Raw genomic sequence first — 57,671 nt, 5'->3', positions numbered from 1 at the left:
TCTATTCATTATGAATGCGATTGAAAAAATGCGTTCGCCTGAAGATTTTAATCTGAAAATTGAACGGCTTGCTTCTTATGTCGATTATTGCACACGAAATTCGATTCCATTTGCGATTGTTATAAATATCCGTACATTCGGTGCAACACCCTATATGTATCTGCCGGCGGGGACTGGTAAAATTCAGTATCAAAAAACGCTGGAAATGCTTGCAAAGTTATCGGATAAAAATGCTAAATTGCCATTTGAGAATGTATTGCAGAAGGTGGAGTCTAAAGGGATTTTACCTCCAACTATTATACTCATCACGCATGAGCCTGAACGGTTCAGTTCATTTGTGAAAAGATGGACCAAATATAATCAAGTCAAATTGGATAGTTTCTATGAAGGGGGGGACGATAAATGGCTCAAGAAGGAACTGAAAGAAACAGGATCCGATTAATAAGTTCGGAAAGAACTGTTCTTGAGCTGTTCCTAATTGTCTATCTATTCCTTTTCTTAACGAATGGTTCAAGTGTAGACTCACATTATTTATGGCTGATTTTGTCCATGGGAATAGGGAGCATTACGTATTTGCTATTTTCTAAAATGGAGTATTCATTAGGCATCGGAATCCTACTGGCCGCGTTGTTAGCCATGCCATTTTACTTTAACGGGATACCATTAGTGGTTGTATTTATGCTGTTTGTCTATTCCTTTTGGCGGTTGCAAGTGAATTTTGGCGAGACAAAAGCTAATGGCTGGCCATATCTTGTGTTGAATACGGTTTTCTTTGCTTTTTTTTACTTTATTCTAAAGCTATTTTTCGTCAATGCAAATGCAGACGTTCTGATGAATCTGCAAGTTGTTCTGTATTTGATGACGACGGTCATTTACTTTATCATTCGCTTCATAGTGATAGGCTTAATTGGCTTGCATCTCCGTAATTTCAATTTAGGGGATGCGGGAAAAATGTTTGCAACGATCTTAGGTTTGGGAGTCATTACGTTTCTGGCCGTCTATCATCTATTGCATCCAGTCAGGTTAGTTATCATCGTGACAGCCGGTTTTCTATTCGGCGGGCTATTCATGCTGATTGGAAAAGGAATAACCCCTTTAATTGATTGGTTTATTGCTAGATTTGATGCGGCGAGGGAAAAGCTTATTGAAGAAACTGAAAAGCCGGAGTACACCGTTATTGACTTCAATATGGTAGATGACATAAAGGTTTTTGGTGGAGTATTTTTGAAGATAGAATTAGTGTTAATGCTAGGGATTTTTATAATTGCTCTTGTTGCATTTATCCTAATCGCAAAAAGACGAAAAACACATTTGTCAGGTAAAGATACTGATCATACCTTCAGGTCAGGTGGAAGGCAAAAGAATAAGAAGAAAAAAGAACTTGTTTACGATTATTCAGAGTCTGTCGACGCTGTGAGAACTGCTTATAGGGAATTTGAGCAGGAAGCACAATCTTCAAAAGTTCCACGTTTAAAAGGAGAAACTGTTAAAGAGTGGTTTTTTAGAATGGACTGGGGGCAAAATGATGCGTTATTCAATACGTACGATAAAGTTAGGTATGGCTCACATAAGGTCTCAGTAAAAGAAGGAAACCATTTTATCGAGGAACTCGATAAAATAAAGAATAAATATTTTGCAAACAATGTTTAATATGCGTGAAAAGGGGGGAAATTAAGATAGAACACAGCAACATTCTCATTTCCCCCTTTTGAGGACGGAGCCCTATTACAGGGTCCGTCCTCCTTTTTTTGTACAAAATAAGAAGTGAATGATGAAAGAGAGATTTATCTTTGGTAGGATTGAAAGTAATACATTTATTGAATAGGGGGAATTGAGATGGAAATCGCAAAAATTGCATTCATTGGAACAGGGGTTATGGGGACTAGTATTGTCAAACATCTTTTAGACAGTAATTATGAAGTGGTCGTAAATACACGAACAAAAGGGAAAGCTGATTCTCTTATTGAAGCTGGAGCGGTTTGGGCAGATACTGTGGTGGCAGCAGTGGAGCATGCCGATTTGGTCTTCACGATGGTTGGGTATCCGGCAGATGTCGAAGAAGTCTATTTTGGCGTCGGTGGTATTCTGTCTACTGGTCGAGCAGGTCAAATACTTATCGATATGACGACATCCAGCCCTGCACTGGCAAAGCGTATAGCGGAAGCAGGAGCTAAGCTGCAGATGGAAACCATCGATGCACCGGTTTCCGGAGGGGACGTTGGGGCAAAGAATGGTACTTTGTCGATTATGTGCGGCGGAGATGAAAAAACATTCGACAAAATATCGCCGGTTTTATCGGTATTTGGAAAAAATATAGTTTATCAAGGAATAGCAGGTGCAGGACAGCACGCGAAAATGTGCAATCAGCTTGCTATCGCTTCGAATATGATCGGAGTTTGCGAGGCATTAGCGTATGCAGAAAAGGCGGGACTGAATCCAAAGACTGTATTGCAATCTATTTCGACAGGAGCTGCAGGTTCGTGGTCATTGTCAAACCTAGCCCCCCGGATGTTAAATGGTGATTTCGAACCTGGTTTTTATGTTAAGCATTTCCTTAAGGATATGAATATAGCGCTAGCGGAAGCAGAAGCGATGAAACTGGCACTTCCAGGCTTACAGCTTGCGCGTGATATGTATGAAAAGCTTGTTGAAAAAGGGTTTAGTGACAAAGGGACACAAGTCCTATATAAAAGTTATTAATAAACCTAAATAGTAATAGAAATATGCCGAAAATAGATATAAGTGTTCAATTAATGCAGTACAAATTATTAAAACATAGGAGATGAGTAGGTGAATGCAATGAAGTCGGATGTAGTAACATATGAAGTCTTTGAATTTGTTGAGTTTCAAGTAGGGAAAAATAACTTTGGAATTGGGATTCAGCACGTGCGTGAAATTATTCAACCTGTTCCTGTTACTGTATTGCCGCATGCTCACCCGTATATTGAAGGTATCATTCAATTACGTGGAGAAGTACTACCGGTCATCAATTTGAAGAAAGTGACAGGAAATGCAGATAGTAATGATAATGACGATTCGAAATATATCGTAGCGGAATTTGACGGGACAACAGTTGTCCTGGATGTAACGGCCGTTACTCAAATCCAACGTATCAATTTCTCTGATATCGAACCTGCCTCAGATATGTATACAGGCAATAAAGTGCCTGTTTCCGGAGTGATTAAGCGTGATAGCGATATGATTCTTCTTGTTGACTTTGAAAAAGTCATTGCTGAACAAATTAAATAAGTGGGCGCTTGGGGTCTGGATATCGATCCAAGTTGAAAAAACTTATATTTTTCATTAACCCCTTAAAGGTGATTTTCATAGAAAACAGCTAAAAAAATCGTTAACTATATAAGTTGAAATTAAGAATCAAATTGAATCTGCTGTGGTGCTCAATTAATGAGAGAGTTGTAATTTAGGGTGTGGATTGTATAACGCTTGGCGCTTTGCGGATGCCTTACGCCGTAAGCTTGGATTAGCGCTTCGCATCCAGTCTTACGGCTTCGGCGACCCCTTTGCCGCGCCTGCGCTAGAGTGTTCTATATTGAGAGAAATGTGATGTTGAGATGTATATGCCGAGATTATAATGTGATTACTAGTTGACATTAATTATATTCAAGAAAGACGCACTCCAGATTGCAGATTTCAACACAGTTAACGAAATGTGCTTTCGCAAATAGACCATCCAGCGAAGGCGCGACTTCGTGGTAGCCGGAGTGATAAGAGCAAGGAGGGATGCAGCTCAATCCCTCCCAAGTGGTCTTCTTTCTGGCTTATTACGGAGGCATCCACAAAGCGTCGAAGCGCAGTATTGGTAGGAATTCTAATTCGTTCCAAGAAGCTTTAGTACTATGTTACCTGTGCCTTTGGAGAGTGACAGATGAAAGACCATCACAGGATTACCGAAAAAAATAGATAGGGATGCGACAAAGTAGCATCCCTATCTATCAAAAAAACGGTAATCATGTAGGCGTTTTTCAATCCAAAGCAATCCAAAAGCACCTGTACACAGAGCATCCAATAGTTGATGACAAGAGTAAATAGTTATTTACCGTTTACTTTTGGCTAATCCACCTGTGTGTTTGATTTATATTTTCGGACCTCTTAAAAAACGGGCGAGTCCCGCCCGTTCACTTGCCATCCAAATAAGAGGATCGGAAAGTTTGGGTGTTCTGTATGCTGTGAATCGACTTTTTTGGAACAGCTTTTTTCTTCTCAGCTACTTTTTGTTGAAAAGGTTCGGCATAGTTTGAAAGAAGCTCACGCGCTGTTTTCAGGCTCATCCGTTCTTGTGGATTGCGAGAAGTAGGATCTTGTTGTCCGAGGTGGGGAAGTGTATTGAAGTCATCTTTTGCCGGGATCGTATGAAAGAGGAATTCGTCACACCGGACGAGGACTGTCGAGTGTTGCTTACTGAATTTCGGATTGTCGACGAAATGTAACCCGATTTTTTCTGCATTGCCGGAGCTAAGAAGTTTCTCTAGTGCCATTTTCTTCAGGCCATAGAGCTCTTTATTATCAGGTGCTGTTTTTGCATGACGATTAACCGTATAAATAGCAATTGCTAATTGTCGGATGGAATGATTATTTTTCAAAATAGACCTCCTTCTCTGGAAGATTGTATGATTGTATATGTTTTGATAATACCAAGAATGAAAGAAATTTACAACTTCCGACATATTATACTGAGAATACATACCAATTCAACATAAAATAACATTATACTATTAGTTATGGGGTTGTGGGCATGTCTATTCCACATTGGCAGCAGGTCATCCGACAAATAAAGTCGCGCTTTATTTCGATACATAAATCTAAAGAAGTAGCACAATCTAATTTTGTTATGACCATTATTTGTTGAGCTTTCAGACAAATAGAGAGTAGTTAATCAAAATCCTTTTTAATAGGTCAGATAGATGCACTACAAATGGAGGAACTCATGGGAAACGCTAAAATAGAAGAACGTTTAGAAAAAATAATAGCGTCTTATATTTTCGACCATTCGTTCAAGATGTCGATACTTATAGAAAAAAATAAGCAAGGTGTTTTTGAGGTGTGCTATGCCAATTCATTGGCTATGCATTACTTTTCAGGTGTCGCTAACCAATCGGCAGCTAGTTTTTTTGGAGGCCTATGGATTCCGATCAACCGCAAGTTACAAAAAAGACAAAACCAATCATCTTGCCCAGCTAAGATTCGGGCGACTCACAATGAGATGAGTGTGATGTTTGAAGTGGGTTTTCAATATCATACTGAAGAGCACGGTGGGGAAGTTATAATTATCGAATTGCATGAACGGGATGATATCGCAGCTGAAAGAGAATTACAAAAAGAATTACAGCATAAATATAATTCCATAATTGACCATAATCTTGATCCGATTATAACCATTGATCGGAATTTGAAAATTATCTATGCGAATCGTGCAGTCCATTTAGCATTTGGCTATCGATTTAAAGAACTTTCCGGCCGTTCCATTCTGAACCTTTTTGGAGAGGAAAAAATAGCGGAATTCCAACTGTTTTTGTCTCGCACGCTAGCGGGAGAATCGATAGAGATGGAAGGGGCATCATTTTTCCATAAACGTGGCCGGTTATTGCCGATGTATTTGAAAACAATCCCCGTCTTGGTAGATAATGAAGTGAAAGAAATTCAGTTAATATTAAGGGATACATCCGTGCATCAGGAAAATAATGAAAAACTTCTTTACCTTTCCTATCACGACCAATTGACAGGTCTTTGGAATCGTCGTGCCATGAAAGAGCACTTCAAGGAAGATTCTCACTACGCATTGAAAAGTGATAAAAGAGTATCTTTCATACATTTAGGACTTGATCGTTTCAAATTAATCAATGATTCTATTGGACATAATGGTGCGGACGAAATTCTGAAAATGGTCGCGGAAAGATTAAAAGTAATCTGTCCTGCAACTGCAAGATTATACCGTAACGGCAGTGACGAATTTATAGTCTCTTTGCAAAATCACTCTGTGCCGAAGACGGAGGAGTTTGCACAAAGGTTGCTGAATGATTTCGGAAAACCATTTTATTATAATCACCAAGAATATTTCATGTCCGCATCGATCGGAATTGCTGTTTATCCGGAAGATGGAAAAACACTTGAAGATCTATTGCGGAAATCAGAACAAGCACTTGTCTTTGTAAAAGATCGCGGCCGATCTCATTATCGCTTTTTCCAAGAAGAGATGAATATGTCTTTCACAGATGAAGCTCTGATGGAGTCGCATTTGCGCAGGGCAATTGAATTAAATGAATTGACGGTTCATTATCAGCCGCAAGTCGATTTGAAAACGGGATATATTAGCAGTTTCGAAGCACTTCTCAGATGGAACAATGGGAAATTCGGATTTGTTTCCCCGGCGCAATTCATACCTATTGCGGAAGAATCGGGACTTATTCATGGAATTGGTGATTGGGTGTTAGATCAGGTATGCAGCCAGCTGAAAGAATGGCAAGATAAACAGTTCAAACCGGTTAGGATCGCCGTGAATATTTCACCAAAGCAGTTTAGCATGGAAGACTTTGTAGATAAGTTAAAAAAGAAAATTTCCGGTTATGGTATCGTGCCCTCTTCTCTTGAAGTGGAAATAACAGAAGGCGCATTGACGAAAATGGACGAAACCCTCACGACGCTTAATGAACTGAAAAAGATCGGGATTTTCATTTCTGTTGATGATTTCGGCACGGGTTATTCTTCACTCAGTTATTTGAAGCAATATCCAATTGATATTATTAAAATCGACCGTTCTTTTATAAAAGACATTGAAATTGATGTTAAGAATGAAGCAATAGCGAAAACAATTATCAATCTAGCTCATAATCTTGGGATGGAAGTCATTGCAGAAGGTGTGGAAAAGGATTTACAGGCAACAATTCTACTCGAAGCTAAATGTCAGAAAGCACAAGGTTTTTTATATAGTAAAGCGATTCCGGTAGAAGAAATTGTAGAAAAGTATTTTAAGAATAATGCTTAAGAAAAACGGTCAACGTAGAAAATTCGTTGGCCGTTTTTGGTCTATGCTTTTGTTCTCGTCATTAGCGCAGTAACATGTTACAATTATGAGTGAATATTCATTCATTACAAGGGGGAATAGGAATGTTTGATGAAAAAGTCATAATCGTAACAGGTGGATCGAATGGAATGGGGAAATACATGGCGAAGAAATTTGCAGCTGAAGGTGCACAAGTTGTTATTACAGGTAGAGATATAGATAGATTGAAAGCAGCTCAGGATGAAATCGGAGAGCGCGCACATACATTTCAGATGGATGTGCGCAGTGTTGAATCAGTTGCAGCACTTGTTGCTTTTACGGATGAAAAATTCGGTCGGATTGATGGATTAGTAAACAACGCAGCAGGGAACTTCATCGTCAGGGCAGAAGAGTTATCACCAAATGGCTGGAAGTCTGTTATTGATATCGTACTAAATGGAACGTTTTACTGTTCAAGTGCTGTTGGAAAATACTGGATCGAAAAAGGTCAAAAAGGTTCGATTTTGAATATGCTTGCAACGTATGCCTGGGATGCTGGCGCTGGCGTCATTCATTCAGCGGCGGCTAAAGCAGGTGTTATGTCGTTAACTCGAACTTTGGCAGTGGAATGGGGAAGCCAATATGGAATCCGTGTAAATGGTATAGCACCGGGTCCGATTGAACGAACGGGCGGAGCAGAAAAGTTATGGGAGTCTGAAGAAGCTGCAAAGCGTACACTGGAATCGATTCCTTTAGGCCGTCTTGGAAAACCTGAAGAGATTGCAGAGCTTGCAGCATTCATCATGTCTGATAAAGCCTCGTACATGAATGGAGAAATTGTAACTCTCGATGGCGGTCAATGGCTTAACAATTCACCGTTTTAAGGATAACTTTTAGCCATTTTGCACATCCTAACTTCAAAAGGAGAGATGTGCATTGGGTATATGGGCAGTTCCATTAATTATTGTTGTTTTAATCATCTGCATAATCGGCTTCGTCTCCGTAAAGAAATGGAATAAGGCAGAAGCTGTTATTGGAGCTCAGGGCAGTCAGATTCCCGCGGAGATTGAAGATCATCCATTTACATTGAATCCGATAATTTGGATCGCTCTTGTCGCCGTATTTTTTATAGGAATTGTCATTTTCTATTACGCAACCTCTTCTTAACTGAAGGGGTTTTCTTTTTTGGATATAGGGTTAGAAAGCCCTTCTTATGATATGATAGATATGTAGTTTTAAGATGAACAGCATAGCTACAGAAGGAGCAGATTTACATGATATCTGTAAACAATAAAGACTTTCTCTTCACACCGATAGCGGATTTTATCATTTCTTCTGAAAAAGTCGCGCACGTGCAGGTTGGAAATAATGCAGAGCACGCTCTCCTTGTTCTAACAAAAACAGGTTATTCAGCTATTCCGGTTCTTGATGCGAAATACCATCTTAAGGGACTTCTCAGTATGGGAATGATCACAGATTCTATATTGGGTCTTGAACGTATTGAATACGAAAGACTAGCAGATTTAAAAGTCGATGAAATTATGCAAACTGATTTGCCATCCATAAAAACGACGGACCGATTCCAAAAAGGCCTCGATTTATTAATTGATCATACATTTCTTTGTGTGACAGAACAAGACGGCACATTTGCGGGCATATTAACACGAAGAGTAATAATGAAGCAGTTTAAAAAGTATATTTATTCAGCACAATAACAGCATTGGTCAAATTACGGGCTCCTAGTAGGAGCCTTTTTGTGTATTTGGCGTACTCTTAAGTTCTTGTTTATAGATAACCTTGAGGAAAGGGTATTTCACGTTCGTATTCCAGGCGCTTGCGCTTTTCTTATTGTCCAGACTCCAGCGCCTAGAGGCTCGGGTCATAAGTCGGTCCGGCTATGCGGCAGAGCGCCGCTTCGCCAGCCCGTCTTATGCCTGTCGCCTCTGACCAGGCGCTTGCGCTTTTCTTATTGTCTAGCTTCAGCGCCTAGAGGCTCGGGTCATAAGTCGGTCCGGCTATGCAGCAAAGAACGCTACTTCGCCAGCCCGTCTTATGCCTGTCGCCTCTACCCAGGCGCTTACACTTTTCTTAGTTTAAAAGGAGGATGATAGATTGTGAAAAATAGTAAAATAACGAATCGTCCGCTTGTGCTCATTTCTGTCATGCTGGCAATGTTTGTCGGTGCGGTGGAAGCGACGATTGTATCTACCGCGATGCCTTCGATTGCATCAGATCTTGGTGGTTTTTCACGGTATAGTTGGGTTTTTTCTTCGTATTTATTGATGAGTACGGTTACAGTCCTTATTTATGGTAAACTCGCAGACTTATTTGGTCGAAAGCCGATTTTATTTATTGGATTGACACTCTTTCTAATTGGCTCGATTTTATGTGGTTTTGCTGTTTCGATGGAGCAGTTGATCATTTTTAGATTAATTCAAGGTCTTGGGGCAGGTGCAGTCATGCCGATCGCTACGACAATTGTCGGCGATATTTATACGACAGAAGAACGGGCAAAAGTTCAAGGATATTTATCAAGTGTGTGGGGGATTTCGGCAGTGTCAGGTCCGGTCATTGGCGGGCTCATCGTCCAATATATGAATTGGAAGTTCGTTTTCTGGGTGAATGTGCCCCTTGGGATCCTTGCAATGGCTGGTATTTATTTCTTTCTTCATGAACCTCAACGAGAGAAAAAAGTTTCGATCGATTACAAAGGCGCCTTCTTACTCACGCTAACTCTATCTACTAGTTTATTTTGGCTTGTTGAAGGTGGTCAGGCATTCGGTCGCATTTCGTTTTACAGTATCGCCCTCATTGTTGTAGGACTAGGATCATTAGTGTTATTTGTTAGGGTCGAACGAAAAGCGATAAATCCTGTAATGCCGTTTGCGCTGTGGAAAAATCCCGTCATTTTATATGCGAATCTAGTGTCATTAACGACAGGCGTTATATTGATAGGTGTTTCTTCTTATTTGCCAACATTTGTTACAGGCGTAATGGAACAACCAGCGATCATTGCAGGGTTTACGTTGACTGCAATGTCTATAGGATGGCCGATTGCATCGTCAGTTGCTGGACATCTGTTAATTCGCCATGGCACGTTCCTTGTATCTTTCGCGGGTGGTTTATCACTGATAGTTGGTACAATATTGTTTGTCATAATGGATGCAGGATCTGGACCATGGTGGGCTGCGTTGGCGAGCTTCTTTGTAGGCGTTGGCATGGGATTGACAAGTACATCGTTCATCGTAACAATCCAAGGAGCGGTTCCAAGAGAAACCCGGGGATCCGCGACTGCTGCTAATATGTTCATGCGGAATTTTGGAAACACAATAGGAGCGGCCCTTTTCGGAGCGATTTTAAATGGCATGTTAATGGCTCGTTTCAAGAAAACGGACCTGAATTATAATTTGGATGATGTCAATTTACTTCTGACAGATGAAATGAGACAGACTATACCCGCAACAAAAGTTCATCTGCTACAGAATGCGCTCGATGGCTCGTTGCAATGGGTATACATTACTGTAGCAATTTTTGCTGTTATCAGCTTGCTGCTGATACTGAAAATTCCACGTGGAAAGGGGTATTTGAATGACAACGACAGAACTTGAAATCATAAAAGCACTAGCAGAAGAGGGGAATATGCGAAAGGCCGCAGAGCGACTTTTTTTATCGCAACCGGCTCTTTCCCAGCGGTTACAGTCAATTGAAAAGGAGTGGGGAACATTATTGTTCATCCGATCGCAGAAAGGGCTTGAGCCAACGCCAGCGGGAGAAATCATTGTCTCTTATGCACGTGAAGCAATTTTGAAGCGAGACGAAACATTTGAAATGATTGCCTCGATGGCTGATAAAGTGCATGGCACATTGAAAATTGCATGTGCGTCCATCGTAGGACAGACCTGGTTGCCCCAAGTATTGAAGGAATATGTGGAAATTTACCCGGATGCCAAGATATCGCTCATAACGGGATGGAGTTCGGAAATTGTAAAAGCATTATATGAGGGAGAAGCCCACGTCGGAATTGTGCGCGGTCAAGTAGATTGGAAGAGTAAAAAAACCTATTTATTCCGGGATCGCCTCTATTTAGTGGACCGGGAAATTACGTCTATCGATGAATTGAAAGATACAGAACGGCCATTTATACAGTTTAAAAGTGACTCGAATTACCACATGGAAATTCAGCGTTGGTGGCAACGTCATTTTGATCAGAATCCGGGGCGTCAAATTACAGTCGATCAGATTGAGACATGTAAACAATTGGCGTTAAATGGTATAGGTTACGCGATATTACCGTCAATCACATTGACAGGAGATGAAGATGTTAATAAAATGCCGCTTTTGAATAATGAAGAAGAATTTGAATTGACGCGAGATACATGGCTGATTGGTTATGAATCGTCATTTGGACTGAAACAAGTAGATGCATTCACGCAAATTGTACAAAGTCACGCCGAACGATTACAGAAAGATTACAATTATTGAGAAATAGAGAAACTTTAGGTTAACTTTTTCGTACTAATAGATGAGAACTAGCGGTCTACCGATAGACTTCTATTCAGCGTGACAGGAGGGTAATGCTATGAGGAAGAAGTTTGCAGTTTTTTTGTTTTTGCTAATTGGGTCGATTGCCTTCAATTCGACTGTTCATGCACTTGCAGCTCCGGATTTGAAAGTGAGTGTGTCGGCAGGGATCGACGGGAAAGCAAAGGAGGGAAAAGGTGCCCCGCTTAAAATAATAGTCGAAAATAACGGCACTGCATTTAGCGGAGATTTGGTTATCGATATTCCCGATTCCTATAGGACAGGCAGCGGGGAAGCGATTCCTCTTGATATAGGGCCTGGAGAGACTAAAACGATTTCACTAGTGATCCCGAAGATGACTGATATAGGCGGCATGAATGGTATGTCGACTACAAAAACAATTTACCTTTATGAGGGGGGATGGGCAAAAGGAAAAGAAATTGTACATAAAGGTGCGCAACAACTAACGACAGTTCTCTATGATGATGAATCGACATTCATCGTCACATTTACGGATAATCCAGATCGTCTTTCTGCTTTAAAAAATAGTCAAATTTTAAATACAACAAATAACCAAATCATTAGTACCTCGAAAATGGGAGAAGCCAATATACCGGAAGAAGCCGCAGGATGGGGGGCGGCAGATTTTATCATCATCGATGAATATCCGCTTGCTGACTTATCAAGCAAGAAACAAGAGGCCCTGTTGGGATGGGTTCGTTTAGGAGGCATTTTGGTAATCGGCGGGTCTGATAACGTAAAAGCAGAAGCAGGCGTTTTCTCTGACTACTTGCCTCTAACACTGAAAGACCGTACGGGAGCGAATTCAGAGGCGTTGAATAATTGGGCAGGTACAAAAGGTTTTGACGGTCAGATTCCCTCCTATATGTCCGAGTTAAATGCGCAAGCACTGCCCTTGCTTGAAGATGCAGGAAATGTCATCGTTGCTTACTCTCAGGCAGGCAAGGGGCGAGTTGTGCAAACTGCTTTCTCAGTCGGTGATGATCCAATCGCTAAAATGACAGGAATGCCAGCCCTATGGAGTACAATTTTTGATGCAACGGGGTATTCAGTGCAACTGGGCCAGCATAATTATGACAATCCGAGTGATGCGATTGTCTATTCGGTTGGCGACTCAAACGAATTATTTCCTTCATTTAAAGTATCTGCGCCTTTATTATTTGGAGTTATCATCTTTTATATGATTCTTATTATACCTGTCCTGTATTTTATTCTTAAAAGGAAAGATAAAAGAGAATATGCCTGGTGGATTATACCTTCTATTGCGATACTGACGTCTATCGGCATTTTTGCATATGGGGCTAAAGATCGGATTGGAAGAGCTCAAATTCAACATTCCGCTATATTAAATGTGGAACAGGATGGCAGCTTGTCAGGTTATTATGCAGAGTCGATCCTTTCTAATAAGTCCGGGGATTTCACATTTAGTGCCCCTTTAGAAACAACGCTCAGTACTTCATTATCAAATAAGGCTTTCACCTCTTCGAAAGGGGTTATTCATAAACAGGCCGTTGTTGAAAGAGATGCAGCGGGTTCAAAAATGCATCTCCGTAATGTGGGTTATTGGAATGTTGCGTCGTTGTATGGAGAAACAAACATCGAAAAGACAGGGGATTTCGATATTCAATTGACGATCACAAATAAGAAGTTGACGGGTTCTGTGACGAACGATTTTCCATTTGCATTGACGGGAGTTGCAATTTGGTCAGGAGCAGAACTGATTCCGATCGGTGATCTTGGCCCAGGTGAAACAGCTCAAGTGAATGAAACGTTGAAAACGCCTACTTTGCTTCCAAGAAAATCGATGTTCAATCCGTTCATGAGTGCTCCACTTGCCAATCAGGATGATCTGATGAAGATGAGGAGAGATAGTGTTCTTTCGTTTTCCAATGATTATATGAATAATACTTCGAATCCTGTCGTAGTCGGTTATACGGATACTCAGATTGTTCCCGTTGAATTACTTAAGGTGAAGGCTTCTGTCTCGGCCTTGACGTTGCTCGTGCAACCAGTAGAGGCAAACGTGACGATAACTGATGCGTTTACAGTTGAACCTGAAATGATGGAGATGTCAATGTTATCTGAGGACGGGCAATCTCAGCCGGATTCTCAAGGCTTTGGGAATGACGAGTATTATTTTAATGATCCTGTGTACAATCAAACATGGCAATTACCAAAGGAATTAAGCGGAAAGAAAATGAAATGGACATCACTGGAACTATTGAAAATACAAAAACAGTTATATGATGTCAGCATATTAAATGTACGGTCAGGTCAATTTGAACAATCCGAATCCGGGAAATTGGTGAAGACGGAAAAAATCAGTGACTATATAACGCCAGATGGAAAAATTATTGTCCGAATCATTTTTCATGATGAGAAAAATGGTAATCAAGGTCTTGCACCTATGCTCAAGCTGAATGGGGAGGTGTCGAAATGATAGAGATAAAAGGATTGACAAAGGAATATGGCCAGTTCAAAGCGCTAGATAATTTGAATTTAACACTTAGTGAGGGAACGGTATTCGGGTTTGTGGGTGCAAATGGTGCTGGAAAATCGACGACATTTCTCATTCTCGCAACTTTATTACAACCAACGGAGGGCGATGTATTCATCGATGGAGTGAATATCCGAGAAAATCCAGCGGCAGTGCGAAAAATGATTGGCTATATGCCCGACTTTTTTGGCGTCTATGATCAACTGAAGGCAGATGAATACCTAGACTTTTACGGCGCAAGTTATGGTATTCCTGAAGCGGAGAGGAAAAAGCTTATACCCCAATTGCTGGAACTTGTAAATCTCTCACATAAGCGTCATTCGTATGTAGATCTTTTATCAAGAGGGATGAAACAGAGACTATGCCTGGCACGAAGTCTTATCCATGATCCAAAGGTACTTATTCTTGACGAACCGGCATCCGGCCTTGATCCGCGTGCACGCGTTGAGATGAGGGACATACTTAGAACGTTAAAAAAGATGGGCAAGACGATTTTAATCTCTTCTCATATTTTACCGGAACTTGCTGAGATGTGTGATGAAATCGGAGTGATTGATAATGGACGACTCATTGCTCATGGCTCAGTCGCTGAAATTCAGGATAAGCTGCGCGGTGAAAGAGTCATCACGGTACGCTTGACTGGATCGCTTAATGGCCCCATCTCATTTTTTGAAGAAGATCCGTTCGTGTCGAACATTGAACGGTTAGATGCTGGCGACGGCCTCAGATTTTCATATAAAGGAACAGAAGAAGATCAGATTAATTTACTGAAGCGGGCTATCATGCATAACGTTCCAATCCTAACGTTCATGGAACACGTGACTAATCTGGAAGATGTGTTCATGGAAATTACGAAAGGAGCTGATTGAAATGAAGATGAATTTCAATAATCCGGTGCTCTTTAAAGAATTAAAATTAAGGTTCCGTTCTCCGAAGAGTTTCATAGGCATTCTATTCTACATGATAGCAATGTGTATTTTTGTTTTCGGTTTCATTTTTACAACAATGAGTGTATCGGGAACGTCATATTTTAGGCCGAGTGAAAGCTTTATCTTGTTTGCGCTGTTATCTTTTATCCAGCTCGGACTTGTATTATTCATAACACCGGGTTTGACGGCCGGAGCTATCAGTTCGGAGAGAGAGAAACAGACACTGCCGATTTTGTTGACGACATCACAAAGTTCATTTCAAATCATTTCTGGAAAATTGTCTTCTTCAATCGCATTTCTGTTGTTGCTTATTGTAGCGGGACTGCCGGTCTATAGTCTAGTGTTCTTATTCGGAGGCATTTCTCCTGTAGATTTTGTGAAAGTGTTCTTTTTCTTGTTTGTTACGTTACTTGCAATCGGGAGTGTAGGTGTAATGTTTTCTACGCTTATTCGCAGAACGATTGTTTCCATGATTGCAACGTATGGAATGATGTTATTCCTATCGGTTGTTACTGCTTTTATATTTCTGATTGTGATGCAGTTGAAGATGTTCAATCCTATAGGAACGGCCATGCCAACACCTTCTATCTTTGGTCATATCCTTGCGTCGATTAATCCGGCAATACTTTTCGCTTCACTTCTTTCAGAGGAAGTAGGGGATAGTATCTTAAAAATGACACAAGTGAAATTTCCGATTTGGATAAGCTATGTTATTTTTTACTTGTCCCTTACAGTCATTTCAATATTCATTTCTGTAAAAAAACTGCGAGTTAATATGAAACGTTCTAAATGATGAGGAAGTGAACGAATGGAAAGGAAATCATTATTAAAGAAATATGTAAGGGCGGCTCTGTATCGGCTACATTTTGAAAAAGCTGTCTACAAAGTGCAGACTGGCATCTTTGCCGCATCCCTTTTCGCGGTACTAATATTAGTCGGTTCCAGACTGTTCGTATTTCCTTATTATGGACGTAGCGCATTTGTAGGTGCAGTTCTGGTGCTGTTAGTAACGATTGTTTCTATTGTTTACAAAAGATCCGGGAAAGCCGAAGCAGTACGGCAGCTAGACAATTTTATGCCTGATAACCTTCTCATTACAGCGATGGATGTCGAAGTAAGTGAAACTCATCTTGCCCCTGCTATCATTAGCACAGCTGAGTCAAAAGTGGTAAACGCATTTGAACGGTTTAAAAAACGGGAAAAAAGGTATGTAAATCCGAAAATGTTAAGCGGATTCTTTATTGTATCTGCTTGTCTTGCCCTATTAGTCACGTTTCCATCTGAAGCGCAGTTGGAAGCGGGAGCGATTGAAAAGGAAAAAGAGATTATTGAAGAGATCAAAAAAAAAGTGCAGGATTTAATTAAAAAAGAAGAATTACCGAAAGTGAAAAACGAATTGCAAGAACTTGCTGAAAAGCTTTTAAAAGCGGAAACATCAGAAGAGATGTTGAAAGAACTTGTTAAGAAACAGAAGGAATTACGATTGAAAGAACAGCGTCTTGCAGACAAAAAAGAAATAGCTAAGAAATCTGGTGACGCTGCCGATTCTTTAAGCGATGCTGAAGAAAAGGAACTGGACGAACTTGGAAAACTTTCGGATATACTTGCGGAAAATACAGGGAAGGCACAGAGCGCGCTAAATAAAATTGGTAAAGCGCCTGCTTTGTCTGGTATGGCAAGTTCAGAGAATAATTCTTCTGCACCTCCCAGTGACATGAAACCGGGAACAACAGAAGGAAATGATGAAGACGACAATGAAGATGAGAACCAGGGTCAAGAACAAAGCGATGAACAGGGCGAGGGTCAAGGACAGAGCCAAGGACAAGGCGAAGGCCAAGGACAAGGACAAGGACAAGGACAAGGCCAAGGACAAGGAAAAGGACAAGGACAAGGCCAAGGACAAGGACAAGGCCAAGGACAAGGACAAGGGCAAGGACAGGGACAGGGACAAGGTTCAGGAGGAAGAAATCTTCTTTCAATCCCGAATGACCGTGTAGGTGAAAAAAATGAACCCTCCATTGTTGGCGGGGATCTGAGTGATGGGAATTTCATCGAAGAACGAGAAACAGAAGGTCCTGTTGAAAAAGGAACAATCCGGCCATACAAAGAGGTCATCGGAAATTATAAAGATTCCTACTTGAAAAGCACGGATAAGATGAAGCTGCCGCCAGATTTGCAGCACATCCTCTCTGATTACTTTTCCTCAATCGAATGAAGACAGAATGGGAGTGTACGTATGCCATTTACACCAGAGCAATTTGAAGAAATGAGTGGAAAACTAGGAGTAGTTAAAGATGAAATTGCGAAATTTATCGTCGGACAGCAGGAAGCGGTTGAGTTTTCACTCTATTCGATTTTGGCAGATGGGCACGCACTGTTGGAAGGATTGCCCGGTCTTGGAAAGACAATGCTGATACGAACGATTTCAGAAGTGCTCGATTTATCATTTTCCCGGATCCAATTTACGCCGGATTTAATGCCGGCTGACATTACGGGGACAAGCATTCTGGAACGGGACAAAGAAGGGATGCAGCGCTTCGCTTTTAAAGAAGGACCAATTTTTAGCCAAATGATATTGGCTGATGAAATTAACCGAGCTACTCCGAAAACACAAAGTGCCTTACTTGAAGCGATGGGCGAGAAGACAGTTACGGTACTTGGAGAGACGAGACAAATGGCACGTCCGTTTTTCGTTCTTGCAACGCAGAATCCGATTGAGATGGAAGGAACTTATCCATTGCCGGAAGCACAGATGGATCGTTTTCTTTGTAAAATAATACTGCCGTATCCAGCGAAATCCGAACTGAAGGAAATAATTCTACGAACAACGGGACCGCAACAGATCGAAATTCAAAAAGTAATGGATGCGGAAGAAATCGTCATGGCGCAAGAAATGGTCAAAGAAGTTGTTATTGCGGATGAAATGATTAATTACGCGGTAGATCTTGTTTCAGCAACCCAAAACAACAGCGGTTCTTCGGATGACTGGGCAAAATATGTCCAGTACGGAAGCGGACCACGTGGCCTCCAGTCAATTATCAGACTCGCCAAAGCGCGTGCGCTTTTGTCAGGGCGCTATCATGTATCTATTGCGGATATTAAAACAGTTGCCAAACCTGCGCTGCGTCATCGCATTCTCATCAATTATGAAGGGGAAGCGGAGGGCGTTGACGTTGACGGTCTGATTGTTAAGTTGATTGAAGAAGTACGGCAAGGAGCCTCGGTGCAATGAACGACGAATTATTTCCCAATAGATTGGCGAACAGGCTTGGTGCCCTATCAATTGTATCCAGATCGGGTCGTCTCGGACATCATAAAGGGACGCATCGTTCAAGGAAGACAGGTTCCTCCCTTGATTTTTCCGATTTCAGAGAATATCATCCGGGTGATGATTTGCGCCATATAGATTGGAATGTCTATGCACGAACGGATAAGCCTTACATTAAGCAATATCTCGATGAGCAGGATATGCGAATCCATATTTTACTCGACTCGACAAAGTCGATGGGAGCAGATGGAAAATGGAACTATGCGCGACAGCTGGCAATTGCACTTGGGCAATTAGCACTTAAAAGCGGAGATACACTGTCGTTTTCAACATGGAATGATGGACAGGATACCTTTTTTCGAAAGAAAGGTGCTGCCCATCGAGCCGCGGTGACGAAATTCATTTCGGCGATAGACGATCCGGGATCAACAGAAAATTTCACTGACCGAGCACTTGCGTCTATTCCAAAAGCAGTAACGGTGTTGTTCATCCTGACAGATGGACTTGAAGAGGTCGGAAAATGGGAACATCTTTTCCGCCGTTTGCCCGGAATTTGCGGTGACGTACGTGTTGTAACGATTCATTCGAAAGTGGAAGAAATACCTGATTATGAGGGGGATATCCGATTTGTCGACATCGAGAGCGGCGACGGCATCGAAGTGACTATGACGAGGCGTGCAATTCAAGATTACCTGGAAATGAAATCGGCACATGAAGCACAAATGATAGCGCTTGCCCGCAAATTCGGTATTCAACTTATTCGTGCAGAAGTTACTGAAGGGGTCATGGAAACAGTAACGAAAAAAATGCGCCATGCAGGATGGGTGCGATGAATGCTCCCCCACCTAAAATGCTAACACATTTTTGAGGAAGGGGTTTCTGTCGTGTCGATGTATTCTCTTAATATCTAAGCGAACCTGAACGATTAACGAGCAGTGGGGCTGTCACATTAGCGGTCTACTAACGCCCAGACCCTCTATCCCATTGGTCTTGCCGTTGGGACTTCTTTTATTTAACAATTGATTTTGAGTTCCAAACATTTACTGTTTCAATATTGAAATCAGTTTCTTTTGTTAACCTATACAATGCTTTCTTCAAAATATTTGCTGCACCATTCACATCAGCGTTGATTAACAAATTTCGACCCGAGCAATACAGACCTCTTTCCAAAGTCATAATAATTCACCTCCTTATATTCAGTATATCGAACATATGTTCAAAGAGCTATTCTTACGATTCACAACGAAAACAAAAAAGCATCAATTCAACCCCTTCTTAATTTCTATTGAAATTTGAAAAAGGGGTACTCTTGACGAAACTGATAGATGGAGGCGGCTAAGTGGGATTTGATAAGTTAGTGAATGGTTGGACGGTGGTTTTTCCTTTGGCCGTCCTTCTTTATTACTTTTTCCGAAAACGCTACGAAACGACAACGATATCATCGACATTGTTCTGGGAACAATCGATGCGGGAAACAAGGGTGTCTCCTTACTTGAAAAACTTGCAGCGGAATGCCTTGTTTTATCTGCAAATGGCGGCACTACTACTGTTAGTATTCATTTTACTAGAACCTTACCTTAATAAAGAAGAGGCGGTCGGTGGTCACGCAATTCTTATAGTGGACACATCTGCGACTATGCTTGCTAGCGTCGAAGGCACTTCGCTATTTGAGAGAAATCAGAAGGCAATGAAGGAACTTGTCACAAGTCGCCCGGGAGAACCATTCACAATTATGACAACTGGGAAAGAGCCCGTTATCGTCATACGGGAAGAAACAGACGGTGAAGTCATCACGACCGCTATTGATAAATTAGCCGTTACATATGAACATGAATATATGGAACGGGCGATTGAGTTCGCAAAATCAATCACTGCAACAGAAGGCGCTGCTGTTCATATTTATACGGATTCGCTAGACAGGGCAGCTTTTTCAGAAGGAGAAAGTGCCGTCGCGTGGACGATTCATGGTGATGAAAGTCCTAAAGTTAATATATCCATCGATAAATTCGGAGCGGTCAAGACGCCTGAAGGAACGGAAGCGATTATAAGGATTACCAATGATTCCGATGATGCTCAAATCGGAGCCGTACATATTAAGGATCTACTAACTGGTAACTTATTGATAGTCGAAACTTTTTCTATTGAAGGCGAGGAAGAAGTACTTTTATCGTTCAAGGAATTACCTGAAAGTAAATTATTACGTGCCGAAATCGTTGTTGAGGACGATTATGAAGCCGATAATACGGCCTACGTCTTGTTGGGTAATGAGACAGGGGAGGCTGTTGTCGACGGGCAATTGCATGAGTTGGTAAAGAGAGCATTTGAAGCTGTCGGATTAACCGTTACGACCGGTTCCACGACTGAAATGCTTGCAGCGCAGGACGGATCCATTATTGTGACGAACGATGTTTCATTCCTGAAAAAGGGAACGAAGCCGGTGATAATTATTGGAAGGAACGATAAATCCACCGAACCAGTTGCGGGCGCTGTAAAAAACACATCAGATCCACTGTTTACGATTGCAGGTATTAGTGACGTCTACGTAAGTGCCTTGTATCCGCCATTTAAATCGTATACGACAATCGCGACTGTGGGAGATAAACCGTTCATCCAAAAATCCAAGCGTGGCGACATTGTCATACTTGCTGATATTGAACTGACCGATTGGCCACTTCATCCGTCCTTTCCGCTATTTGTTTGGAGCACCGCTGAGTTATTGCGTTCTGAAACCGATTCGTTGGGGTTATTTGTGCCAAATGAACGCAAAGCAGTTCTCTCAGGTGCAACTGAGAATGGACTGGAAATCTATACGTTAGATGATGAATATGTCACAACAATTGCGGATGGTTCGAGTTTCATCGCGCCAACACGTCCGGGTATTTACAAAGCGCTGGACGGAGGAATAGAAAAGATGTTTGCTGTTCAGCTTGAGCGTTCAGAAAAAGAGTTAGTACAAGGTTCATCGTATAGAATCGGGCGCACTGAAAATGTGAAAGGGAATGAAGAAGGAAAAAAAGGGATTGGTTGGCTATTCCTCTTGCCACTTTTGCTTCTTCTACTTATTGAATGGGAGGTGCAAAGAAGACGTGGATATCCGAATTGATCAGCCTTTATGGCTTTTATTGTTCATTCCAATTGCGCTCTATATGGCCTATACATGGAAATCATCGGGCATGCGGCTTGTTGGAAAAGGGACCATTCTCTTTGTCCTGAGATGTACTGCGATTGCTGCTCTCATCTTTGCACTAGCAACTCCTTTTGTGACGCTACGCGCTGATAAAGAACAAATTTTGTTTGTCGTAGACCGTTCTGTTTCTATTGAAAGTGCTGGAGATTCGGCGAATAAATGGATTGCGGAAAGTTTAAAAGGTCGTCAAACGAATCAATCAGTAGGTGTGTATTCATTTGCCGAGACATTCCGTACGGATTTACAGCTGACGGACGCTGACGTAGCGATGCCGGTAATTGGACAGATGGAACCGAAAGATGCAACAGACATTACGAAAGCAATCGATTTGGCCGCTACGATAGCTAAAAACGATATTGCGACACGAATTGTATTACTGTCTGATGGTCTTGAAACGGTGGGAAAGGTTGAAGAATTATTGCCTAAGTATAATGAAGGCCGTGTTATCATTGACACTGTTTTGCTTGAACGACCAGGCAGTGCGGACGCCTCGATTTCTATTTTTGAGACGCCACTGACTGCTTACGAAGGTGAGAAGCAGTTGCTGCAAGTGGAAGTGGAATCAACTACCCGAACTGCTGGTGAACTGCTCATTTATCAAAATGATAAGGAGATCATCAAAGAGCCGGTGACACTTGAGCCTGGAAAGAATACTTTTTCATTCCGGACATCGGCAACTGGAAGCGGATTGCTGAAATACGAAGCGAAACTTCTTGTACCGGATGATAGCTTTTTAGAAAACAATCGCATGCTGTCCATCACGATGATGGAACGCTCCCCACATGTTCTCGTTGTTCAGACGAGCCGTAATCCATCAGCTATCCCAGCACTTCTGGATAAAAACGCGATGACGGTAGATGTTGTTGATGCGGGACAATTACCGGAAACGCTGTCGGGTTATCTAGGCTACGGCGCAATCATTTTTGATAATGTGCCAGGGCATGTCGTTGGTGAGGATAAGATGACAGTTATTGAACAGGCTGTGAAAAACTTTGGTACAGGTTTCATGATGGTCGGAGGAGATGAAAGTTTCGGGCTTGGCGGTTATTTCAAGTCACCGATCGAACGGCTCCTTCCTGTTGAAATGGAAGTGAAGGGTAAAGAATCACTTCCTTCGCTAGGCCTTATGATTGTCATGGACAGATCGGGAAGCATGAGCGGATCGAAAATTATCCTCGCAAGAGAAGCGGCAGCACGATCGGTTGAGCTTCTTCGTGATGATGACACATTCGGTTTTACTGCATTTGATGATCAGGTATGGGAAGTCATTCCAGTCGGCAAGCTGGGGGATAAGAAGAAAGCAGTCGAACAGATTCTCTCCGTTCCAGCGGGTGGCGGGACAGATATCTTTCCGGGCATGCAAAAAGCATATGATGATCTTGCAGATTTGAAGTTGCAGAGGAAGCATATCATCCTGCTGACAGATGGCCAATCGCCGATGCCACCGGACTATGAAGAAGTGATTGAGGATGGTAGAAAAAATAATATTACGATGTCGACGGTCGCTATCGGTTCAGATGCGGATTGGTCGCTGTTGGAAAACCTTGCGGAAAATGGAGGAGGTCGTTTTTACGATGTTGTAGATGAATCGACAGTGCCGGCAATATTGGCCCGGGAAACGTCGATGATGACGCGGACATATATCGAAGATAATCCATTTTATATGACGCTGGGCGGTGTTCCTGAATGGACGTCTTTGTTTAGCGAAGGTATTCCCCAAATGAATGCTTACATTGCGACAACTGCGAAAACGACAGCGACAATTGCAGGGATTAGCCATAAAGAAGATCCTATTATCGCTGAATGGATGTATGGGCTCGGCAGAACGATTGCATTCACATCTGATTCGATAGGGAAGTGGACGGGTGACTTAGCAAGATGGGAAGGCTACCCGGAATTTTGGAACACTGCCGTTGCCAGGTTGCTGCCCTCTTACGAAGAGGTTCCCTATATCATTACACATGAACGAGGCGGTACCTATACGGTAACAGACAGTTCCCGTAAGGCGGCTTTCCTGGACATAGCTGTCGTGGATGAAGCCGGACAAGAAGTACCGTTCACTTCAGAGCCGCTTGCGCCCGGTAAAGTGCGGGTGACTGTCGATGCAAAACCAGGCCTTGTATTTTTCGGTGTATCGGATGATAAGGGCGGCCTATTCGAAGCGGGTCTATCAGTGCCCTATAGCGATGAATACAAACCGGCAGCTCCTGATGTGTCACTGATGTCTAAAATTGCCGAGCGGACAGGTGGAAAAGTGTTAGAAGAACCGACTGAAGTATTTCGCAATCATCCTTTTAAAAGTGGTGAAAAGATACGGATTGCAGAATGGCTGATTTTGGCGGCGATGATCTTGTTCTTTATCGATATTACATTGCGGCGTTTCGGGATGTTTAAAGGATTTGTAAAGAAACGTGTAGTACGTGAAAAAGTTATCCAAGAGACATCGACAGCGGAAGAGAGTATTTCTGAATTGTTGAAGGCGAAGAAGAAGCGATGATGGAAAAATTTCATCTTTACAAATGGAATGGAAGATTTCATACTTGTGGTGGTTCTAATCGCACCCGTGACGAGCATAACAGTGACTGTCCTAACAAATTTGATGGTCACTGTTACATCAAGAAAAGCCCCATCGCCCTGGAATTTTTCCGGTGTGATGGGGCTTTTCTGTTAATCATAGATCTGATAGCAAATCTCCGCTTCGTTTCGCCCAATAAGATGCAATGACAAAACAGATAAGTAGGATGATGGTGCCAATGATGTATGGAAAAATAATATTGATATCGAATAGGACGCCGGCTAGAGCAGGGCCAACCATGTTTCCAAGCGACATGTAGGCAGTCATCATGCCCGCTGCAAAACCTTGTTCTTCGCCTGCAAGTTTTGAAACGAGTGTGTTGACGGCGGGCCGCAACAAGGATGTTGCTGTGAAGAAAATCGTTGCAACAAAAAGAATCATAAAGAACGAATTGACGAATACAATACCAATCATTGCGAAAGCCGCGATAATAAGATTGACAAGAATAACCCGCATTTCCCCGAAGCGATTGAACAGTTTATTGATAACAAACGTCTGTGCAATAACTCCAACAAAGCCGCCAACTGTAATGATAACAGCGATTTGAGAAGGGGTGTATCCGTATTTATGATCTACGTAAAGTGAGATTGTAGATTGGAAGTTTGCCAGACCAAATGAAAAGACAAACATGACAATCAACATGACGAAGTAAGGGGTTTTTGCCGATCGTTTCATCTGTTTGAACAAGTTTTCCCGTTTTTTCTCACTGCCAGGTTCTACCGCGCTACGGGGTGCCGGGTTAGGTAAAGTGAAAATGGATATAACCGCTGCAGTTAGAGCAGCTGCTGTCGCGATATAAAAAGGGAATGTTAAACTGACTTTTGAAAGGAAGCCACCAATTGCAGGTCCAATCATAAATCCTAACGACATTGAAGCACCAAGGAGACCCATTCCTCTGCCTCGTTCTTCGTACGTTGTGATATCGGCAACGAATGCCATCATCGGCGGTACGAGGAATGCTGAGCCTAGCCCAGAGAAGAACCGTGATGCATAAAGCATCCATAATTCAGTGGATAATCCGAATGCAAGTTGCGAGAGGCCGAAAATTACTAATCCTATAATAATCAGCTTTTTCCGACCATGCTTATCAGATAAATCACCGGCAATCGGGGAGAAGATAAATTGTGAAAATGAGAACATCGCAATCAAAAAGCCGAGCGCTTGACCAGCAACACCAAAGGTACCTAAGTATTCTGGCATAATTGGAATAATGAGACCGATACCTGACATGGTGATAAACATATTGAACATTAAAACGTATAAAGCAAAATTATTAGACTTGACTGCCAAAATTATCCCAACTTTCTAAACTGTTTCGTATCACTAAAGTATAGTACCATAAATTGCATTTGAATACCTTTCAATGAAACTTCTGTATAGAAAGTAAAGACGGCCTTCACATGTATGAAGGTCGTCTTTATCTTGTCTATATAGGTTGAAATAATGAATCCCATCGAATTTGCTGCAGCGCAAGGGGATGCCTTCCGCCATTTCTCATTTTATAACTATATAAAACATACTAAACAATTGCACATAAATATTTAATATGCAATTGTTTTATGGTTCTCGCTCGTATGCTTTCCATTTAAGTAGCTGCAGTTGCTTGGAGTGCAAGCGCGAGACTCCTGCGGGAAAAGCGTTAGGTGAAGACCCCGCAGAAGTGTAGCGACGAGGAGGCTGAGGCAACGCCCGCGGAAAGCGAGTGCTGGAACAGAAAGCAACAGCCCTTGTCCGAGGTTAAACTCTTAAATATATTCTATATAAGTATTCATTTGTTCAACATATCTAGTCTACAGTCGTCTTCTTAATTTCTTTATTTCATATCCATTTTGAATTCTAGGAACAGCTCATTGTAATGGCCAAGCATTTCAAGTCCTAAATTTCTATATACTTCGAGATGACCGCGGGTTTCTTCGTCGGGGTAGAAACGTTCATCTTCTGTTACTTCAGGATCCATACTGCTAAGCGCAGCTAAATTCGGAGTAGAATACCCGACGTAATCAGCGTTTTGTGCCGCCACTTCAGCGTCGAGCATGAAGTTAATGAACGCATGCGCACCTTCAATATTTGTTGAAGTACGAGGGATAACCATATTATCGAACCAAAGATTTGACCCTTCTTCAGGGACGATATAATCGATTTCCTCATTTTCATACATCATATCTGCTGCTTGTCCTGACCATGTGAGTGAGATGGCGGCCTCTCCGTTAATCATCAGCTGTGTCACTTCATCACCGATGACTGCTTTGATATTGGGACTAAGCGTCTTCAGCTTATCAGTGGCTTCACGCAATTCATTCACATTGGTGGAGTTCAATGAGTAGCCTAATGAGTTCAGTCCCATCCCGATTGTTTCTCGCGCGCTATCCACTAGGATGACTTGCTGTGCAAGGGAAGGATCCCATAAATTATCCCAGCTTTCAAAAGTCTGTCCATCTAATAACTCAGGATTGAATGCGATTCCGAGCGTTCCCCAAAAATAGGGAAGTGAATATTTATTGTCAGGATCGAATGGTAAGTCAAGGAAATAAGGATCAATATTTTTGATGTTTGGAATTTTACTATAGTCGAGCGGAAGTAGCAGATCTGCTTCTTTCATCATCTCAATCATATACTCAGAAGGCATCGTAATATCGTATGATGTGCCCCCTTGTTCAATTTTCCCCATCATCCCTTCATTTGAGTCGAAGGTCTCGTAGGTTACTTTGATACCTGTTTCCTTTTCAAACTGTTTTAGTAAATCAGGGTCGATATATTCTCCCCAATTGTATACGGTAATTGAATCTTTACTGGAACGCCCTCCGCCTTCATTTAACTTCGCATTGACGAACAGCAAGATGGCGGAAACTAGGAGGATGACTATCGCGCCCCTTAAAATATCTTTCATTTCTTCACCTCCGAATGCGGTGTTTTAGCTTTGCGGGTTATCGCATAATATCCGATGACAAGTACGACTGTCACCAAGAAGATAAGACCGGACAATGCGTTGATCGTTAATGTAATCCCCGCGCGTGCCATTGAATAGATTTCAACGGACAATGTAGAGAAACCATTTCCAGTAACGAAAAATGTTACAGCAAAATCATCGAGTGAATATGTCAAAGCCAGGAAAAAACCTGCCAATATTCCTGGTTTGATGAACGGGATAATGACACGCGTCAAAACATCCCTTTTTGAAGCGCCAAGATCCAGAGCCGCATCGATAAGCGTTGGACTCATTTCCTGCAACTTCGGCAACACCATGATGACAACAATCGGAATACTGAAGGCGATATGCGAAATGAGTACGGAAGCAAAGCCCAGTTTCAGGCCAATCATTGTAAACAAAATCAGAAAGGAAGCACCAATGATGACATCGGGACTGACAATCAGGATATTATTGAGTGACAATACGGCTTTGCGCATTGCTTTATTACGCATGAAAACGATTGCCAAGGCACCGAGCACTCCAATTGCAGTCGAGACAAGTGCAGACAAAAGAGCGACGACAATTGTGTTGATCAAAATGACAATCAGCCGTGTGTCTTCAAATACTGCCGCGTAGTGTTCAAGTGTAAAAGACTCGAAATTGGACATACCGCCGCCTGAATTGAACGAGTAAAAAATCAGGTAGAAAATGGGAGCGTATAAGATAATGAACACGACGACCAAATAGAGTTTTGGAAGCTTACTTAATTTTTCCATTGATTGTCGTCCCCCTATCATTGCTACTTGTGATTAACATGATGATAAACATAAATAAAATTAGGAAGACGGCAATCGTCGAACCCATTCCCCAGTTCTGGGTGACAAGGAATTGCTGTTCAATTGCAGTCCCAAGAGTGATGACTTTGTTTCCCGCAATAAGTCGAGTAATCATGAATAACGATAGGGCAGGGATGAAAACAACTTGGATGCCTGATTTCACGCCGTTTAATGTTAAAGGCCAAATGACGCGCCTGAAAGTTGTCCACGAATTTGCTCCTAAGTCACGTGAAGCGTCTATAAGAGCCGGATTCAACTTGTCAAGTGAATTGAAAATCGGCAAAATCATGAACGGGATGAAAATGTAAACAGACACGAAAACAAAACTGAAATCGGTGAAAAGAATTTGCTGCTTGCCAATCCCCATCGTTTCCAACAACGCATTGATTGGACCATAGAGACCAAAAAGTCCGATGAATGCATACGTTTTTAGAAGGAGGTTAATCCAAGACGGAATAATAATGAGCAAGAGCCAAAGTTGCTTATGCTTCGTTTTCGTCAGGAAATAGGCGGTCGGATACGAAAACAGTAACGTGAACAACGTAATAAGAAATGCATACCAGAATGAACTGATTGTCAGTTTCAAATAGACAGAAGAGAAAAAGTTTTTATAGTTGTCAAAAGTGAAATGTCCTGCCAAGTCGAAAAATGAATAGTAAATGATAAGTGCAATCGGCGCGATAACAAAGAGAAGAATCCAAGCCGCATAAGGAATCGTGTACAGCGGGCGCAGCGGTTTATTGTTCATAATCCATTACCCCATAGGCTTCAAGTCTAGCATCGAATTCTTCTTCAGATTCGTTCAAGCGCATAACGTGAATGTCTTCTGGATTAAAATCAAGTCCAACTGTTACACCGACTTCTGCTTTTTTAGTTGAATGAACAAGCCATTCATTTCCATCTGTATCGTAAGTGGATAACTCATAATGAACGCCGCGGAATAATTGAGTATCAACAGTAACGTTCAATTTTCCTTTATCGACTGTTGTAAGTTCTAAATCTTCAGGACGGATGACGACATCGACTTTCTCATTAGGATTTAGGCCTTTGTCAACGCATTCGAATGTTTTTCCAGTAAATTGGACAACAAAGTCTTCAATCATCATGCCTGGAACGATATTGGATTCACCGATGAAATCAGCGACAAAACGGTTGATAGGTTCGTCATAGATATCCAGTGGAGTGCCTGATTGCTGGATCTCTCCAGTGTTCATAACGAAAATTTCATCAGACATTGCAAGCGCTTCTTCTTGGTCGTGTGTGACAAAAACAAATGTTTTGCCAAGGCGCTGTTGTAATTCCCGTAGCTCGTATTGCATTTCGGAACGCAATTTCAAATCGAGTGCTGAAAGCGGTTCGTCGAGCAAAATGATTTCCGGATCATTGATAATGGCGCGTGCAATGGCGACTCGTTGACGCTGACCACCCGACATTTCTGAAATCTCCCGTGTTTCGTATCCTTCAAGATTGACGAACTTCAATGCTTCAATGACTCGGCGCTTGACTTCGTCTTGTTTTACCTTTTTTATACGCAAGCCGAATGCAACATTTTCAAAGACATTTAAATGTGGAAATAACGCATAGTCTTGAAAAACTGTGTTAACTTGGCGTTCATTGGCAGGCACATTATTAATTTTTTTTCCATTAAAGAAAATTGTGCCGTCCGTCGGTTCAATAAAACCGGCGATGAGACGAAGGATGGTCGTTTTACCGCATCCTGAAGGACCAAGTAATGTGTAAAATTTACCGCGTTCCATTTCAAAAGAAACACCATTCAGTACAGTCGTATCATTGTTATATTTTTTTGTAACATTTTCAAAGCGAATAATCGGCTGAGTTGTCATACTGACACTCCTTTTCTTTATAAGTAAGATTCTGTGGCAACAAGTAGAATTTCGCTTATTCCATTGCGTGCGTTTGATAAACAGTGAGGCTCGGAAGCATCATAATAGACTGCGTCTCCTCGTGAAGCGAAATGTTGAGTATCGCCGATTGCAATTGCAATTTTTCCTTTTAAAACATAGATGAATGTCTCTGCAAGAGAGGGCTCAAACTTTTTAAATTCGCCTTGTTCGTGAAATGTAATATGAACAGGTTCCATATCATTTTCATTGGATCGGGGCACTAACCAACGGATGCTATATTTCATCTCATCATCCGTATAGATTGTCTGGTCATCAGTCGAGTACACTATTTCTACATTTTTTTTAGGTTCGTCAAAAAATTCTTTTGGTGTCGTTCCTAACACTTCCAATAATGCAAAAAGTGTTTCAATTGAAGGGGAATTCAAATTTCGTTCCAACTGTGAAATATGCCCTTTCGTTAAATCTGTCCGCTCTCCAAGCTCCTCCTGTGTGAGCCCTTTTTTTAAACGAAGGCTTTTAATCTTACTTCCAATCTCCATGGACATCCCTCCCCAATCGTAATGGAGTTTAGTAATACTATACTTGAAGTTTACTGAAAACCCTTCTTATTATACAAAATACCCTCCAAAAATCAAGAACAATTTTTAAAAAAATAAAACCGGATTAGCCTCTAATTTTAAAAAAGAGGGTCCGGTCATTTTTACATGCTGGAATTTGATTTCTTTCGACGCAGTTTGCTCACTAACATCTTCCCGAATGTGGTGGCAACCAAATAAGCAGAAAGGCCGATTCCACTCAGCGCAGTAATAAGGGATATCCATTCAAAGAATGTGTAGGTGGAAACTTCTCGCCAGGCAGAGGGGGATTCCCAGTCCTGAATAACGAGGTTCATGCCGTAAATTCCAGAAATAACAGTGAAAATAGTAAGAATGAATAGAAGTGTATTCATCTTATCGGAAGCATTGTTTTCTTGACTTTTATATAGTTCATGCAAAGTATTGTTTACTTCTTTGAAAAGTCCATCGATATTGAATGCCTGCTGAAACATTTGCGTTAGTTCTTTACCTTCCGAACGTGTACTCACTTCTTGGGAATAGTAGCCCGATGAAAATAGCGTAATGAATTTGATAAGCGATTTTACATATTCCTCGTCTTTTTTCCATTCGATTTGACTATATTCGAAAGAGACCCGTAACAACATAATTTTATAAAAGTAATGTAAAAGGAAGTTATAGTAATGGGTTCCTAAGTAATGTGAAAGTTCTTTGGACATTTCCGCAGGAGGTCGGTTTGTTACCGTTATAAATGCATGTATCGTTGTTATGGAATATGTGTCGGGTGCCCATCTATCGTGAAGTGATTGCTTTAGTGAGCGTCGGACGTAATCAGGATTAGTAGCCGATATGAATAGTTCTCCATTTGGTAATTTGCCATCCAAAGCACCCATCCTGTACAATTGGTCATCTGTAATAAGGGAACCTTCCCGGCTGAAGAGAAAGGCGGTGACATACATTCTTTCGTCTTCATAGTAAGGCAAAGAGCCGAAAGAGCCGCCCAACTTATCATCGTGCAAAATATACTCTTTCAAAAAAGGACAAAGATATTCAAATAATAAGTTTTGAACAGTCAAGTGCTCTCCACTTTCCAAAGAGACAATTATCATTCCTTGCTCCTCTTCCAATTTAGGCTCGACTGCTCTAAAATGGTGCATGAAATCAAGAACATCTGCTAGTTCAGTCCTTTGATTATCTAATTGAACTTTGACTGTCAAAAAGACAATATCAAAGGGACCGAGTATTATATCTACACTCTGTATAATGAAGGATAGAGTTGTATTTCTAAGTTTATATTCAAATTGTTCTTGGATTGCCTTTGTAAATCTGTGAAATCCTTTTTCATTTAACGCTGCAGGAAAAAGTTTGTTTTCAATATAGGGCAGAAAATATTGTTCAAGTTCTTTTCCATTAACAGTGATTTCATTGCCGTTACTTTTACTTTCTGCGGCAAGTTCATCTATCCGGAAAAAAGAATACTTATTTTTCTTGAATGTTTGCGCAAGGGCATCTTTTCTTCTGCTGTCATATCTTAAAGGTAAAGTGAATGACATATGCGAATGAAGAATATCCAGCTCAGTAATCGAAATAGTTTTCTGCATTTTCATTCATCCTTCGGCGATTGAAATTTTGGCTTTTCATGGTACAATATAGCGAATAAAGGAGGGCTTTGATTGGGAAAAAAGAAAGTTTTCTATTTGGACCCAGATGACCGTAAATGGACAATGGAAGACCTCGGGCTTAGTTGGGAACTGATTGATAATTCAAGAGTAGGTAAAAAAGAAATCGAAGGCATTTTTTTAATGAAAAATGGAAAAATAAAAGAGCTGCATGAACTGCCCAATCACTGCAAAGTTTGTTTGGATCCATTGGATTATAATGACGAACATGATTCTATATTTTGCCCGTCATGCGATGAATGGCGTGAGAGTTCTTGCAATGATCCTAACTGTGAATTTTGCCTGGCGAGACCGTCGAAACCTTCCAACTGTAAATGACACTTACACCCCTTTTCCCTTAATAGGGAAGAGTATAAACATAATGACTGAATATCCGTCATGAAATTGCCACATATTGAATGGGGCGCTGTGTGAACAGTGCGCTCCGTTTGAATTGGGGCTGTTTTTTTGTTATCCTTGATAAGGATTGTGCAGGAGAGATATTCTGACACAAAAGAATTAGTGGAGGGGTTATTTAATGAATAATCGTATGGTAGGTAAGCAAGCACCAGATTTCACACTGGATGCAGTGCTAGCAGATAAGTCTTTTGGTAAAGTAAGTCTTCAAGAAAATATGAAAAACGATAAATGGACAGTATTATTCTTCTATCCAATGGACTTTACATTTGTATGTCCGACAGAAATCACAGCAATGTCTGACCGTTATGATGAATTCGAAGACCTAGATGCAGAAATTATCGGTCTTTCTACAGATACAATTCACACTCACCTTGCATGGATCAACACAGACCGTAAAGATAATGGTCTTGAGCAGTTGAAATACCCACTTGCGGCAGATACAAACCACCAAGTATCACGTGACTACGGTGTTTTAATTGAAGAAGAAGGTGTTGCACTACGCGGCCTATTCATCATCAACCCTGAAGGTGAACTTCAATACCAAACAGTATTCCATAACAATATTGGTCGTGACGTAGACGAAACGTTGCGTGTGCTTCAAGCTCTTCAAACTGGCGGACTTTGCCCGGCTAACTGGAGACCAGGTCAGAAGACACTATAATTTTACCAATTGAAATCCCCGTGCATATATTACGCAGTGGGGATTTTTTGAAAAATAAAGGAGGATAAAGAATATGAAACTACGTGATCAATTGCCTGAACTTGAAGGTGCAACAGCATGGTTGAACGGAGAAAGAACAAAAGAGGATTTGGTTGGTGAGAAACCGACACTAATTCATTTTTGGTCTGTCAGCTGCCATCTCTGTAAGGAAGCAATGCCCGAAGTGAATGCATTCAGAGACAAATATAAAGAAGACCTAAACGTTGTTGCAGTCCATATGCCACGTTCGGAAGACGATTTGGATTTAGCTCAAATCAAATCAGTGGCAGCTGAGCATGACATTACGCAGCCGATTTTTGTCGACAGTGAAGTGAAACTAACCGATAAATTTGATAACCAATATGTTCCGGCTTATTATGTTTTTGATAAAATTGGCCAACTGCGTCATTTCCAAGCGGGCGGCGGAGGCATGAAAATGCTTGAAAAGCGGGTTAACCGCGTATTGGATGAGATGAAGAAGGACTAAAGATGAGCCCGATTACGCATTCGCGACGTCGGGCTTTTTTACGTTGTAGCGAAATTATAAACTTTCGAACTTGGGTTAAGTTATAACATGGAATCTTTACATCTAGGCTTCATTGCCGAAGTGTTAGGATGTCCACTGGATGTGGCATAATTAATTTGGTTATGTTCATTTTTGTACTATATAATATGTTGAATTAAACGAATCCATTGAATCTGCCGTGATGCTTAATAATGAGGAGTTGTAATTAGGGGAGTGGATTGTAGATCGCTTGGCGCTTTGGGGATGCCTCCCGCTAACCAGGAGGGGACTGAAAAAGTACGATTACCTTCAATCCCGTTGATTTCCGTTCCGAGCGAACGCTTTCCGCGGGCACGGCTTCAGCCAATCGAACAGCGAAGGGTTCGATTTGCCGTATTTCTGTGTTCTTTGCAGAAATTAAGGCATTCTTGCCCTGTGCTCCCAACGCTAGCGCTTTTGCTCGCAAAAGCCGTTCTTCGTAACGGCTCTTCCTGCGGTGTCTACAGCTAAGGAAGAGTGAACTTTTTCTTCCTATCTTTGTTTTCTGTTCCCGCTGGAGTCGCCGCTCTCCACTACAATCAACTAGTTCTTACTAAAAAAAGAACTTTTTCAGTGGCTTCCCATAAGCCAAGCAGCTCCGCCGCCAGTCTTATGGCTTCGGCTAACCAGTGTCCAGTTACTGACACCGAATAGGCGCCTTCTCTCAGTTTATACACCGGATTCAATAGTTCATCATAGATAATGAAATACATTTTCTCAAATAGACCATCCAGCGAAGGCGCGACTTCGTGGTAGCCGAAGCGATATTAGCAGGATATCTAATTCATTCCTCTTGTATTGGGACATTCGTTGATCACATTCAATCGATTTATGGTACACCAGGTTGTAGGTCTCATCCTCGAAGAAGAAGAAGAAGAAGAAGAAGAAGAAGAAATGCTCTTTCTCGAATAGACCATCCAGCAAAGGCGCGACTTCGTGGTAGCCGGAGCGGTATTAGTATGAATTCTACTTAATTCCAATCATTAGGGCTTTTGCAGTGACCTTCCAACAGCCCTTGGAAAGCACATATACCGTATTCATTTGTCCAACATATATAGTGCGCAAGCCGTCAGACAAGTATTTGAGCGTATTAATTTAATATGCTACACTAATCGCATCCAGTTAGTGGATAGAGGAGGGTGCTTTTTGAAAAAGGAGTTTGTCGTAATCGGTTTAGGACGTTTCGGCGGTAGCATCGTTAAGGAACTGATTGAACTTGATGCTGATGTAATGGCCATCGATGTTTCACCTGAAAGAGTAGATGAGTATGCCCAGATTGCAACGCAGGCGGTAGCAGCTGATACAACCGATGAGTCGGTCCTTCGCTCACTTGGCATCCGTAATTTTGAGCATGTTATTGTTGCAATTGGTGAAAATATACAGGCAAGTATATTAACGACACTTATGTTGAAAGAAATAGGTGTTAAAAAAATCACGGTGAAGGCACAAAATGATTACCATGAAAAAGTTTTACGTAAAATTGGAGCTGACCAAGTTGTTCACCCCGAACGCGACATGGGAATCAGAATTGCGAACAATATGGTATCGAATAATATACTGGATTATCTTGAATTGTCGGATGAGTATTCCATCGCGGAAATAAAGGCGAATGATAAACTAGTGGGATCTACATTAATAGATCTTGATATCAGGGCTAAATATGGTGTTAATATTGTCGCCATAAAACGTGGGAAGCATATCCTGGTATCTCCTCAAGCGATTGAAAAAATCAGGCTGGAAGATATCTTAATCGTCATTGGTTCGGATGAAGAAATTCATAAGTTTGAAAAAAAGGCCTTGCATTAATAATTGCAAGAATCTAAAAACCCCGTAGACGCTTTTAGGCGCTACGGGGTTTTTAAATCATTGCGGTCTCTTAATTTATACTTCCATAATAACAGGAAGTACCATTGGCTTACGCTTTGTTTTATCGTATAAGTAAGGTCCTAGAACATCAATGATTTCACTTTTCAGTGCATCAAAATCGGCTGGGGAGCTTGCAAGCTTCCGTTGCATCTGTTTCGATAACATCTGCTGTGCTTCATGAATCATTGCACCAGATTCACGCATATAAACAAATCCGCGGGAAATGATATCAGGTCCTGAAACGACACGATTTCGTTTCAAATCCACTGTTGCAACAACAATTACAAGGCCATCTTCTGAAAGAATTCTTCGATCGCGTAGAACTACACTGCCGATATCTCCGATTCCGCTTCCGTCAATATAGACATCACCAGAAGGAATGCGGCCTGCAAGATGCGCTTCATCTTGTGTAAGGGCGAGTACATCACCATTCCCCATAACGAACGTGTTCTCGCGGGGAATGTCACAAGAGACGGCTAGATCTGTATGCATTTTTAACATCCGGTATTCACCGTGGATCGGCATGAAGAATTTAGGCTTGATCAATCTAAGCATCAATTTCTGCTCTTCCTGTGAACCGTGTCCGGAAGTGTGTATATTATTTAATGTACCATGCAGTACATCAGCACCGGCACGGAATAAAGCATTAATTGTTTTATTGATACTGAGTGTGTTTCCTGGAATTGGAGAAGATGAAAATATTACCGTATCACCAGGATGTATTTGGACTTGGCGATGCGTTCCGTTTGCAATACGAGACAGTGCTGCCATAGGCTCGCCCTGACTACCTGTGCAAAGAATCATTACTTTGTTCGCAGGAAGCTTATTCAACGATTGTGTATCAACAAATAATTCTTTTGGTGCGTCGATGTAGCCTAACTCACGTCCAATAGTAATGGCATTATCCATACTGCGTCCAAATACTGCAATTTTACGTCCAAATACCTGGGCGGATTCAATTACTTGTTGCAGTCTATGAATATTTGATGCGAATGTTGCAAATATAATACGGCCTTCAACTTTCCTGAAGATTTCATTCAAGCTGTCTCCGACCTTGCGCTCAGACATTGTGAAATTGGGAATTTCAGCGTTTGTACTGTCAGACAACAGACAGAGTACGCCGTCACTACCTATTTTCGCCATCTTCGTCAAGTTTGCCGGTTCCCCAACAGGTGTAAAGTCGAATTTGAAATCCCCTGTATGAACAATATTTCCAGAAGGTGTCTTTACAACGACTCCGAAAGCATCAGGAATACTATGTGTTGTACGGAAAAATGATACTGCGGTCTTACGGAACTTAAACACATCATCCTCACCGAATGGGATCAACTTAGTTGTACGCAGCAAACCATGCTCTTCTAACTTATTACGTAAAAGTCCAAGTGCAAGCTTTCCACCGTAAACGGGAACATTGATTTTTCGAAGCAGATAAGGAATGCCTCCAATATGATCTTCGTGGCCATGTGTGATGAATAGGCCTTTAATCTTGTCCACATTGCGTTCAAGATACGTATAATCCGGTATGACATAGTCGATTCCAAGTAATGCGTCATCAGGGAATTTAATACCAGCATCAATTAGAATGATTTCATCTTGGAATTGTATACCATAAGTGTTTTTACCGATTTCACCTAGTCCGCCTAAAGCGAAAACGGCAGTTTCATTATTTTTAATAGATTTCATATTTAAACCTCTTCAAGCTCGAAATGGGGTGCAGCCTGTTCGTATTCAAGATGAATACCTTCAAGACGTTGGACATATTCGATATTATAAGCACGATCTTTCAACTTGGCACGGACTGACCTTTCCGAGTCCGCTTCGACGTAAATGCTTTTTGTATTTTCACGGACTGGTACCTGAAGCAAGTTCTCTTGATAATAAACTTTATAAATCATCGTTTGCTCTCCTTTTTACGTTCGATTGAACTGATTCTCTTTATATTAGCATGACACTTCTTTAAAATAAAGAAAAGCCCACCAATTTGATGGCAGGCTAACAGTTCAAGCAATAGTTTTTTTTCCGAGTATGCCATTTAGCCGTTTCAACAATTTACGTTTTAGGCGTTTGTACATGGCTATATCACTCCTCAAAATCATTATAACAGTTTCTGAATAATCTGTCAAGTGGGATTTTCAGCGAAGCTGAAAGATCCTACCGTCCAGCTGAAAGGTCCTATCACGGTGTCCAGTAACGATTAAAAGATTTTTCTATATTGACCTCAGAAACTACTATAACTTCAATCACGTTCAAATGGGGTCGCACCCGGGATATCTTTATAAGGTTTATTTTTATCGATATGATCGAAGAACATTACCCCGTTCAAATGATCGAGCTCGTGTTGAAAAGCAATAGCCGCAAGCCCTTTCAATCTTTTTTTGAATTCATTACCTTCGGTGTCGTATGCTTTAATAGTAATGCGTGCATAACGCGGAACGTAACCTTCTACATCGCGATCTACAGAAAGGCAGCCTTCGCCGGCCGCTAGATAGGTTTTTTCTACAGAATGACTAATGATTTTTGGGTTAATAGCGATGAAACTAATCGCTTCGTTATCTTCGCTTTCAATATGAAGGGCAAACACTCTTTTTGATATGTTCAGTTGGGGTGCTGCCAGTCCGATACCCGGGCGGAGGCCAAACTCTAAACTAAGGTCAGGGTCTTGGCTATTTATAACGTACTCCATTAAATCTTCACTAAGCTCCCGGTCGGTCTCGGATAGTGGGAATTTCATTTCTTCCGCGCGTGTGCGGAGGGCAGGGTGTCCTTCACGGACAATATGTTCCATTAAAATCATCGTACAAACTTCCTTTCGGTTTAACTATATTCACTAGTATAATCGAATGTGAAAATGGGTGAAAGAAATTAAGCGCGAACTTGAACTTTGAATTGCAAAAGGCTATAGTTTATATGGAAATTGGAGGCGGATAATTTTGAAGAAATCTATAGCGGGGCTTGTGTTAGCGGTATCGTTGGTGCTTTCCGGATGCAACTTCGAATCGTCAATCGAAAAACAGCTATCCAATGCCATGACCGAAATGAATAGTGCTGAAAAAGAATACCGGAATGCGCAGACTGAACTGACTGAGCTTGAAAAATCCGAACAGAAATTATTCAATGAGACAATGGAACTGACAAAAGAGCAACGGGATGAGTTGGAAACAAAAGTAACTGAACTTGAAGGATCGCTGGAACAACGCCTTACTCATCTTGAAGAGGAAGAGGAATCCATAAGCAGGGCAAGAGATTCCGCAGACGAACTTGATGCAATTATTAAACAAGCGGATGAAAATGACAAGAAGAGCATCGAAACTCTAAAAACGGCAACTACTAACCGGTATGAGCTCCATGCGGTCTTTGTCGCTGAATATAAAAAGCTTATAGCTGAACAAAAAGAACTATACGAAATGCTGGTCTCTGAGGAAACTGGGCTGACAGACTTAAAGAATAAGGTTAGCGAAGTAAATGCACAGAACGAATTAGTCCAATCAGCAATTACTGCTTATAATGATGCAACTGCCAAGATGAATGTTTTGAAAGACGATGTTTTTACCAGTTTACAGAAAGAAAAATAAGCAATGAAAGGGCTGGGGAGTGAATCCTCTGCCTTTTTTTATAAATTAATATAGTGAAAATTTGATATTCTATTATAATACAGATGTTGTATTGTGCTAGTACAGTATTGTGTAAACTGCCAATTCCGAAAGCCATAAACTACTATAAGGCATGCGATTACGATGTTTGACCATTGAGTTCTGATTGGATATACTAACAAGGGAGTAGATTGTACTAATCAATACACCAAAGGTTCATAATACAGTTATAAAGGAGAGTTGCCGAAATGGCTGCAAAAAAAGACAAGCAGTTCGATCCGGTGGAAACACTTCACGCGATTGAAGAAAAGTTTGAAATGTTCCAGATCTTGAACGAAGAAGGCGAAATTGTCAATAAGGATGCAGATCCGATGTTATCCGACGAAGAGCTGATCGAATTGATGACGCGCATGGTATATACACGTATTTTGGACCAACGTTCAATTTCATTGAACCGTCAAGGTCGTTTAGGATTCTACGCGCCGACAGCAGGGCAGGAAGCTTCACAACTTGCTTCTCAGTTTGCACTTGAGAAAGAGGACTTTATCCTTCCAGGATACCGTGATGTACCACAAATGTTATTCCATGGTTTGCCACTATCGACAGCATTTCTATGGTCACGCGGACACTACCAAGGGGGCGCAATTCCTGAAGGCGTCAATGTATTCCCGCCGCAAATCATTATTGGTGCACAATATATTCAAGCAGCCGGCATTGCACTAGGTTTCCAAAAACGCGGAACTAAAGCAGTTGCCATGACATATACAGGCGATGGCGGAACATCGCAAGGGGATTTCTATGAAGGCATCAACTTTGCAGGAGCATATCGTTCTCCGGCAATCTTCATTGTACAAAACAACCAATACGCGATTTCAACTCCACGTGAAATGCAAACAGCGGCAAAAACACTTGCACAAAAAGGGATTGCAGCAGGTATCCCGAGCATTCTCGTCGACGGGATGGATCCACTTGCAGTGTATGCGGTTACACGCGACGCTCGTGAACGCGCAATCAATGGCGATGGACCGACACTAATCGAGGCGCTTTGCTACCGCTACGGGCCACATACGATGGCAGGAGATGATCCGACACGTTACCGTACATCTGAGACGGACAGTGAGTGGGAAAAACGCGATCCTTTGATTCGTTTCCGTACATACCTCGAAGCGAAAGGTATTTGGAATGAAGAAAAAGAAAATGAAGTAATTGAACGCGCGAAAGAAGAAATCAAAGAGGCCATCAAATTGGCAGATGCAGCTCCTAAACAAAAAGTGAGCGATTTCATCAACATCATGTATAAAGGTGAATTGCCATATAACTTGCAAGAGCAGCTAGACATTTACACAGAGAAGGAGTCGAAGTAACCGATGGCACAAATGACGATGATTCAAGCAATAACTGATGCTCTACGTACGGAGCTGAAAAATGATGAAAACGTCCTCGTCTTCGGTGAAGACGTTGGGAATAACGGCGGAGTATTCCGCGCAACAGAAGGATTGCAAAAAGAGTTTGGCGAAGAACGTGTATTCGATACGCCGCTTGCGGAATCCGGCATCGGCGGACTCGCAATCGGATTATCCTTTACGGGATTCCGTCCAGTAATGGAAATTCAGTTCTTCGGTTTCTTATATGAAGTGATTGACTCCGTAAGTGGTCAACTTGCACGTATGAATTACCGGAGTGCGGGTCGTTTTAATGCACCGGTCACAATCCGTTCGCCATTTGGCGGAGGCGTTGCAACACCTGAGATGCATGCGGACAGCCTTGAAGGTATTGTTGCTTCACAACCTGGTTTGAAAGTAGTTATTCCTTCAACTCCATATGACGCGAAAGGGCTTCTAATTTCAGCAATCCGTGATGAAAACCCGGTCATCTTCCTTGAGCATATGAAACTATACCGTTCATTCAGACAAGACGTTCCTGAGGAAGAGTATACGATTCCTCTAGGAAAAGCAGATGTGAAACGTGAAGGGAAAGATCTTTCAATCATCACATATGGCGCAATGGTCCATGAAAGTTTGAAAGCTGCCGAAGAGCTTGAAAAAGAAGGTTTTTCTGTGGAAGTCATCGATTTACGCACTATTCAGCCGATTGATATTGAAACAATCATTGCATCTGTTGAAAAGACAAACCGAGCAATTGTCGTGCAAGAAGCACAGAAACAAGCAGGAATCGCTGCGAATATCGTTGCTGAAATTACAGAACGTGCAATCCTTAGTCTTGAAGCACCGGTTCTACGTGTAACGGCACCGGATACTGTGTATCCATTTGCACAAGGTGAAAATGCATGGCTTCCGAATGCAAAGGATATTATTGAAACAGCTAAAAAGGTATTAACGTTCTAAGAAAGTCGTTGTGTAATTTAAAGGTCTGTATAAGTTGATGTATTAAATCCGGTATATAAACTGAGCGAAATCGCATTAACAGGTAGCCTCCCTCAGTAACGGGTTCAATGGCGTTCTTTATTTCAACATATATAGCAAGATTATCCGGATGAATGTAAGTTTTAATTAAGAAAGGGTGAATCGCGTGGCATATGAATTCCGTTTACCAGATATCGGAGAGGGAATACATGAAGGTGAAGTCGTAAAGTGGTTTGTTGCTAAAGGCGATAAAATCAATGAAGATGACACACTTCTTGAAATCCAGAACGATAAAGCAGTTGTGGAAATTCCATCACCGGTTTCGGGTACTGTAGAAGAGATACTCGTTTCCGAAGGCACGGTTGCAATCGTAGGGGATGTACTAATCCGCTTTGATGCACCTGGTTATGAAAATGTGAAGTCTGAAGAAGACGACAATGCTGAAACTGAAGCACAAGTTCAAGCGACTGCAGAAGCAGGTCAGCCAATAGAAAAAGAAGAGACGTCTAAAGAACAACCAGCAGCAAGTGCAACACCGACTGCTGCCGCTTCAGCACAAACAGACGTCGATCCGAATCGCCGCATTATCGCAATGCCTTCCGTACGTAAATTTGCGCGTGAGCAAGGCGTCGAAATTCAGCAAGTTGCTGGATCAGGAAAAAACGGCCGAATCTTGAAAGAAGATATTGAGTCATTCAAAAATGGCGGCCAAACACAGGATACAGTTTCAGCTTCAGCAGAACAAGATTCTCAAGTTGAAAGCAACACACAAGAAACTTCTGCGCAGGCTCCAGTTCATCTTGAAGGGGATTTCCCTGAAACACGTGAAAAAATGTCTGGTATTAGAAAAGCAATTGCAAAAGCAATGGTCAATTCAAAACATACCGCTCCGCACGTTACATTACTTGACGAAGTGGATGTTACTGAACTGGTTGCCCATCGCAAAAAATTCAAAGATATTGCTGCAGAAAAAGATATCAAACTTACGTATTTGCCTTATGTCGTAAAAGCACTCGTCTCAACACTGCGTGAATTCCCAGAATTCAACAGATCGCTTGATGATGCAACACAAGAGATTGTACAAAAGCATTATTACAACATAGGTATCGCAGCGGACACTGACCGCGGACTTCTTGTTCCGGTTATTAAGAATGCTGATCGTAAATCAATCTTTGCAATTTCTGACGAAATCAACAGTCTTGCAGGAAAAGCACGAGACGGTAAATTAGCTCCGGCTGAAATGAAAGGTGCATCCTGTTCAATCACGAATATCGGTTCTGCAGGGGGCCAATGGTTCACACCGATCATTAACCATCCTGAAGTTGCAATTCTTGGAATCGGTCGTATTGCAGAAAAACCAGTTGTGAAAAATGGTGAAATTGTAGCGGCACCTATGTTAGCATTGTCATTGGTATTCGATCACCGGATGATCGATGGAGCAACTGCACAACATGCGTTAAATCACCTTAAGAGATTGCTCGGAAATCCGGAACTTTTATTAATGGAGGCGTAAACAAATGGTAGTAGGAGACTTTCCAATCGAAGTAGATACGCTCGTCGTAGGATCCGGACCAGGAGGATATGTCGCAGCAATTCGTGCGGCACAATTGGGCCAAAAAGTAACAGTCGTTGAAAAAGGAGATATTGGCGGGGTGTGCTTGAATGTGGGATGTATCCCTTCAAAAGCACTAATCGCTGTTGGTCATCGTTACGCAAGTGCTAAAGATTCCGATTCAATGGGTATCTCAGCAACTGAAGTGAAACTTGACTTTACAAAAGCTCAAGCATTCAAAGATGGTGTAGTTAACAAATTGACTGGCGGAGTCGCAGGACTTCTTAAAGGTAATAAGATTGATTATGTACAAGGTGAAGCCTATTTCGTTGATAGCAACACAGTACGTGTGATGGACGAATCATCTGCACAGACATATAAATTTAAAAATGCAATCATTGCAACAGGGTCACGTCCGATTGAAATCCCGACGTTCAAGTTTACTAAACGTGTTATCAATTCTACGGGAGCATTGAGCCTTACAGAAGTACCAGGGAAACTTGTTGTCATCGGCGGCGGTTATATTGGTACTGAGCTAGGGTCTGCGTATGCAAATCTTGGATCAGAAGTGACGATAATTGAAGGCGGCAATGATATTCTTGCAGGCTTTGAAAAACAAATGACACAAATCGTTAAAAAAGGCTTGAAGAAAAAAGGCGTCGAAGTCATCGTTAAAGCATCTGCAAAAGGTGTTGAAGAAACGGATACTGGCGTTACGGTCACATATGAAGCGGGCGGAGAAGAGAAAAAAGTCGAAGCCGACTATGTACTTGTCACAGTAGGCCGCCGTCCGAATACAGATGAAATCGGACTAGAAGAGATGGGCATCAAGTTCCTTGAGCGCGGTCTTATCGAAGTCGACAAACAATGCCGTACTAGCATTCCGAACATTTATGCAATCGGCGATATCGTGCCAGGACTACAACTAGCACACAAAGCTTCTTATGAAGCAAAAGTTGCTGCTGAAGTAATTTCAGGTGAAAAGTCTGAAGTTGACTACTTGGCGATTCCGGCTGTCTGCTTCACGGATCCTGAACTGGCATCTGTTGGATTGAACGAACAACAGGCAAAAGATGAAGGTTATGAAACAGTTGCTGGAAAATTCCCGTTTGCTGCTAACGGGCGTGCACTTGCACTTGATGCTTCAGAAGGGTTCGTCAAGCTAGTATCACGTAAAGAAGACGGTCTCCTACTTGGGGCCCAAATTGTAGGTGAAAGTGCGTCAGATATGATAGCTGAACTTGCGCTCGCAATTGAAGCTGGAATGACGCTTGAAGATGTCGCAATGACGATTCATGCTCACCCAACATTGAGCGAAATCTCAATGGAAGCGGCTGAAGTCGCTTTGGGCACACCAATCCATATGATGACGAAATAAGTTTCTATAATATAAGATTGAAGCCGTCTATGAGGAAGAAAGCTATCCTCGTAGACGGTTTTTTATGTTTAATCATCAATAATTTTGGCAATTGAGTAGGAATGGTTTCTGTTAAGAATTGAATTATACTATATATGTTGAGATAAAGAATCCCATTGAATCCACTTCGGCTTCTCGGTGTCCAGTTCCTGAAATAATTCAGGTCTATCGAATTGTGACAGCAACTGGCGCCAAATAAAGCCTTCGCTTAGTTTATATAGGTATTCATTTGTTCAACATATATAGTTTCAATTTGATTGATTGAAAGGATGGGGGATATTATGAAAAAACAATTAATATACATACTTGGGGCGCTCTTATTGCTCCTGACTGCTTGTTCTGAGGGTGATGTGTCAGATACTCCTGGCAAAGTCAAAGTAAATGAAAAAGCGCCAAATATAAAAATAGTAGATGAAAATGCTAGTGGGGAACCCGGAAAAGTGGACAGTGACGATGAAGTTGATAAAGCAGTTGCGGAACCATTGTATGTGCTGAACCCGGCTACCTATGCGGTGGAGCCGATTGGCGATGCAAATGCTGAAGTCGTATTGCTGACAATTGATGATGCACCAGATAAGCGAGCCCTCGATATGGCGAAGACGCTGAAGAATCTAGGTGCTCCGGCCATTTTCTTCGTTAATGGTCATTTCATAGATACAGAAGAAGAAAAAATTGTACTGAAAGAGATTCATGACTTAGGTTTTATGATCGGTAACCATACAAAAACTCATGCCAATTTAAAACAGATTTCAGAAGAACAGCAAAGTGAAGAAATCTTAACAGTAAGTGATACTGTGGAAGAAGTGACAGGGGAACGTCCTGTGTTTTTCCGAGCTCCGTTCGGTGTAAATACAGACTTCAGTAAAGCGCTTGCGAAAGAGGATGGAATGTTGCTGATGAATTGGTCATTCGGCTACGACTGGGAAAGACGATATATGGATGCTGATGCGCTTGCGGACATTATGATAAACACAGAATTTCTGCGTAATGGAGCTAATCTTCTTATGCATGACCGTGAATGGACAGCCAACGCACTAGAAAAGATTGTCATTGGTTTACGGGAGAAGGGTTATGATTTCGTTGATCCAGCAACAATCAAAGTTACGGAATAATAAGTGATGTACGTTGAAAGAATTTGAAATGGACTTCTTTCAACGTTTTTTGAAGGTTAATTAGATATGGATGAAGAAGAAGGAATAGTGGAAGTGCAGGAGGGGATTCATATGGAATGGCAAACAAGAGTAACGGATTTGCTCGCTATCGATTATCCGATCATTCAAGGAGGACTGGCTTATTTAGCTTACGCTGAACTGGCAGCGGCCGTCTCGGAAGCTGGCGGTCTTGGGCAGATCACAGCAATGAGTCTGGAATCACCGGAAGCTTTACGTGCCGAAATAAAGAAAGTGAAAGCAATGACGAACAAACCGTTTGGTGTGAACTTTGCGATCGGACAACATGGACGTCCGTATGCTCATATGGTGGAGGCGGCACTAGAAGAAGGGGTCCGGATTATGTCAGTGACGGGCGGAAATCCTTCCCCATTTTTTAAACAGCTCGAAAATACGGACGTCACGAAGCTTGTACTTGTTGCCGCGAAAAGGCAAGCTGAGAAAGCGGAATCACTCGGAGCTGACGCCGTTTTGGTTGTTGGGCAGGAAGGTGGCGGACACTTGGGCCGTGACGATATCGGAACAATGGTGCTTATTCCGCAAGTTGTCGATGTCGTTTCAATTCCTGTTATTGCTTCAGGCGGAATCGGGGATGGCCGCGGCTGGATGGCTGCACATGCACTCGGTGCGGAAGGAATTGAAATGGGCACAAGATTTATTGCTACAAAAGAGTGTGTACATGCCTCACAGGTTTATAAAGATTTACTCGTCGCTAGCAGCGAAACAGGTACCAGCGTCATTAAAAGGACACTGGGAGCTCCTGCGCGTGCATTGACAGGAAGATGGACAGAGAAGATACTTGGAATGGAAGCCGAAAATGCTGATTATGAAACGCTGAAAGATTTTATAAGCGGTGAAGCGAACCGACGTTTAATCCATGATGGAGATATTGAAAATGGCTATGGCTGGGCAGGTCAAGTAGCGGGCCTTATTGATGATGTGCCCACTGTTGATGAATTATTCAGACGCATGGTGAATGAGGCCGAAACAATTCGGACAAGATGGAGATTCAAAGGATAAAAGGAGCGATTATTTATGGAATATAGTTATCCAATCAGGCCTGACTGGTCGACAGCAGAAATAATTGCTGTAGCGGCATTTTATGAAGCGGTGGAAAAAGCGTATGAGTCAGGAATACCTGGAGAAGAGTTAATGGTCGCATATCTCGGCTTCAAAAAGGTGGTTCCTTCCATGGCGGAAGAAAAAACGCTGTGTAAGGAGTTCGAGGACGCGAGCGGTTATGTTTGTTATCCTGTAGTTCAAGCGGCGAAAAAGGCTGATGGTATGGAAGAAATAAAAGGAATGCCCTCGCGTTAGGTGAGAGCATTCCTTTTGTTTAAAATCAGAAAGTTACATATGTTGAATAACCAAAGTTAACCATTAACTGATTGCTTGCTTTTGCGTTAAACCAAAGATGCCCTATGTACAGGCGCTTTCGTATCGCTTCGGACTGAACGACTACTGCACTATTATCAAAATTCTTGATGCGTCGAAATGTGAATTTGTCGCATTCCGACGTATTTTTTTCGTTAATGGCATGGTGGCCGTTCGTCCATCGCTCTCCTAAGACAGGGTACACGAAGTGCTAAAGCTTTTGGGAACATTTACGACGACCTTTAAGCCGTGGTAAAAGTGTTGTGAATATTTTTTCCCAAGCGAGTTGGAAATATACAAGTGCAAATGTAGGCTTTTACGCTTTTCTTATTTTATTAATGACAACATCATAAACGGGCAGAAGTTGGTCAAAAGTCTCTTCTGCAAATGCCATGAATTCTTCGTTAGAAAGTTCTACGGCATCTTCGCGCAGCAAATGACGCCCAACAAGAAATTCAGCCTTTTTCACAGTTTGCAGCCGTTCTAACAGTTGTCCCAGTCCAGCTGCCCCTGTTTCTTCAATAGTTACAGCGTCTGGTTTCATATGATCACCTGATACGATATATGTTCCGGGAAGTGAGGACAAAATGTCCAAGTTCTTATCGAGTCGCTCAGCAATTCCCTTCTTATCTGGATTTTCATAAATAACCGCTAATATAATGAATAAATGTGTTCCCCATAAGCCAACCTGAAAGTGAGGCAATGCTTTGTATCCACGTTTTGCAGGTGCGAAAGCGACCCAACTGTCTTTTGGCGGATTAACCGTCCGCCTTGCGTGTTTCGCGACATGTGGGAAAAATTCATCAGTGCCATGTGCAGAAAAGCGGTCCGCAAAATGCGTACCCAATGTTTTAAATTTAGGCTGGATTCGATTTTGCAATGCTTCCATCCGGTGTTCCAGTCCTTCAATTAAAAATACATCAAAATCATCTTTTTTCCAAAAATGACTAACCATTTTCATTACCTCCAATTACATTTACACGTTTATCATAACAGAAAACGGGGAACAATCTTTAATAACAAGGCTTATAACTAGCGCAAAAACCAAACGCGGCATATTTTAAGTATAAGTAGCAGAAAATTTTGACTATATTACAAAAAAGGGGTGTCAATTATGAAACAGGTTGTCCATGTTATTCGCAAAGCAGATGTAGAAAGAGAATATGTGAAGCTGCTTAATCTAGAACTCGATTACGAACTTGCAACTCTTTTCGATGCTGTGCAGGAAGATGATGCAAAGCAGAAAATGAAGAGTAAGCATAGACTTATGGAGATTCACCGCGAGTTGGAGATTTTGAATGGTTTCGCATGATAATGCTGGGTTAACCAGGAAAGGCATCCGTACACGTCCTTTGAAAACAGGGATAGTGTAATGGGATGCCTTTTTAGATATAGTATAGAGTAGTTGGTGGTTTTGGAAGGGGTGGCTTCATGCAGTGGGGAATTATCGATCGCTATGCAAAGTCGTTAATTAAAGAAGCAGGTCATAAAATTCGCGTGTCTTTTTTTAATCAAATTGATATCGATTCAAAATCGAGTGCGAACGACCTTGTAACAAATATTGATAAGGAAATTGAGCAGTTTTTCATCAGTAGAATAAAAAAGGATTTTCCTGCACATAAGATTTTAGGAGAAGAAGGATTTGGTGATAATGTTCAGACACTTGATGGGGTTGTCTGGATGCTCGATCCGATTGACGGAACGATGAATTTCATTCACCAAAAACGCAACTTTGCCATTTCGCTTGGAATATATGCAGAAGGGGTTGGAATGCTTGGTTATATTTATGATGTAATGCGCGATGATTTTTATCATGCAGCTAAAGATGAAGGGGCGTATTTCAATGATGAGCGCCTGCCGAAACTTGAGATTACGGCGCTCACAGAAGCTGTAATTGGTATAAATGCAAGTTGGGTAGCTCCTAATCGTTTCGTTGACAATGAAAAAATTATTGAGCTTGTTAAAACTTGCAGGGGAACTAGATCGTATGGTTCCGCAGCAATGGAACTGGCTTATGTTTCATCTGGCAGGTTAGATGCATATATGTCGATGAGGCTGTCACCATGGGATATTGCCGGTGGTATTGTTATTGCACAGGAGGTCGGGGCTGTCGCGACGAACATGAAAGGTGAATTCCCTCATTTACTTGGACAAGACACGTTTATAGTTGCAAGACCGGGATTACACCGCGACCTTTTGACAAACTATATACACCTGAAATAACTTGTAGTGTTGAATGCAGTACGGAATTGAATTATGCAGCTTCTACTTTGGTAGCTTTGATGCCGTTTTTTTAGTTTATATTATGTCGAAATGGAATGTTTGAACCTTTTTGGGGATAAATCCATACTTTCTTTTCTAAAAAAAAGGAGCCGTTTCAAGAACCGGAAAACCCGATTTACTTGACCGCTCCTTTTGAAAGAAAATATATTTCTAGAGTATACCTTGTTCTCTATATTTCTTTTTCGTCTTGAATCCATTGCCCATAAAAAGAATGAGAGCAAGGATTGCGATAATGGCGACAGGAAGGCTACTCATGCCTACTGCAACGCCAATTGCACACATTGAAGCTATAGCGCCAATGGAGTAAAAAACGAAAATCCATTTGATGTTTTTCAAAAAAAATACCTCCATCTATATTAAATGTTTTCGAATTATCTTTACATGTGCTATAATAACACAGTTAATCAGATGAAAAAAGAATAATGGAGTGAAATCATGACTAAAATGCGCAATGATTTACGTAACATAGCAATTATCGCTCACGTCGACCACGGAAAAACGACGCTTGTCGATCAACTTTTGAAACAATCGGGAATCTTTCGTTCTAACGAACAAGTAGACGACCGTGCCATGGACTCAAACGAAATTGAACGTGAACGCGGAATTACGATTCTCGCAAAGAATACGGCAATTGAATATAAAGATACAAAAATTAACATTCTTGATACACCTGGCCACGCGGATTTCGGCGGCGAAGTGGAACGTATTCTAAAAATGGTAGATGGTGTAATTCTTGTAGTCGATTCATACGAAGGATGTATGCCACAAACGCGTTTCGTATTGAAAAAAGCGCTTGAACAAAACTTAAAACCTATTGTTGTCGTTAATAAAATTGACCGTGAATTTGCACGTCCGGAAGAAGTGGTAGATGAAGTTCTTGAATTATTCATCGAACTCGACGCCAATGACGAACAACTTGAATTCCCAGTTATCTATGCATCAGGATTCAATGGAACAGCAAGCTTATCACCAGATCCTGCTACACAGGAAGAGACATTGCGTGTGCTTTATGACGCAATTCTTGAACATATCCCTGCTCCAGTTGATAATCGCGACGAGCCTTTACAATTCCAAGTATCTCTTCTTGACTACAGCGATTATGTCGGCCGTATCGGAATCGGACGGATTTTCCGCGGAACGATGAAAGTCGGACAGTCGGTTGCAGTTATAAAGCGTGACGGTTCATTGAAAAACTACCGTGTTACGAAAATGTCTGGATTCCTCGGATTGAAACGTGTAGATATCCAAGAAGCTTTCTCAGGAGATCTTGTTGCGGTATCTGGAATGGAAAACATTGACGTTGGCGAGACAATCTGTCCAGCAGACCATCCTGAAGCACTTCCAGAATTGTTCATTGACGAACCAACACTTCAAATGACATTTCTTGTGAACAATAGTCCGTTTGCAGGTAAAGAAGGCAAATGGGTAACGTCTAGAAAAATCGACGAACGTCTTCAATCACAATTGCAAACAGATGTATCTCTACGTGTAGATCCAACTGATTCGCCTGATGCATGGACTGTTTCGGGACGCGGTGAGCTTCACTTGTCGATTCTTATCGAAAATATGCGCCGTGAAGGATTTGAATTACAAGTTTCGAAACCATCAGTAATTGTCAAAGAAATTGATGGCGTCCGTTGTGAACCTATTGAACGTTTACAAATTGACATTCCTGAAGAGCATACAGGTTCTATTATCGAGTCAATCGGTGAGCGAAAAGGTGAAATGCTCGATATGATCAATAATGGTAATGGACAAGTCCGTTTAATATTCAATGTGCCTGCACGTGGATTAATCGGTTATTCGACTGAATTCCTTACGTTGACTAGAGGTTATGGAATTATGAACCATACGTTCGATTCTTACCAACCGATGGCAAAAGGTAAAGTCGGCGGCCGCAGAAACGGTGTTCTTGTTTCAATGGAGAACGGGACGGCTACGCCTTACAGCATTATGCAGTTAGAAGATCGGGGTATCATGTTCGTTGGTGCCGGAACTGATATTTATGCAGGAATGGTTGTTGGAGAAAATACGCGTGAAAGCGATTTGACAATCAACTTAACAAAAGCTAAACAAGCGACAAACGTTCGTTCAGCATCTAAAGATCAAACAGTCACAACTAAGAAGCCTCGTATTATGTCGCTTGAAGAAGCACTGCAGTATCTGGATGATGACGAGTATTGTGAAGTTACACCAGTATCGATCAGACTTCGTAAGAAGATTCTGGATAAGAACGAGCGCGAGCGGGTTCAGAAAAAGAAATAATAACTATATCTGATGACATATGAATACAGCGGAGGCATCCCTTTAAGCCGAAGTGGATTTGCAGGAATTCTTTAATTCGTTTTATATAAGAAAATAACTGGGACGATTAGTAAAAGAAAGTATTCTGAGTGCCTTACTGTGTGTGGGTCTACCCGACAGAGAGGCCTGGTTGCTTTCTTACGTCCTTGATAGTATTAGAATGACCCGAACTCTCTGGGCCTATTAGAAAAGCTTTATAGAAGGGATTGTGTTGAATGAGTGCTAGTGTTGGGGATACCGAGTTCGTATTCGAAAAAATGTCAGGAATTGCACGCTTTATTTACGAAGTGATGCCTTCCTATACGGTTGCCGGTTACGTACTTTTCGCCCTTGTCTTCCTCATGTCAGCAATTGTTTATAAACTGGGATTTGCAAGAAAGCTAAAGCCTTTACAGACTTTAGTTATCTATATTTTCCTGTTTATCGGCTGTCTAATTTTGACGTTTCTTGGCTTTTTCCTTCCGATTGTGGAAGGACTTATCGTGGCGGCTCTTATTTTGATTATCTATCGAGTTCGCAGAATGAACGAATATAAAGAGCAAAAAGAAGACTCCATCATTTGATGGAGTCTTCTTTTTGCCTATCGTGTCTTTTCCGCTTTTCTAATTAAAAGCTTTTTTCGATTGAATGCGAACTGCGATGGAACACAAAGTTTCCAGTCGCAACACGGGCAATTGTTCTTTCAGCAATACGTTCATGGCATTGGTCACACATATACGTATGAATCGGTCGGTTTCTCAGCTTTTTTGCTAGCGGTGCATCGTCTGGCAGTTGCCCGATGTTATCGCAGATGACACATTTTACACGCATTAGAAACCCTCCTTCACTCAACTTGGATTGCAATGACATTGCGAATTGGCTTATCATTGTTCGACCCATCTTTGAAGATAACATGGACGGGACCGCCATCAAGAATCGGCTTACCCTCATCACTGAATTTAAAAATGACTTCATCGGCTTTCGCAAGAGGGAAGGAATGCCTTTCGCCGCCTGACGTTTCAAAGGCAAATGTTTGAGCATTTTCGGCAGGCTCCGCGATTTTTAAAAAATGATTTAATTGAATGCCGTAAGTTCCGGTGAGAACTTTCCTCTTCTCGAATTTTTTTTCCGTTTCCAAAGTGGGCGGGAAAGTTGCACCCTCCATTATTTCACGGGACCAATGTTTCCCCATATCTCTTTTATATTCTTCCAGCTCATCTTTTTCGATGTAACTCTCAGTGAAATATGTTTTTAAATCAACTCGACGATCATCAAAAATCCATACGGTCGGGTCGAGTGTGATAGTATGACGCACATTTCCTTTAATCGGAATTATAGATTCCAAATGAATATCCCCCTACTGATTAAATTATCTTTTGTCTTTAGTATAACGCTTTGGTGCCTCTAGTAAAAGCTTTTGCTTTCTGTTAGCTTAAGTAATGGGGCTAGTATAGATGTATGGGCTCCGGCGTCAAGAGGATGAGGTCAGGCGCTTGTGCTTGTTTTAAAAGAAAAAATATACGTTTTTCACCTTGGAGCAATGTCTAGCTCCAAACGCAACTCTTCGGGACATAAGTCGATTTGCTGTGGGGTTGAAGCATGTTTCCTCGCAAACCGTCATATGCCTGACGATGCTGGACGGCGCCTTGCGCTTATCTTATGCGTAGTGTCAAAGGGAAAACGCTTGCTTTTTCCGGTTTCGGAAGATACAATTTATTGATAATAACCATTAAGAAATAAAAGTTTGATGGGGGCGTCCTCATGGATATAGAATTGCAGGAAACATATCAGGAAAAGGCATTGAAGCAACTCCAAGCTGATGCTGATAAGATTGGTCAACTAATAAAGGTGCAGATGGACCATTTGACGATGCCTCAGTGTCCGCTCTATGAAGAAGTGCTGGATACACAAATGTATGGCTTGTCTCGTGAAATCGACTTTGCTGTAAAGCTAGGGTTGATTGATCGTCCGAAAGGCAATGAAATTCTTTCTTTATTGGAGAAAGAAATGACAGTCCTGCACGAAGTATATACGAGAAAATAAGCCGAAAACTCAAACTGACATAATGGTTTGAGTTTTTTGTTTAATGAAAAAGAGGTACCCTATGAAAACATATGCTAAAAAGCTATTTCGCTATTTTGATTTTCCGTTATTTTTTGTCTATCTGCTGCTTTGTTTTTTCGGGCTTGTTATGATTTACAGCTCAAGTATGGTTGTTGCGGTAGGGCGATATGATTATCCGGCTGATTATTATTTGCAAAAACAGTTGTTAAATTTGAAACTTGCTATTCCGGCTTTCTTTGTGGCGGCTTTTTTTCCGTACAAAAATTATAAACGGAAAAATTTAATGGTTTTTGCTGTAATAGGGATGCTTTTTCTATTGTTTCTTGTTCATTTCGTTGGTTCGGGTGAACATGTCGGAGCGACAAGTTGGTTAAAAACACCTATTGGTAATCTGCAACCCTCGGAAGTTGCGAAGTTAATCCTAATTGTCTATTTTTCAGGGATTTTTGCAAAAAAATACGAGTCTGGTACAATCGACAATATTAACCAATCAATATTACCGCCTGTTGTCATTTTAGTATTAGCGGTCGGTTCTATCATGCTAGAGACAGACATCGGGAGTTCGTTTATTATCATCGTAACTGCACTTTCTGTCTTGGCGGCAAGTGGTATTAAAAAAAGGACCTTTATGAAAATTAGCGGAATCATTTCGGTGGGCCTTGTCTTTGCAGCGCTTGTCCTTTATTTCAAATGGGAAACGATCATGAATGAAGGTAGGGCAGGCCGTATATTATCATTCCTGAATCCATTCGATTATATCCAAGGGTCTGGTTATCAGATCGCGAACGGCTATATTGCTATCGGTTCTGGAGGTTTGCAAGGGAGAGGGCTTGGCAATTCCATTCAGAAAAGAGGTTACTTACCTGAACCGCAAACGGATGTGATTATGGCGGTTATTTCTGAAGAATTAGGTCTACTCGGTGCCATCGTCGTTATTGGAGGTCTTGGCTTTATTGTATTAAGAGCTTTATTAATATCCCTTCAAGCAAAAGATCCTCACGCACGGATGCTTGCAGCTGGAATTGGAAGCATGATAGGAATTCAAACATTCGTGAATTTGGGCGGTCTGATGGGATTGCTACCGCTTACAGGGGTGACCCTGCCATTCATTAGCTATGGCGGAACATCAATTATTCTGTTATCTTTGTCTTTAGGAATATTAACGAATGTCTCAATGTTCGTAAAATATGAAAAAAACAAATAGAAAAGGAAGTGCCTTGTGATGGAACAGATTAAGAAAATCCTCGTAGCCAACCGTGGAGAAATAGCAATACGAGTTTTTCGTGCTTGTACCGAATTGAATATTCCAACGGTAGGTATTTATTCAACTGAAGACAGTGGGTCATTTCATCGTTACAAGGCGGACGAGTCTTACCTCGTCGGAGAAGGAAAGAAACCAATCGATGCTTATCTAGATATTGAGGGTATCATCGCGATCGCGAAAGACTCCGGAGCGAATGCCATCCATCCTGGTTATGGATTTCTAGCTGAAAACACGGAATTTGCAAGGCGTTTAGAAGAAGAAGGTATTATTTTTATTGGACCAAGTTCAAAACAGCTTGATATGTTTGGAGATAAAGTTAAAGCGCGTGAACAGGCTATAAATGCTGGAATTCCTGTCATACCAGGCAGTGATGGTCCAGTTTCTACGGTCAGAGAAGTCGAAACATTTGGCGAATCGAATGGCTATCCCATCATCATCAAAGCATCTCTTGGTGGCGGCGGGCGCGGAATGCGAATCGTCAATTCTGCAGACGAAGTAACTGAAGCTTTTGAACGTGCGAGGTCAGAAGCGAAATCTGCATTCGGTTCCGATGAAGTGTATGTTGAGAAATACATTGATAAGCCAAAACATATCGAGGTACAAATCCTTGGAGATACATACGGCAATGTTATTCATCTTTTCGAGCGTGATTGTTCGATTCAGCGCCGTCATCAGAAAGTCGTTGAAATTGCACCTTCCATTTCTCTTGAAGATGGATTGAGGGAAGAAATTTGCGATGCGGCAGTAAAAGTGATGAAAAATGTAAATTATAAAAATGCTGGAACCGTAGAATTTCTCGTATCCGATGGTCGATTTTATTTCATTGAAGTAAATCCGCGCATTCAAGTAGAGCATACAATCACTGAAATGGTGACAGGAATCGATATTGTCCACGCACAAATTCATATTGCGGATGGAAAAAACCTTCATGATGGTGAAACGGGTATTCCAAAACAAGATAAGATTCCATTATTCGGATTTGCAATCCAATCACGTGTGACAACAGAAGATCCGCTGAATGACTTTATGCCTGATACAGGTAAATTGATGGTTTATCGTTCAGGAGGAGGATTTGGTGTTCGTCTTGATGCAGGGAATGGATTCCAAGGTGCAATCATAACTCCTTACTATGATTCTCTGCTCGTTAAAGTATCTACATGGGGTATGACGTTCCGTGAAGCGGCTTCGAAAATGGATCGAAACTTGCAGGAATTCAGGATTCGTGGCATTAAGACCAATATCCCGTTTCTTGAAAATGTAGTAAAGCATAAAAATTTCCTGACAGGAAATTATAATACTAGCTTCATCGATACGACACCCGAATTGTTCCTATTCCCGAACCGGAAAGACCGCGGGACGAAAATGCTGAATTATATTGGTAATGTTACCGTTAACGGATTCCCAGGAATCGGGAAGCAGTCCAAGCCTTTGCTCCATCCTGTACGAAAACCAACTGTCGATCTTCTGGCACCACCAAAACCGGGAACAAAACAAATTTTGGACGAACGTGGGGCAGAGGGGCTTATCAAGTGGATTAAAGAGCAAGATGATGTGCTTTTGACAGATACAACGTTCCGTGATGCACACCAATCCTTGTTGGCCACACGGGTCCGTACCTCCGACATGACTTCAATTGCAGCTGAATCTGCGAGACTTATGCCGGATCTGTTTTCGTATGAAATGTGGGGCGGAGCAACATTTGATGTGGCTTATAGGTTCCTGAAAGAAGATCCATGGGATAGACTGTTGAAACTGCGTGAACAAATTCCCAATGTTCTATTCCAAATGCTGTTCCGCGGAGCAAATGCGGTCGGCTACACGAATTATCCTGATAATGTCATCCGTGAGTTCGTTAAAAAATCTGCGGAAGCCGGGATTGATGTATTCCGCATTTTCGACAGTTTGAACTGGATTAAAGGGATGGAAGTCGCAATCGACGCTACACGTGAAGCTGGAAAAATTGCGGAAGCGGCCATTTGCTATACGGGCGATATTCTTGACGATTCACGCGCAAAATATACGGTAGGCTACTATAAAGAAATGGCAAAAGAACTTGAATCAGCGGGTGCGCATATTCTTGCTATCAAAGACATGGCTGGCCTCTTGAAACCAGAAGCTGCATATCGTCTCGTTTCTGAATTGAAAGCCACGGTCGATATTCCGATTCATTTACATTCACATGATACGAGTGGTAACGGTATTTATATGTATGCAAAAGCGATTGAGGCTGGTGTGGACATCGTAGACACGGCATTAGGTTCAATGGCGGGTCTAACTTCACAACCTTCGGCAAGCTCTCTGCTTTACGCGCTGCAAGGCGGTAAACGTAATGTGCGAGCTGATGTTAAGTCACTGGAAGACTTGTCGTACTACTGGGAAGATGTGCGGAAGTATTACCAACACTTCGAAAGTGGAATGATGAGCCCGCATTCGGAAATTTATGTCCATGAAATGCCTGGCGGTCAATATTCAAACTTACAGCAACAAGCGAAAGCGGTAGGACTTGGAGAACGCTGGGGAGAAGTGAAAGACATGTATTCGCGAGTTAATCTGTTATTTGGTGATGTGGTGAAAGTAACACCTTCATCGAAGATAGTCGGAGATATGGCATTATTCATGGTGCAGAATGAACTTGACGAGAAATCAGTCTTAGCACGCGGAAAGTCAATTGATTTCCCGGAATCGGTTATTGAGTTTTTCGAAGGATATATTGGACAACCATACGGTGGTTTTCCTGAAGAACTGCAGAAAGTCATTTTAAAAGAACGTCAAGCAATCACCGTGCGTCCGGGAGAGTTGTTGGAGGATGTTAATTTTGAAATGCTGCGGGATGAATTAAATCATAAGTTAGAGCGTCCTGTTACTAGTCACGAAGTACTTTCTCATGCTCTATATCCGAAAGTTTTCGAGGAATATTCTCAGACCAATCAGCAATTCGGCGATGTATCTGTTATTGACACGCCTGA

At 41.7% G+C, this 57,671-nt stretch carries 54 protein-coding genes (2 of these 54 cut by a window edge); 37 read left to right on the top strand and 17 right to left on the bottom strand.

Annotation, left to right across the window (positions count from 1 at the left end):
* From MKZ11_RS22525 to MKZ11_RS22510, 4 genes are all read left to right on the top strand, one after another.
* Positions 1-442 carry the 3' end of a DUF58 domain-containing protein gene (locus MKZ11_RS22525; protein WP_340796583.1) on the top strand. 749 nt of this gene lie to the left of the window's left edge, so 442 of the gene's 1,191 nt are visible here — the last part of the coding sequence; its start codon lies off the left edge, out of view; its stop codon occupies positions 440-442.
* A complete protein-coding gene (locus MKZ11_RS22520) occupies positions 403-1,650 on the top strand; it encodes a hypothetical protein (RefSeq protein WP_340796582.1) in 1,248 nt (415 codons plus the stop codon). Before MKZ11_RS22525 ends, MKZ11_RS22520 begins: the two co-directional genes overlap by 40 nt.
* Positions 1,651-1,836: 186 nt before the next feature.
* Complete coding sequence (locus tag MKZ11_RS22515) at positions 1,837-2,700, top strand: NAD(P)-dependent oxidoreductase (RefSeq protein WP_340796581.1); 864 nt, start codon at positions 1,837-1,839, stop codon at positions 2,698-2,700.
* A gap of 99 nt (positions 2,701-2,799) precedes the next feature.
* Complete coding sequence (locus MKZ11_RS22510) at positions 2,800-3,249, top strand: chemotaxis protein CheW (RefSeq protein ID WP_340797091.1); 450 nt, start codon at positions 2,800-2,802, stop codon at positions 3,247-3,249.
* A gap of 887 nt (positions 3,250-4,136) precedes the next feature.
* Here the strand turns inward: MKZ11_RS22510 and MKZ11_RS22505 are convergent.
* Positions 4,137-4,601 (bottom strand): YkyB family protein, encoded by a 465-nt coding sequence (locus MKZ11_RS22505; RefSeq protein ID WP_340796580.1) that lies wholly within the window; start codon positions 4,599-4,601, stop codon positions 4,137-4,139.
* A 344-nt stretch (positions 4,602-4,945) separates the two neighbouring features.
* Here MKZ11_RS22505 and MKZ11_RS22500 point away from each other — a divergent pair, with 344 nt between their 5' ends.
* From MKZ11_RS22500 to MKZ11_RS22445, 12 genes are all read left to right on the top strand, one after another.
* Positions 4,946-7,000 (top strand): putative bifunctional diguanylate cyclase/phosphodiesterase, encoded by a 2,055-nt coding sequence (locus MKZ11_RS22500; protein ID WP_340796579.1) that lies wholly within the window; start codon positions 4,946-4,948, stop codon positions 6,998-7,000.
* A gap of 122 nt (positions 7,001-7,122) precedes the next feature.
* Positions 7,123-7,881, top strand: coding sequence for a 2,4-dienoyl-CoA reductase (gene fadH / locus MKZ11_RS22495; protein WP_340796578.1), 759 nt, complete (start codon positions 7,123-7,125; stop codon positions 7,879-7,881).
* A gap of 52 nt (positions 7,882-7,933) precedes the next feature.
* Positions 7,934-8,164 carry a hypothetical protein gene (locus MKZ11_RS22490; RefSeq protein ID WP_340796577.1) on the top strand — a complete coding sequence of 77 codons (231 nt, stop codon included), beginning with the start codon at positions 7,934-7,936 and terminating at the stop codon, positions 8,162-8,164.
* A 107-nt stretch (positions 8,165-8,271) separates the two neighbouring features.
* Positions 8,272-8,712, top strand: coding sequence for a cyclic-di-AMP-binding protein CbpB (gene cbpB / locus MKZ11_RS22485; RefSeq protein WP_340796576.1), 441 nt, complete (start codon positions 8,272-8,274; stop codon positions 8,710-8,712).
* A gap of 447 nt (positions 8,713-9,159) precedes the next feature.
* Positions 9,160-10,605, top strand: a complete 1,446-nt coding sequence (locus MKZ11_RS22480) for an MDR family MFS transporter (RefSeq protein ID WP_340797090.1) — start codon at positions 9,160-9,162, stop codon at positions 10,603-10,605.
* Complete coding sequence (locus tag MKZ11_RS22475; protein ID WP_340796575.1) at positions 10,586-11,479, top strand: LysR family transcriptional regulator; 894 nt, start codon at positions 10,586-10,588, stop codon at positions 11,477-11,479. Before MKZ11_RS22480 ends, MKZ11_RS22475 begins: the two co-directional genes overlap by 20 nt.
* Before the next feature lie 97 nt (positions 11,480-11,576).
* Complete coding sequence (locus MKZ11_RS22470) at positions 11,577-13,979, top strand: hypothetical protein (protein WP_340796574.1); 2,403 nt, start codon at positions 11,577-11,579, stop codon at positions 13,977-13,979.
* Entirely contained in the window at positions 13,976-14,905 is a 930-nt protein-coding gene (locus MKZ11_RS22465; protein ID WP_340796573.1) for an ABC transporter ATP-binding protein, read from the top strand. Before MKZ11_RS22470 ends, MKZ11_RS22465 begins: the two co-directional genes overlap by 4 nt.
* 1 nt (position 14,906) lies before the next feature.
* Positions 14,907-15,758, top strand: coding sequence for an ABC transporter permease (locus MKZ11_RS22460; protein ID WP_340796572.1), 852 nt, complete (start codon positions 14,907-14,909; stop codon positions 15,756-15,758).
* 15 nt (positions 15,759-15,773) lie between these two features.
* On the top strand, positions 15,774-17,180 hold the full coding sequence (locus tag MKZ11_RS22455; RefSeq protein WP_340796571.1) for a hypothetical protein: 1,407 nt from the start codon (positions 15,774-15,776) through the stop codon (positions 17,178-17,180).
* Positions 17,181-17,201: 21 nt separating this feature from the next.
* On the top strand, positions 17,202-18,197 hold the full coding sequence (locus tag MKZ11_RS22450) for an AAA family ATPase (protein ID WP_340796570.1): 996 nt from the start codon (positions 17,202-17,204) through the stop codon (positions 18,195-18,197).
* A complete protein-coding gene (locus MKZ11_RS22445; RefSeq protein ID WP_340796569.1) occupies positions 18,194-19,066 on the top strand; it encodes a DUF58 domain-containing protein in 873 nt (290 codons plus the stop codon). The genes MKZ11_RS22450 and MKZ11_RS22445 overlap by 4 nt, the downstream gene beginning before the upstream one ends.
* Before the next feature lie 175 nt (positions 19,067-19,241).
* Here MKZ11_RS22445 and MKZ11_RS22440 read toward each other — a convergent pair whose 3' ends face one another.
* On the bottom strand, positions 19,242-19,409 hold the full coding sequence (locus tag MKZ11_RS22440) for a hypothetical protein (protein ID WP_340796568.1): 168 nt from the start codon (positions 19,407-19,409) through the stop codon (positions 19,242-19,244).
* A 163-nt stretch (positions 19,410-19,572) separates the two neighbouring features.
* On the opposite strand from MKZ11_RS22440, the gene MKZ11_RS22435 reads away from it, so the two are divergent.
* Positions 19,573-21,336: a vWA domain-containing protein gene (locus tag MKZ11_RS22435; RefSeq protein ID WP_340796567.1), complete on the top strand. Its 1,764-nt coding sequence runs from the start codon at positions 19,573-19,575 to the stop codon at positions 21,334-21,336.
* A complete protein-coding gene (locus MKZ11_RS22430) occupies positions 21,320-23,917 on the top strand; it encodes a VWA domain-containing protein (protein ID WP_340796566.1) in 2,598 nt (865 codons plus the stop codon). The genes MKZ11_RS22435 and MKZ11_RS22430 overlap by 17 nt, the downstream gene beginning before the upstream one ends.
* 174 nt (positions 23,918-24,091) lie before the next feature.
* On the opposite strand, the gene MKZ11_RS22425 is transcribed toward MKZ11_RS22430, so the two are convergent.
* The 7 genes from MKZ11_RS22425 to MKZ11_RS22395 form a co-directional block, all read right to left on the bottom strand.
* Positions 24,092-25,285: an MFS transporter gene (locus MKZ11_RS22425; RefSeq protein WP_340796565.1), complete on the bottom strand. Its 1,194-nt coding sequence runs from the start codon at positions 25,283-25,285 to the stop codon at positions 24,092-24,094.
* Positions 25,286-25,808: 523 nt separating this feature from the next.
* Positions 25,809-26,882 (bottom strand): ABC transporter substrate-binding protein, encoded by a 1,074-nt coding sequence (locus MKZ11_RS22420; RefSeq protein ID WP_340796564.1) that lies wholly within the window; start codon positions 26,880-26,882, stop codon positions 25,809-25,811.
* Positions 26,879-27,679 carry an ABC transporter permease gene (locus MKZ11_RS22415; protein WP_340796563.1) on the bottom strand — a complete coding sequence of 267 codons (801 nt, stop codon included), beginning with the start codon at positions 27,677-27,679 and terminating at the stop codon, positions 26,879-26,881. The genes MKZ11_RS22420 and MKZ11_RS22415 overlap by 4 nt, the downstream gene beginning before the upstream one ends.
* Positions 27,663-28,487, bottom strand: coding sequence for an ABC transporter permease (locus tag MKZ11_RS22410; RefSeq protein ID WP_340796562.1), 825 nt, complete (start codon positions 28,485-28,487; stop codon positions 27,663-27,665). Before MKZ11_RS22410 ends, MKZ11_RS22415 begins: the two co-directional genes overlap by 17 nt.
* Complete coding sequence (locus tag MKZ11_RS22405) at positions 28,477-29,583, bottom strand: ABC transporter ATP-binding protein (RefSeq protein WP_340796561.1); 1,107 nt, start codon at positions 29,581-29,583, stop codon at positions 28,477-28,479. The genes MKZ11_RS22410 and MKZ11_RS22405 overlap by 11 nt, the downstream gene beginning before the upstream one ends.
* Positions 29,584-29,600: 17 nt before the next feature.
* Complete coding sequence (locus MKZ11_RS22400; protein WP_340796560.1) at positions 29,601-30,143, bottom strand: helix-turn-helix domain-containing protein; 543 nt, start codon at positions 30,141-30,143, stop codon at positions 29,601-29,603.
* A 161-nt stretch (positions 30,144-30,304) separates the two neighbouring features.
* Positions 30,305-31,759, bottom strand: a complete 1,455-nt coding sequence (locus MKZ11_RS22395; RefSeq protein WP_340796559.1) for a hypothetical protein — start codon at positions 31,757-31,759, stop codon at positions 30,305-30,307.
* 72 nt (positions 31,760-31,831) lie between these two features.
* Here MKZ11_RS22395 and MKZ11_RS22390 point away from each other — a divergent pair, with 72 nt between their 5' ends.
* From MKZ11_RS22390 to MKZ11_RS22375, 4 genes are all read left to right on the top strand, one after another.
* Positions 31,832-32,155 (top strand): hypothetical protein, encoded by a 324-nt coding sequence (locus MKZ11_RS22390; RefSeq protein ID WP_340796558.1) that lies wholly within the window; start codon positions 31,832-31,834, stop codon positions 32,153-32,155.
* A gap of 199 nt (positions 32,156-32,354) precedes the next feature.
* The gene (locus tag MKZ11_RS22385; RefSeq protein WP_340796557.1) at positions 32,355-32,897 is read left to right on the top strand and encodes a peroxiredoxin; all 543 of its coding nucleotides are present in this window, start codon (positions 32,355-32,357) and stop codon (positions 32,895-32,897) included.
* Between the two features lie 73 nt (positions 32,898-32,970).
* Positions 32,971-33,423: a redoxin domain-containing protein gene (locus tag MKZ11_RS22380; protein WP_340796556.1), complete on the top strand. Its 453-nt coding sequence runs from the start codon at positions 32,971-32,973 to the stop codon at positions 33,421-33,423.
* A gap of 1,203 nt (positions 33,424-34,626) precedes the next feature.
* Complete coding sequence (locus tag MKZ11_RS22375; RefSeq protein WP_340796555.1) at positions 34,627-35,286, top strand: potassium channel family protein; 660 nt, start codon at positions 34,627-34,629, stop codon at positions 35,284-35,286.
* A 75-nt stretch (positions 35,287-35,361) separates the two neighbouring features.
* Here the strand turns inward: MKZ11_RS22375 and rnjA are convergent, their stop codons facing one another.
* From rnjA to def, 3 genes are all read right to left on the bottom strand, one after another.
* Positions 35,362-37,029 carry a ribonuclease J1 gene (gene rnjA / locus MKZ11_RS22370; RefSeq protein ID WP_340796554.1) on the bottom strand — a complete coding sequence of 556 codons (1,668 nt, stop codon included), beginning with the start codon at positions 37,027-37,029 and terminating at the stop codon, positions 35,362-35,364.
* Between the two features lie 2 nt (positions 37,030-37,031).
* Entirely contained in the window at positions 37,032-37,241 is a 210-nt protein-coding gene (locus MKZ11_RS22365; RefSeq protein WP_340796553.1) for a DNA-dependent RNA polymerase subunit epsilon, read from the bottom strand.
* A gap of 341 nt (positions 37,242-37,582) precedes the next feature.
* Positions 37,583-38,140, bottom strand: coding sequence for a peptide deformylase (def, locus tag MKZ11_RS22360; RefSeq protein ID WP_340796552.1), 558 nt, complete (start codon positions 38,138-38,140; stop codon positions 37,583-37,585).
* A gap of 136 nt (positions 38,141-38,276) precedes the next feature.
* Between def and MKZ11_RS22355 the strand changes: the two genes are divergently transcribed.
* From MKZ11_RS22355 to MKZ11_RS22320, 8 genes are all read left to right on the top strand, one after another.
* Positions 38,277-38,918, top strand: coding sequence for a YkyA family protein (locus MKZ11_RS22355; protein WP_340796551.1), 642 nt, complete (start codon positions 38,277-38,279; stop codon positions 38,916-38,918).
* 266 nt (positions 38,919-39,184) lie between these two features.
* The gene (gene pdhA / locus MKZ11_RS22350) at positions 39,185-40,300 is read left to right on the top strand and encodes a pyruvate dehydrogenase (acetyl-transferring) E1 component subunit alpha (protein WP_340796550.1); all 1,116 of its coding nucleotides are present in this window, start codon (positions 39,185-39,187) and stop codon (positions 40,298-40,300) included.
* 3 nt (positions 40,301-40,303) lie between these two features.
* Complete coding sequence (locus MKZ11_RS22345; protein WP_340796549.1) at positions 40,304-41,281, top strand: alpha-ketoacid dehydrogenase subunit beta; 978 nt, start codon at positions 40,304-40,306, stop codon at positions 41,279-41,281.
* A 184-nt stretch (positions 41,282-41,465) separates the two neighbouring features.
* Complete coding sequence (locus MKZ11_RS22340) at positions 41,466-42,812, top strand: dihydrolipoamide acetyltransferase family protein (protein WP_340796548.1); 1,347 nt, start codon at positions 41,466-41,468, stop codon at positions 42,810-42,812.
* A 4-nt stretch (positions 42,813-42,816) separates the two neighbouring features.
* Positions 42,817-44,229 (top strand): dihydrolipoyl dehydrogenase, encoded by a 1,413-nt coding sequence (gene lpdA / locus MKZ11_RS22335; protein WP_340796547.1) that lies wholly within the window; start codon positions 42,817-42,819, stop codon positions 44,227-44,229.
* Between the two features lie 320 nt (positions 44,230-44,549).
* Positions 44,550-45,380: a polysaccharide deacetylase family protein gene (locus MKZ11_RS22330; RefSeq protein WP_340796545.1), complete on the top strand. Its 831-nt coding sequence runs from the start codon at positions 44,550-44,552 to the stop codon at positions 45,378-45,380.
* A 111-nt stretch (positions 45,381-45,491) separates the two neighbouring features.
* Positions 45,492-46,457 (top strand): NAD(P)H-dependent flavin oxidoreductase, encoded by a 966-nt coding sequence (locus MKZ11_RS22325; RefSeq protein ID WP_340796544.1) that lies wholly within the window; start codon positions 45,492-45,494, stop codon positions 46,455-46,457.
* 15 nt (positions 46,458-46,472) lie between these two features.
* Positions 46,473-46,754, top strand: a complete 282-nt coding sequence (locus MKZ11_RS22320) for a UPF0223 family protein (protein ID WP_340796543.1) — start codon at positions 46,473-46,475, stop codon at positions 46,752-46,754.
* Between the two features lie 25 nt (positions 46,755-46,779).
* On the opposite strand, the gene MKZ11_RS22315 is transcribed toward MKZ11_RS22320, so the two are convergent.
* The gene (locus tag MKZ11_RS22315) at positions 46,780-47,016 is read right to left on the bottom strand and encodes a hypothetical protein (protein ID WP_340796542.1); all 237 of its coding nucleotides are present in this window, start codon (positions 47,014-47,016) and stop codon (positions 46,780-46,782) included.
* 111 nt (positions 47,017-47,127) lie between these two features.
* The gene (locus tag MKZ11_RS22310) at positions 47,128-47,766 is read right to left on the bottom strand and encodes a YktB family protein (RefSeq protein WP_445327014.1); all 639 of its coding nucleotides are present in this window, start codon (positions 47,764-47,766) and stop codon (positions 47,128-47,130) included.
* 159 nt (positions 47,767-47,925) lie between these two features.
* Here MKZ11_RS22310 and MKZ11_RS22305 point away from each other — a divergent pair, with 159 nt between their 5' ends.
* Together MKZ11_RS22305 and MKZ11_RS22300 are read left to right on the top strand one after the other, a co-directional pair.
* Positions 47,926-48,123, top strand: a complete 198-nt coding sequence (locus MKZ11_RS22305; protein WP_340796540.1) for a hypothetical protein — start codon at positions 47,926-47,928, stop codon at positions 48,121-48,123.
* Between the two features lie 119 nt (positions 48,124-48,242).
* Positions 48,243-49,034 (top strand): inositol monophosphatase family protein, encoded by a 792-nt coding sequence (locus MKZ11_RS22300; protein WP_340796539.1) that lies wholly within the window; start codon positions 48,243-48,245, stop codon positions 49,032-49,034.
* A 210-nt stretch (positions 49,035-49,244) separates the two neighbouring features.
* On the opposite strand, the gene MKZ11_RS22295 is transcribed toward MKZ11_RS22300, so the two are convergent.
* Positions 49,245-49,430 carry a YlaF family protein gene (locus tag MKZ11_RS22295; protein WP_340796538.1) on the bottom strand — a complete coding sequence of 62 codons (186 nt, stop codon included), beginning with the start codon at positions 49,428-49,430 and terminating at the stop codon, positions 49,245-49,247.
* 99 nt (positions 49,431-49,529) lie between these two features.
* Here MKZ11_RS22295 and typA point away from each other — a divergent pair, with 99 nt between their 5' ends.
* Entirely contained in the window at positions 49,530-51,359 is a 1,830-nt protein-coding gene (gene typA / locus MKZ11_RS22290) for a translational GTPase TypA (protein ID WP_340796537.1), read from the top strand.
* Positions 51,360-51,613: 254 nt separating this feature from the next.
* Complete coding sequence (locus tag MKZ11_RS22285) at positions 51,614-51,961, top strand: YlaH-like family protein (protein WP_340796536.1); 348 nt, start codon at positions 51,614-51,616, stop codon at positions 51,959-51,961.
* Between the two features lie 43 nt (positions 51,962-52,004).
* Here the strand turns inward: MKZ11_RS22285 and MKZ11_RS22280 are convergent, their stop codons facing one another.
* Both MKZ11_RS22280 and MKZ11_RS22275 read right to left on the bottom strand, forming a co-directional pair.
* Positions 52,005-52,208: a YlaI family protein gene (locus MKZ11_RS22280; protein ID WP_340796535.1), complete on the bottom strand. Its 204-nt coding sequence runs from the start codon at positions 52,206-52,208 to the stop codon at positions 52,005-52,007.
* A gap of 13 nt (positions 52,209-52,221) precedes the next feature.
* Positions 52,222-52,722 carry a peptidyl-prolyl cis-trans isomerase gene (locus MKZ11_RS22275; RefSeq protein ID WP_340796534.1) on the bottom strand — a complete coding sequence of 167 codons (501 nt, stop codon included), beginning with the start codon at positions 52,720-52,722 and terminating at the stop codon, positions 52,222-52,224.
* Between the two features lie 416 nt (positions 52,723-53,138).
* Here MKZ11_RS22275 and MKZ11_RS22270 point away from each other — a divergent pair, with 416 nt between their 5' ends.
* The 3 genes from MKZ11_RS22270 to pyc form a co-directional block, all read left to right on the top strand.
* Positions 53,139-53,420, top strand: a complete 282-nt coding sequence (locus MKZ11_RS22270) for a YlaN family protein (RefSeq protein ID WP_207149187.1) — start codon at positions 53,139-53,141, stop codon at positions 53,418-53,420.
* A gap of 61 nt (positions 53,421-53,481) precedes the next feature.
* Positions 53,482-54,645, top strand: coding sequence for an FtsW/RodA/SpoVE family cell cycle protein (locus MKZ11_RS22265; RefSeq protein WP_340796533.1), 1,164 nt, complete (start codon positions 53,482-53,484; stop codon positions 54,643-54,645).
* Between the two features lie 18 nt (positions 54,646-54,663).
* Positions 54,664-57,671, top strand: partial view of a pyruvate carboxylase gene (gene pyc / locus MKZ11_RS22260; protein WP_340796532.1) — the 5' portion only. 430 nt of this gene lie beyond the right edge of the window; the window shows 3,008 of its 3,438 coding nt (coding positions 1-3,008); it begins with the start codon at positions 54,664-54,666; its stop codon lies off the right edge, out of view.

It is taken from the genome of Sporosarcina sp. FSL K6-1508 (assembly GCF_038007465.1).
Lineage (GTDB): Bacteria > Bacillota > Bacilli > Bacillales_A > Planococcaceae > Sporosarcina > Sporosarcina psychrophila_B.
Note: the sequence above shows the minus strand (reverse complement) of the source record. Positions and strands in the feature narration are given on the sequence as shown.

Coding starts and splice junctions, on each gene's coding strand:
- MKZ11_RS22520 (WP_340796582.1), top strand. CDS start 403: ATGGCTCAAGAAGGAACTGAAAGAAACAGGATCCGATTAATAAGTTCG.
- MKZ11_RS22515 (WP_340796581.1), top strand. CDS start 1,837: ATGGAAATCGCAAAAATTGCATTCATTGGAACAGGGGTTATGGGGACT.
- MKZ11_RS22510 (WP_340797091.1), top strand. CDS start 2,800: ATGAAGTCGGATGTAGTAACATATGAAGTCTTTGAATTTGTTGAGTTT.
- MKZ11_RS22500 (WP_340796579.1), top strand. CDS start 4,946: ATGGGAAACGCTAAAATAGAAGAACGTTTAGAAAAAATAATAGCGTCT.
- fadH (WP_340796578.1), top strand. CDS start 7,123: ATGTTTGATGAAAAAGTCATAATCGTAACAGGTGGATCGAATGGAATG.
- cbpB (WP_340796576.1), top strand. CDS start 8,272: ATGATATCTGTAAACAATAAAGACTTTCTCTTCACACCGATAGCGGAT.
- MKZ11_RS22480 (WP_340797090.1), top strand. CDS start 9,160: ATGCTGGCAATGTTTGTCGGTGCGGTGGAAGCGACGATTGTATCTACC.
- MKZ11_RS22475 (WP_340796575.1), top strand. CDS start 10,586: ATGACAACGACAGAACTTGAAATCATAAAAGCACTAGCAGAAGAGGGG.
- MKZ11_RS22470 (WP_340796574.1), top strand. CDS start 11,577: ATGAGGAAGAAGTTTGCAGTTTTTTTGTTTTTGCTAATTGGGTCGATT.
- MKZ11_RS22465 (WP_340796573.1), top strand. CDS start 13,976: ATGATAGAGATAAAAGGATTGACAAAGGAATATGGCCAGTTCAAAGCG.
- MKZ11_RS22460 (WP_340796572.1), top strand. CDS start 14,907: ATGAAGATGAATTTCAATAATCCGGTGCTCTTTAAAGAATTAAAATTA.
- MKZ11_RS22455 (WP_340796571.1), top strand. CDS start 15,774: ATGGAAAGGAAATCATTATTAAAGAAATATGTAAGGGCGGCTCTGTAT.
- MKZ11_RS22450 (WP_340796570.1), top strand. CDS start 17,202: ATGCCATTTACACCAGAGCAATTTGAAGAAATGAGTGGAAAACTAGGA.
- MKZ11_RS22445 (WP_340796569.1), top strand. CDS start 18,194: ATGAACGACGAATTATTTCCCAATAGATTGGCGAACAGGCTTGGTGCC.
- MKZ11_RS22440 (WP_340796568.1), bottom strand. CDS start 19,409: ATGACTTTGGAAAGAGGTCTGTATTGCTCGGGTCGAAATTTGTTAATC.
- MKZ11_RS22420 (WP_340796564.1), bottom strand. CDS start 26,882: ATGAAAGATATTTTAAGGGGCGCGATAGTCATCCTCCTAGTTTCCGCC.
- MKZ11_RS22415 (WP_340796563.1), bottom strand. CDS start 27,679: ATGGAAAAATTAAGTAAGCTTCCAAAACTCTATTTGGTCGTCGTGTTC.
- MKZ11_RS22410 (WP_340796562.1), bottom strand. CDS start 28,487: ATGAACAATAAACCGCTGCGCCCGCTGTACACGATTCCTTATGCGGCT.
- MKZ11_RS22405 (WP_340796561.1), bottom strand. CDS start 29,583: ATGACAACTCAGCCGATTATTCGCTTTGAAAATGTTACAAAAAAATAT.
- MKZ11_RS22400 (WP_340796560.1), bottom strand. CDS start 30,143: ATGGAGATTGGAAGTAAGATTAAAAGCCTTCGTTTAAAAAAAGGGCTC.
- MKZ11_RS22395 (WP_340796559.1), bottom strand. CDS start 31,759: ATGCAGAAAACTATTTCGATTACTGAGCTGGATATTCTTCATTCGCAT.
- MKZ11_RS22385 (WP_340796557.1), top strand. CDS start 32,355: ATGAATAATCGTATGGTAGGTAAGCAAGCACCAGATTTCACACTGGAT.
- MKZ11_RS22380 (WP_340796556.1), top strand. CDS start 32,971: ATGAAACTACGTGATCAATTGCCTGAACTTGAAGGTGCAACAGCATGG.
- rnjA (WP_340796554.1), bottom strand. CDS start 37,029: ATGAAATCTATTAAAAATAATGAAACTGCCGTTTTCGCTTTAGGCGGA.
- MKZ11_RS22365 (WP_340796553.1), bottom strand. CDS start 37,241: ATGATTTATAAAGTTTATTATCAAGAGAACTTGCTTCAGGTACCAGTC.
- def (WP_340796552.1), bottom strand. CDS start 38,140: ATGATTTTAATGGAACATATTGTCCGTGAAGGACACCCTGCCCTCCGC.
- pdhA (WP_340796550.1), top strand. CDS start 39,185: ATGGCTGCAAAAAAAGACAAGCAGTTCGATCCGGTGGAAACACTTCAC.
- MKZ11_RS22345 (WP_340796549.1), top strand. CDS start 40,304: ATGGCACAAATGACGATGATTCAAGCAATAACTGATGCTCTACGTACG.
- lpdA (WP_340796547.1), top strand. CDS start 42,817: ATGGTAGTAGGAGACTTTCCAATCGAAGTAGATACGCTCGTCGTAGGA.
- MKZ11_RS22330 (WP_340796545.1), top strand. CDS start 44,550: ATGAAAAAACAATTAATATACATACTTGGGGCGCTCTTATTGCTCCTG.
- MKZ11_RS22325 (WP_340796544.1), top strand. CDS start 45,492: ATGGAATGGCAAACAAGAGTAACGGATTTGCTCGCTATCGATTATCCG.
- MKZ11_RS22320 (WP_340796543.1), top strand. CDS start 46,473: ATGGAATATAGTTATCCAATCAGGCCTGACTGGTCGACAGCAGAAATA.
- MKZ11_RS22310 (WP_445327014.1), bottom strand. CDS start 47,766: ATGGTTAGTCATTTTTGGAAAAAAGATGATTTTGATGTATTTTTAATT.
- MKZ11_RS22305 (WP_340796540.1), top strand. CDS start 47,926: ATGAAACAGGTTGTCCATGTTATTCGCAAAGCAGATGTAGAAAGAGAA.
- MKZ11_RS22300 (WP_340796539.1), top strand. CDS start 48,243: ATGCAGTGGGGAATTATCGATCGCTATGCAAAGTCGTTAATTAAAGAA.
- typA (WP_340796537.1), top strand. CDS start 49,530: ATGACTAAAATGCGCAATGATTTACGTAACATAGCAATTATCGCTCAC.
- MKZ11_RS22285 (WP_340796536.1), top strand. CDS start 51,614: ATGAGTGCTAGTGTTGGGGATACCGAGTTCGTATTCGAAAAAATGTCA.
- MKZ11_RS22280 (WP_340796535.1), bottom strand. CDS start 52,208: ATGCGTGTAAAATGTGTCATCTGCGATAACATCGGGCAACTGCCAGAC.
- MKZ11_RS22270 (WP_207149187.1), top strand. CDS start 53,139: ATGGATATAGAATTGCAGGAAACATATCAGGAAAAGGCATTGAAGCAA.
- MKZ11_RS22265 (WP_340796533.1), top strand. CDS start 53,482: ATGAAAACATATGCTAAAAAGCTATTTCGCTATTTTGATTTTCCGTTA.